The sequence below is a fragment of the Lentzea rhizosphaerae genome, from assembly GCF_042649515.1.
Classification (GTDB): domain Bacteria; phylum Actinomycetota; class Actinomycetes; order Mycobacteriales; family Pseudonocardiaceae; genus Lentzea; species Lentzea aerocolonigenes.
The window spans coordinates 175,425-233,095 of record NZ_JBHRZI010000046.1; the positions used below are offsets into that span (position 1 = coordinate 175,425).

Consider the following 57,671-nt stretch of genomic DNA (forward strand, 5'->3'; position numbering starts at 1 on the left):
CCCCCCGCGACCGGTACTCCTCGGCGAGCACGGCGTAGACGAAACTGTCGCCCCACCCGCCCTTGAAGATCTCCTTGTGCCTGAAGTGGGCCTCCCGACGCATGCCCAGGCGTTCCATGACCCGCCACGACGGCTCGTTGCGCACGTCGCACTCGGCCTGGATCCGGTGGAGGTGGAGTTCGTCGAAGCCGATCTTCAGGATTGCTCGTGCGGCCTCGCTCGCATAGCCCTGGCCGTGAAACGCGGGGTTGAAGATGTAGCCGACTTCGCCCTGCCGGTGTTCGGCGCTCAGCAGCTTGAGGTCGGCCTCGCCGATGACCTGCCCTTCGAGGGTCACCGCGAGCGCCAGCGACTGCCCGTCCTCGATGATCTCGTCCTGCGCGGTCCACTTGGCGAGGTTCTCGGCGGCCTCGGCACGCGTGTACGGCTCGCTGTAGAGGTAGCGGTTGACCTCTTCGAGCCGCCGGTACGCGAAGACGTCGTCGAGGTCGCCCGTCTCGAACGGCCGGAGGACCAGACGGGCGGTCTTGATCGGGTAGTCAGGACGCACGCGCGTACTCCTCGTCGAGCATCGCGTAGATGTAGAGGTCGCCCCACTCGCCCTTGAAGACCTCGTTCTGCCGGAAGTGCGCCTCCCTGCGCATGCCGAGGCGTTCCATCAACCCCCACGACGGCTCGTTGCGCGGGTCGCACTGGGCGACGATCCGGTGGAGCCCCATGTCCTCGAACCCGATCCGCAGCATCTCCGCGGCGGCCTCCCGCGCGAGCCCGCGTCCCTGGAACTCCGGGTTGAACACGTACCCGATCTCGCCCTGACGATCCTTCTCGCTGATCCACTTGAGGACGACGTCACCGACGACCCTCCCGGCTTCCGGCCAGTAGGCGGCGAGCACGAGCCACTGCCCTTCCTCGGTCAGCTCGCTCATCGTCAGGCACTTGGTGAGCCGGTCGGCGGAGTCCTCGAGGGTGGCAGGTTCGCCGTAGAGGTAGCGGCAGACCTCGGGATCGGAGCGGTAGGCGTGCAGGTCGTCGAGGTCGTGCTCCTCGAACGGGCGGAGGACGAGGCGGTCCGTTTTCAGCGGGTAGTCAGGTCGCACACCTGCACCATGCCAAGGACGGCCGCCTCGCGCCTCGCGATTTTCAGTTGTAGTGGTTGGACGCCGAGAACAGGTCACGGACGTCCTGCTCGAGCATCACCCCCGAGTGCACGCGGACGTCGTCGACGTCACCGGTGACGCCGCGTCCGACCTGGAGGTCGCCGGTCCCGTTGATCGGCTGAGATCCGGCCGGGGCGCTGCCCGGTGGGTAGCCGTTGACGTACAACGCGATTATGCCCGTCGCCGCGTCGTAGGTCCCCACGAGCAGTTCCCACGTGTTCGCCCTCGCAGGCGAGTAGGAGAGCGCGACTGTGCCGTCCGCCAGCTGGAAGCCCCACCTGCCCGTGTCCGGCCGGTAGCCCAGCACGAACGCCGAGTCGCCCGTGCTGACGACGGTCCCCGCGGTGTCACCGAAGTCCCGGTGCCGCACCCAGGCGGACACGGTGTACGACCGGTCGGTGCGCAGGTTCGCCGGCCGCGGCCCGGTCATCTCACCGGTGCCGGGCTCGGCGAAGCGCAACCACTTGTCCTTGCTGGTCAGGATCTGGTTCGGGTCGTCGGGATCCAGAGGCGTGCTCCCCCACCCGGCACTGCCGGACAACGAGCCGTTCTGGCCGCTGACCTCGTCCTTGGTCGTGGTGCCGCTGAGCTCGTCCATGCTGTAGCGGGCGCGCAGCCCCACCAGGTTGCTGTGCTTGGCCGCCTCGGCCGAGGTCACGACGCGGTCCCACACCTGGACCTGGTCGATCGTGCCCGGCAGCTGCTCGACCCGCGTGCCGTCCTTCTGGCCGGCACCGAGCACGAACGGCCCAGACGCGTTCGCGAACGTCGTGTCCGCCGTTCCGTCGAGCTTTCCGTTGACGTACAAGGAAACCCTGTGCGGCTCGTAGGTGCCGACCAGATGAGTCCACTCACCGGCCTGCGCAGGCGTGGTGGAGGTCGCCGCGCCGAACGACCAACGATCGCCTGCGTACCTGAGGGAGAAACCGCTCTCGCGATCCCCGTCCTGGCTCGCGATGGTGTAGCTGGAGTTCTTGTCGTCGAGCTTCACCCAGGCCGACACCGAGAACGCCCGCGCGGTGTCGACGAGCGCGGACGAGGTCGCCGAGAACGAGCCCGTGGTGTTGACCTGACCGTTGTTCTCGTACCCGGTCCCGAAGGTCGCACCGGACAGCGTCAGCGAGTGACCGTTGTCAGTGGCATCGGCCCCGGTCGTTCCGTCGGTCTCGTCGAGCTTCCACGTCGCCACCGGTGTGGACGGCCTGGGCGCGTCCGCGACCCTGAAGACGTAGATCTGGGCCGGCGACGGGTGTCCGGCCTTGTCGTACGACCGCACGTAGAGCGATTGGAGGCCGCTCTGCGTCGGCGTGATCGGCACGTCCACCGCGCCGGTCGCGTCGACCCGGTTGTCGAAGGTGTCGGAGTTCAACGACCAGCCGTACCGGACGACGTCCGTGGAACCGTTGGGCGAGAACGTGAAGACGCCGGTGCGGCCAGGGCTGCCGTGGAAGCCGGTGGCCGGGTAGTCCGTCGACGACACGACAGGCTGGTTCGGCGCGATGGAATCGACCTGGAATTCGCAGTCGCCAACCCACTTCGAGCGGTGCTTGCCGTCGTTCGCGCGGACCGACCAGCTGTAGACGCCGTTCTCGGCGAGAACGTTCTGCGGGACCGTCACTTCGGCGAACGAGCCGGACGGCACGCTGGTCGTCGTGAGCTCCGTGACGCGGTTCTCCCCCTGACGCACCACGAAGTCCGCGCTCAGCACTCCGCGGTCGGGATGGGACAACCTGGCGCGCAACCTCGGAGTGCGAGTGGCCACAGCAGCGCGGTCGTCACCAGTGCGGCAGGGCAACGCATCTGCGCCGTTCGGCCCCCACCCCTCGATCCCGAGGTCGACCGGCGGGTTCGGACATGCTGCCGCGTTCGCGGTGGCTGAGCCGATGAGCATGAGCGCAGCGGTGAAGACGGGCAGAGCAAGGCTCCGCCCTCTGGCGTTGATCAACGTTGTACTTCCCCCGGAAAGACGGTCCCCGACCCGTGCTGAAGCACTATGGACGAGTCGGGACCGACAGGGAATACCGGAGGAAGGCGTCCCACGCCTCGCGGGAGACCTGCACGTGTGCGGCGGGCGCCTTGCTGTCGCGGATGCCGATGCCGTGGCCGACCTCGACGCAGTCACTTCCGTCAGCGCTGTAGCTGCTCTTGCGCCAGTTCGACATGCGGAACGCCTCCTCAGGACAGCATGCTGGTGATCAGCCCCCTCGATTGAACCGCGTCCAAGGCGTCACGATCCAGCCCTTTCAAGGCATCCCCGTACGTGTCGAGAGACCCCTTGTCCTCCAGGAAGAGGCCGGTGTTGTGGTTCTCGATGTAGACGACTGGCTCGAACTTCTCGTACCTCAATTGGACGAAGGAACTGGCCAACCCGGCGTGCGCGCCGATCGCGGTTGGGACTACCCGGAAGCTGATGTACTGGCGCACCAACATCGTGTGTATGTGGTTCAGCTGCGACCGCATCACGTCCGGGCCACCGACAGGCAGCCGAAGTGCCTGCTCGTGCACGAAAAACACGAACTCGCGGCCAGGCCTCAGAATCGCCTGCCGTTCGAGCTTCGCCCTGATGAACGCATCGATCTCCGCAGACTTGAGCCGCGTCGACTTCTCCGCCACCGCGCGCATGTAAGCGGCGATCTGAAGCAAACCGGGGACGAGGTTCATCGACCACGCGATGATCTTGCTGGCGATGCGCTCCTGTTCGATCAGGCTGCGCAGCCGCTCTGGAACGCCGTCCTCGGGGAACAGCAGCCAGCCCTTTTCGCGCGACTCCCTGAACAACGCGAGCAGGTGTTCGACGTCGGCGGCGGGTGCACGGCAGTAGGACAGCAGTCGCACGAGGTCGACCTCGTCCACGCCGCCCTTGCCCTGCACCAGATCGGAGACCTTGGCCTCCTGCCAGTCGAGCAGCTCGGCCAGCTTTCGTTGCGTGAGGCCGCTTTGCTCGATCGCGTCGCGGACCCCGGTGCCGAACTCCCGGCCCACCACGCTTGAGTTGCGCTTCGGCATGGAAACGAAGCTAGGAGACGGGATCCCTTCCGCTCCAACGTTTCTGCCCGAATCGCCCCGAACGAAGTACGACTTGGAATCGTTCCAACGCGACACGCCGGACTAGCTGGGCGTGCTCGTGACCAAACTGGTCGACGCCGACTGCACCGAGCTGCTGCCGGCGGTGCTGCTCGTACCACCGGTGGTGGTGTTGTTCGTCGTCGACTGGGTGGTCCCGGAGGAGGACTGGGCGGGCGGATCCGACGACGACTGCGCGGGCGGGTTCGAAGACGACGAAGAAGAAGAGGACGACGAGCTGGACGAAGACGAAGCCGACGACGGCGTCGAGGAAGAGGACGACGACGGCGGGCAAGACGACGACGTGGTCGACGAAGGCGTGGACGACGACGTGGAGGAGCTGGACGTCGCGCTCGAAGACGAGGTCGGCGTCGGGCAGGTCGGCTTCGGGGGGATCGACGGCGTCACCGAGGTCGCCGGCGGGTTCGTCGTGCCGGGGTTCGGGTTCGGCGTCGGGTTGTTCGGTGCCGGGTTCTGCTGGTTGTTGCCCGTGGCGGGCAGGCCGGGCAGCGCGTTGACGTTCTCGCTGTACTGCTTGGCCCACTTGAGGACGGTCTGGACGTACGTCGTGGAGTTGTTGTAGCGCCAGATGGCCTTGGCGCGGTCTTCCTGCTTGGTCATGTCGCCACCGCCCGCGCACAGGTAGCGGCCGGCGCCGAGGGCCGCGTCGTAGACGTTGTTCGGGTTGGTGGTGCCGTCCTCGTTGCCGTCGCCGCCGAAGCTCGCCCAGGTGCTCGGGATGAACTGCATCGGGCCGACCGCGCGGTCCCAGGCGGTGTCGCCGTCGAGGCGGCCGCCGTCGGTGTCGCGGATGGCGGCCATGCCGGGGGCGCCGTTGAGGACCGGGCCGAGGATCTTGGGGGTGGCGTCGCCGACGGCGTTCACGCGGCCGTTGTTGGCGTGGTTCGACTCGACCTTGCCGATGCCGGCGAGCAGGGCCCAGTCGAGGTTGCAGCCGGGGACGAGCTGCGCCATCTTGTCCTCGGCGCGGAGGTAGGCCTCGAAGACGACGCCGGGGATGTCGTAGGTGCCCGGGAAGTTGTCGACCAGGCCGGGGTCGTTGTCGAGGTCGTCGATGTCGCCGTCCTGGAGGTCGGCGAGCAGTGCGGCGCTCAGCTCCTCGGACATGGGCAGGCGGCCGGACGCGCCCAGCTCGGAGGGGTCACGGCGCAACGCTCCGTAGACGTCGGCGGGACCGAGAGCGACAGCGATGTCGTTGTGCTTCGAGAGGTTGACCCAGTCGACGAGCTTCGTGCCGACGATCAACGCGGGGGCGAGCATCGCAGCCAGCGCAGCAACGGCGAACCCCTTTTGCCTGGGGGTCAGCGCCGCGGGTCCGCGCAGTTTGGCCATTGCCACGAATACTCACCTCTCGTGCGTCATCGCGGCGCGCCGTCCAACGTTACGGCAGACGCCCCCATCGGTGACCTGTCCCACCCTGCCCCACTCGTGAGGCCAGGTGTACCCAAGACGGAGTGAAGCGTGTGTTCGGTTCCGTTGACTGTTAACCGGCGCAGTCGCCGGCGGGCCAGAGCTCCTGCTCCTTCAAGATTGCCAGGGCTTCGTCACCCATGGGATTCACGCCCGGGCCCTTCGCGAGGGCGTGGGCGACGTGCACGTGCAGGCACTTGACGCGAGTCGGCATGCCACCCGCGGTGACCTGGGTGCCGAGCGACTCGATGGCGTCACGCTCCGCGAGGTACGACTCGTGCGCGCGCTGGTAGGCGGCGGCGAGCTCCTCGTCCGTCGCCAGGCGCTCCTGCTGCTCCTTCATCAGCCCGCCGCCCTCCAGCGTGCTGACCAGGGAGTTCAGCTTCGGGCAGGTCAGGTAGTACAGCGTCGGGAACGGCGTCCCGTCGGGCAGCCGCGGGGCCGTCTGCACGACGTTCGGGTGCCCGCTGGGGCACCGCGAGGCGATCGCACGTGTCCCGCGCGGCGTGCGGCCGAGCTGCTTGGCGACCGTTTCCAGGTCAGCAGCACTTACTTGTGCGTCACCGATTCCCACAGTTCCTCGTACCAAGACCTTTGCGCCGCGGGCTTGCCCGACGGCCTCTCCGATTCAGTGTTGCGACTCTCGTCACCCGGCAGTTGCACGATGTAGGGCACCTCGCCCGGCCGCACCCAGTGCAGCCGCTTGCGCGCCTCGATCTCGACGTACGCCGGGTCCTGCAGCTGTGCCTTGCGCTGCTCCAGGGCAGCGACCGTCTCGCGCAGCTTCTGCTGTTCGGCACCCACGTCACGCAGCTCGTCGCGCTGCGAGAGGTAGGTCCTCAGCGGGACCGCGATGCTCAACGCCAGTGCGCACAGCACCATCGCGAACATCGCGGCCCGCCGCGTACCGGTCATGCCGAACGCGCCACCCGTGCCGTCGCTGCGGCGCGTGGGCGCCTTGGGGCGCGGTGGCTTCCGAGCGCGCGCAGGCCGCGCCTCCCGCTCTTCGCGGGGGCGGCGGGGACGACGCGCGCGCTCGGCCATACCTGAAGCTTCTCAGCTCTCCGGCGTGTAACGCGGGAACGCGAGCTCACCGGCGTAGCGCGCCGCGTCGCCGAGCGACTCCTCGATGCGCAGCAGCTGGTTGTACTTCGCGGTGCGCTCACCACGGGCCGGGGCGCCGGTCTTGATCTGGCCGGCACCGGTCGCGACGGCGAGGTCGGCGATGGTCGTGTCCTCGGTCTCGCCGGAACGGTGCGACATCATCGACTTGTAGCCGTACGAGGTGGCCAGCGAGACCGCGTCGAGCGTCTCGGAGAGCGTGCCGATCTGGTTGACCTTCACCAGCAGCGCGTTGGCGGCGCGGCGGGAGATGCCCTCCTCCAGGCGTTCCGGGTTCGTGACGAACAGGTCGTCGCCGACGATCTGGACCTTCTCGCCCAGCTCGGCGGTCATCTGCACCCAGCCGTCCCAGTCGTCCTCGGACAGCGGGTCCTCGATGGACACCAGCGGGTAGTCGCGGACCAGCTCGGAGTAGTAGCCGATCATCTGCTCGGCGCTGCGCTTCGACTTCTCGAACGTGTAGGCACCGTCCGAGAAGAACTCGGTGGCGGCCACGTCGAGCGCGAGGGCCACGTCACGGCCGGCGCGGTAGCCCGCCTTCTCGATGGCCTCGAGGATCAGGTCGAGCGCGTCGCGGTTGCTGGACAGGCTGGGGGCGAACCCGCCCTCGTCGCCCAGGCCGGTCGCGAGGCCCTTGCTCTTCAGCACGGACTTGAGCGCGTGGTAGACCTCCGCGCCCCAGCGCAGACCCTCGCGGAACGTCTCCGCGCCGATCGGCGCGATCATGAACTCCTGGATGTCCACGTCGGTGTCGGCGTGCGCGCCACCGTTGAGGATGTTCAGCATCGGCACCGGCAGCACGTGCGCGTTGGGGCCACCGACGTAGCGGAACAGCTCGAGGCCGCTGCTGGTCGCGGCCGCCTTGGCCACCGCGAGGCTGACACCGAGGATCGCGTTGGCGCCCAGGCGCGACTTGTCCGGCGTGCCGTCCAGGTCGACGAGCTTCTGGTCGACCACACGCTGCTCGACGGCCTCGATGCCGACGAGCTCGGGCCCGATCTCGTCGAGCACAGCGGTGACCGCCCGCTCGACGCCCTTGCCCAGGTACCGCTTGGCGTCGCCGTCCCGCAGCTCCACCGCCTCGTGCTCACCGGTCGACGCGCCCGACGGAACGGCCGCACGCTCCAGCGTGCCGTCGTCCAGCGCCACCTCGACCTCGACGGTGGGGTTGCCGCGCGAGTCCAGGATCTCGCGTGCTCCGACCTGCTCGATGACCGCCACTTGCGCTCCCTGTTTCTCCTGCGTCTCGTCTCGCGACGAGCCTACTTGGGCCAGGTGACCGGCTGGGGCTCGACACCTGCGGATCACAGTGGAGCGCCGGGTCCGGTCTACTGAATCGTGCCAGACGTCGGTGTGGCGGCCCAGCCGATGTCCGAACTCGCCAGCCCGAACTCGCTCACCACCGCTTCGCGGGAGCCCTTCACGACGGCCAGTTTCACGTGCCGGACGAACCACCGCGAGCTGCATGGCGGATGACCGGCAGCCGTTCAGCCCACACCACCAGGCTGGTTCATCACCATGAACGCGAAATTCATTCACCATCCAGTTCCGGTGGCGCACGGCAAGTCCTACATTCTCGTCAACTCCGCCCGGAAGGGCGTCCGGGCGCGAAGAAGGGCCCCCTCATGCGACGAGCACTGGCAGGCGCCGTGGCGGCAACACTCGCCTCGGCCGCGATCGTGGTTCTGCCGACAACCGCCACAGCCTCAGCTGCGGAGTCGGGCACGTTCACCGCGATGACGTACAACATCGCGGGACTGCCGGAGTCGCTGTCGAGCGCGCCCACTCCCCGCGTGCCCGCGACCACGGCGATCGGACAGCGGCTGGCGCCGTACGACATCGTCCACGTGCAGGAGGACTTCAACTACCACGCTCAGCTGTACGCGGCGAACAACCACCCGCACCGCACCGCGACGACCGGCGGCGTGCCGTTCGGCAGCGGGCTCAACTCGCTGTCCCACAAGCCGTTCGACTGGGACGACTTCGAGCGGGTCAAGTGGAACGACTGCGACCTCAACAGCGGCGACTGCCTGACGCCCAAGGGCTTCACGTTCATGCGGACGCGGTTGGCCGAAGGCGTGTACGTCGACTTCTACAACATGCACGCCGACGCGGGCAGCAACAGCGGCGACCTGGCGGCACGGGCCTCCAACTTCAACCAGCTCAGCTCGTTCATCCAGAGCCACTCGGCCGGCAACGCGGTGGTGGTCATGGGTGACACCAACACCCGCTACACGCGCAACACCGACGGCACGACGATCCGCAACTTCGCCGCTGCCAACGGTTTGACCGACCCGTGGGTGCAGCTCGTCCGTGGCGGCAACGCCCCGGCAGAGGGCAGCGACGCCCTGGTGTGCGACAGCGCCAACCCCACCAACGACTGCGAGGTCGTCGACAAGTTCTGGTACCGCGGCAGCCGGGCCGTCACGCTCAACGCGACCTCGTACGCCAACAAGCACACCGATTTCCTGCAGGACGGCACCGGCAAGATGCTGTCCGACCACTACCCGCTGGCCGTCGGGTTCAGCTGGTCGACCAACCCGGCGTACCAGTTCAGCGAGCAGTTCGGCGGCCCGCACGGCAACTACTTCAACGACGTCGACCGGGTGGCGTGGGGCGCTCAGGCCACCGAGATCTCCCTGCGGAGTGGTTCCCGTGTCGACCAGGTGGGCGTGACGCTGGGCGACGGCACGAAGCTGACCCACGGCGGGCAGGGCGGCACGTACTCGTCGCTCACCTTGGGCAGCAACGAGTACGTGAACAGCGCGTACCTCTGCCAGGCCCAGAAGAACAACCACACACGGGTGTTCTACGCGAAGTTCACCACCAACCTGGGGCGCACGCTCGCCGGCGGCAGCACCACCTCGAACTGCGTCACCCGCACCGCGCCCGCCGGCTGGGGCATCGCGGGCTTCACGGGCCGCACCGGCGACGAGGTCGACAAGATCGGCTTCATCTACACGCGGAAGAACTAGGCTGTCCTGGGTTCTGCCCGCGGAACAGGACGGATGCTGACGTGCTTCATGTCGAACGTGGTGGAAACGGGCCGTTGCTGGTGCTCCTGCACGGCCTGGGAGCGACCGGTGAGGTGTGGAACGACGTCGTGGAGGACTGGCACGGCAGCTGGCTCGTGCCCGACCTGCCTGGCCACGGACGCTCCGGACGCCTCGACCGCTACACGTTCGGCTCGATCGCGGCAGCCGTGGCCGACGTGATCCCCCGAGAACCCGTTGCGGTCATCGGCCACTCGCTGGGCGGGGTTGTCGCCCTGACGCTCGCGAGCGGCTGGTTCGGGGCCGATGTCACCACGTGCGTCGGCGTCGGGATCAAGGTGCGGTGGACCGACGAGGAGCTGGAGAAGGCCGCGTCACTCGCGAACAAACCGGCCAAGGTCTTCGAAACGAAGGAAGAGGCCGAAGAGCGCGCGAACAAGATGGCGGGCGTGAAACTCGCACACGGCGTGTCCGAAGTGGACGGTGGATGGTCGCCGGCCCTCGACATGAGGGCCTTCGGCGTCGGCAGGCCGGACATGCCCGGCCTGATCATGGCGTCGAAGGCCCAGATCACGTTGGCAGCAGGCGAGAACGACCCGATGAGCCCCCGGGAGCACCTGGAGGAGCTGGTGCCCGAGCCGGTGATCCTTCCCGGCGCGGGCCACAACGTGCACGTCGAGTCGCCCTCGTCCGTCACCGGACTGCTGGCTCAGGTCGCGACGAACCCGCCGTCGGCCGCGAGCACCGCGCCGGTGATGTAGCTGGCCTTGTCCGAGGCCAGGAACAGCACGGCCTCCGCGATCTCCTCGGGCTGCCCCGCACGGGTGAGCGGCGTGGCGGCGCTGATCTCGTGGAACAGGTCGATCGACGCCACCGCCTCGGTCGCGATCGGCCCAGGTGCCACGGAGTTCACCCGCACTCCCGCCGCGCCGAACTCGATGGCCCACGACCGGGTCAGCGCGTCCATCGCGGCCTTGGAGGCGTTGTAGACGGAACCGGCAGGGGTGCCGATCTGCCCGGCGACCGACGAGACGTTGACGATCGCACCCTTCTTCTTCGCCACCATGGCCGGCACGAGGGCGGCCGTCAGGAAGTAGGTCGCACGGACGTTGACGTCGAACACCTGCTCGTAGTCGTCGAGCGACTGCTCGGGGGTCGACGACATCGGGAAGATGCCCGCGTTGTTGACCAGCACGTCCACCTCGCCGACCTCCTCGGCGAGCTTGCGGACGTCGTCGATGTTCGCGACGTCCGCGACGATGTAGTGGCCCGTTCCGCCGGCCTTCTCGATGAGCTCGACGGTCTCCTTGCCGAGCTCGGCGCGACGGCCGGTCACGTAGACCGTCGCGCCCTGCTCGGCGAGCTTCACCGCGATCGCGCGGCCGATTCCGGACGTGGCACCGGTGACGAGTGCCTTCTGGTTCTCCAAAGTTCGCATGTTCACGAACTTGCCCGCACGGCATCGTCAGAACATAAATTCCGGATATACGGCCAGGTCAGGTCGCGAGCGCGCCGCCGTCCGCGGTGACGACCGAGCCGGTGAGGAAGCTCGACCGCGGCGAGGCCAGGAACAGCACGGCCTCCGCGATCTCCTCCGGCTCGCCCGCACGGCCGAGCGGTGTCGACGCCACGACGTGCTCGATGGCGTCGCCGAGATTCTCCTCGACCTTCTCGGTGCGGGTGAGGCCGGGCGCGACGGAGTTGACCCGGATGCCGTGGCCACCGAACTCCACCGCCCAGCTCAGCGTCAACGAGTCCAGCGCGGCCTTCGACGCGCCGTAGACCGACATGATCGGCGTACCCGTGCGGGCGGTGACCGAGGAGATGTTGATGATGCTGCCGCCGCCCTTCGCGATCATCTTCGGCAGCAGCGCGGCGGTGAGGAAGTACGGCCCGCGCACGTTGACGTTGAAGACCTGCTCGTAGGTCTCGACGTCCTGCTCGAGCGTCGGCCCGAACGGGAAGATGCCCGCGTTGTTGACCAGCACGTCGACCTCGCCCACCTCGTCGGCGAGCCTGCGCACGTCGTCGAGGTTCCCGAGGTCGGCGACGACGTGCCGCGTGCCGCCGAGAGCGCGGCGTCCCGTGGTGATGACGGTCGCGCCGGCCTCGGCCAGTTTCGCCGCCACCGCGCGGCCGATGCCGGAGGTCGCGCCGGTGACGAGTGCTCGTTGTCCCTGGAGTTCCATGGCTCCAGACGGTTCCGCCCGGCCGTCGTCAGGCCGTAAACGCCGAGTGAATCAGCTGGTCAGCGCAGGTGTGCGCCAGCCGAAGTAGGTCCGCACGAACCGAGGCAGCCGGTATCGGCCGAGCACCAGCGGCTCGATCAGGTGCACGTCGGCGAGCGACTCCAGCAGGTACTCGATCGCACCGACCGGAAGGCTGGACATCTCCGCCGCCGCGCTCACGTCGATCACCTCGGCGTCCTGTTGGGCGAAGCACAGCAGGAGGTGCCGCGCCTCGTCGTTGAGCTGCCCCTCGACTTTGATCATGGGCGCCAGCACGGCCCGGCAGTCGGAGGAGGCGGCGCCGCCTCGCTTGGTGTCCCGTTCCATCTGGGCGAGGACCATCGCGACGGTCCAGTTCGGCCGGGCGGAGAGCTTGCCGCCGACCACCCGGACGGCGTGCGGCAGGTACGACATGCGGTTGAGGATCTCTTCCGCCTGCTGCGGCTCGGCGGCGATCCGTGCGGGGTCGAGGACCTTGCGGAAGAACTCGTGCGCCTCCGCACCGGTGAGCCCGGCGATCTTCAACCAGGTCACGCCGGGCAGCTCGTTGAGCCGCCGGACGCTCGTGACGATCATCGCGGAGCCGGGCGACGCGAGGTCGGAGATGGAGGCCGCGTCCGGCACGTCGTCCACGATGACCAGGAACCGCTTGCCGCGCGCCTTCTCCCGCCACAGCGCGGCTTTGTCGCCGGTCGGGTTCTCCACCCCGACCGCGCGCAGCAGATCGTTCGCGACGTCCTTGCCGCGCACGAAGATCTGCCCGTCCTTGAAGCGGTGCCTGACGAGATGCCCGATTCGGACGGCCAGCGCGGTCTTGCCGCTGCCGTGCATGCCGGTGATGCCGACCGTGCCCGGCAACGTCTGCAGGGCTTGCGCGATCTCCGCGGCGCGGCCGGTGAAGTCGGCCAGATCCGGCGGCAGCTGCTCGGGTCTGCGAGGCAGGTTCAGGTCGCCCTTGAGGATCTGCGCGTGGATCTTTCGCAGCTCCGGGCCCGGTTCGATGCCGAGCTCCTCGTTCAGCAGAGCGCGCGCCTGGTGAAAGTGGTCCAACGCCTCGGCCTGCCTGCCCTCCTGGAAGAGGGCGTACATCAGCAGTGCGCGCGGACGTTCGCGCAACGGGTTGGCGGCGACGTGCTTCTGCAGTTCGAGCACGTTCAGCTCACGTTCGAGCCAGTCCTCCCGCGCCTTGAGCCGGTGCTGGCCGAGCCGCAGCCGTTGAGCCTCGAAGTAGGTGCCTTGGAGGCCCTCCAAGGGTTCGCCGCGGCAGTCGTCGACGATCTCCGCGCGGAGGGTGTAGCCGCCGTCCTTGGACTTCAGGTTCAGCTCGGGCAGGGTCTTGCGGATCTTGTACATGTACGTCCGCAACGCCATGACCGCGCTCGGCGTCGGGTCGTCCCAGACCATGCCGATCAACTGCTCGTTGCTCAGCCGGATGCCGTTGTTCAGCAGCAACGCCGCCAGCACCGCCCGCTGCTGGCGCGGCCCCAGCTCGATCTCCTCGTCGTCACGCCAGGCTCGTACCGGACCCATCAGTGAGAAGCGCAGGCTCATGCAACAGCACAACGCGCCCGGTCATTCCCCGCTTCCCGAACGTCACGGACTCGTCGGCAACGGCCTCGGCTCGATGACCTGCTTCATGACGATGGTCGAGGTCAGCCCGCGCACGCCGGGCAGCTTGGCCAGCGTTTCCTCGTAGAGGCGCTGGTAGGACGCGAGATCCGCGGTGACGACGCGCAGCAGGTAGTCGGGGCTGCCGAACAGTCGCTGGGCCTCCACGACGTTCGGCACGTCGGCGAGCGCGCGGTCGAAGTCGGCCATGGTGTCCAGCCGCAGCTTGGCGAAGACCAACGCCTCGAAGCCGAACCCGACGGCGGCGGCGTCCACCACGGCCCGGTAGCCGCGGATCACCCCGTCGCGTTCCAGCTCGCGCAACCGGCGTTGGCAGCGCGAGATGCTAAGTTGCACGCGTTGCGCCAGATCGGTGACGGTGATCCGCCCGTCACGCTGCAACTCCGCAAGAATTTGCGATCCACGGCGTCCATGAGCAAAGAACGCAAACACCTTGCGCCCTGGTTCCCCTAGCTTTGCCGCATGAACCCGTTACGTCAGCTCACCCTGGACCAGCTGAGGCAACGCACGAGCATGAAGTGGCGGTACTACCCCGAGGACGTGCTGCCGGTGTGGGTCGCCGAGATGGACGTCCCGCTCGCCGAACCTGTCGCGCGGGCGATCACCGACGCCGTGACGCGCGGCGACACCGGCTATCCCGCCGGAACCGCCTACGCCGAGGCACTCGCCGGGTTCGCGAAGAAGCGCTGGGACTGGGAGCCGGCCGTGGAACGGATGGCGATCGTGCCCGACGTGATGCTGGGTGTCGTCGAGATGTTCCGGCTCGTCTCCCACCGCGACGCGCCGGTGGTCGTCAACTGCCCGGTCTACCCGCCCTTCTACCAGTTCGTCGAGTCGCTGGGACGGTCCGTGGTCGAGGCCCCGCTGGACGCGACCTGGCGCATCGACTTCGCCGCGCTGGAAGAGGCGTTCGTACGGGCGGGCCGGGGTGCGGTGTACCTGCTGTGCAACCCGCAGAACCCCACCGGCACCGTGCACACCGCCGCCGAGCTCTCCCAGGTCGCGGAACTGGCGCGCCGGCACGGGATCCGGGTCGTGGCGGACGAGATCCACGCGCCGGTCACCACCTCGGACTTCGTGCCGTACCTCAGCGTCGCGGACGACGGCCTGTCGCTGATGTCGGCGTCGAAGGCGTGGAACCTCGCCGGGCTCAAGGCCGCGCTGGCCATCGCCGGACCCGCCGCGGCCGACGACCTCGCGCGGCTGCCGGAGGAGGTCGGCCACGGCGCGAGCCACGTCGGTGTCCTCGCGCACACCGCGGCGTTCCGGGACGGTGTCGGGTGGCTGGACGCGTTGCTGGACGGCCTGGACGACAACCGGCGGCTGCTCACCGAGTTGCTGGCCGAGCACCTCCCCGCCGTCCGCTACACGCCGGCGCCGGGCACCTACCTCGCCTGGCTGGACTGCCGCGAGCTCGGCCTCGGCGACGATCCCGCGAGGACGTTCCTCAAGCAGGGCAAGGTCGCTCTCAACTCCGGGATCCCGTTCGGCACCGGCGGGGCGGGGTTCGTGCGGATGAACCTGGCGACGTCGCCGGAGGTGCTCACCGAGGCGGTCAGACGGATGGCCGCGGGGTGGAACGAAACCTCGTCCTGAGCGGGACTGACTGGTAGTCCTGGAGACCGTGCGGATCAAACCGGGTTTCGCGGCGTTGACGGTGCTGGTCTGGGCGTCCGGTTACCCGGTCGGCGCGCTCGCAGTGGCCGTGGCGCCGCCGTTCCTGATGACCGTGATCCGGTTCGCCCTCGCCGCCACGCTGATGGCGCTCGTGGCGTTGGTGACGAGCGCGCGCTGGCCGCGCGGATGGCAGCTCGTGCACACGTGCGTGGCTGGGCTGCTGGTGCAGGCGTGCCAGTTCTCCGGCGTGTACCTCGGGCTGCGGATGGGCGTTCCGGCGTCCGTCACGGCCCTGGTCATCTCGTGCACGCCGGTGCTCACGGCCGTGGTGGCCGCCTGGGTGTTTCGTGTCCGAATTGGACTGCGGCAGGTCGCCGGGCTGGTGCTCGGTGTCGCGGCCGTGCTGGCGGCACTGCACGACCGGCTGGGATCGTTCGGGTCCGGCGCGGTGTTCACGGTGCTGGGCATGCTGGGGTTCGTCGCGGGTGGCGTCTACCAGCAGAGGTTCTGCCGCGACACGGACTTCCGCAGCGCCAACGCGGTGCAGCACGCCGCGTCCGTGCCGGTGGTGGGGCTGCTGGCGCTCACCGAGAGCGCGGGAGTGACGAACTGGCGGCAGTTCTGGTTGACGATGGTGTTCCTGGTGCTGGTGAACTCGATGGGCGGGGCGTCGTTGTTCCTGGTCGGCGTGCGCAACGGCGGTGCGGCGGCGATGACCACGCTGTCCTCAGTGGTCCCTTCGGTCACGGCGGTGATCGCGTGGCCGTTGCTGGGACAGGCTCCGACGGCCGGTGTGGTGGCCGGACTGGTGCTCGGATTCGGAGCGTGCTGGCTGGGGACGGCCACCCCATCGAGTTCTGTCGCCCGGACGGCAGTCGAAGAACCGGCAGGTGGTGGGTAACGTTGATCGAATGACGGACGGCACCTTCGAGGCGTTCAGGAAGGCCGAGGCGTTGATGGCGCAGCGCAGGCCTCTCGACGCGCTGCGTGAGCTGAAGCAGGTGCTGGACGAAGCCGGCGAGGCACCGTCCGTGCAGCTGCTGGCCGGCCGGGCCTACCTCGGGTCCGCGCAGCTCAACAGGGCTGAGGAAGCGTTCCGCAAGGTGCTCGACCTCGACCCGAGCGACCACTACGCGCGGTTCGCGCTCGGCAAGACCCTGCAACGCCAGGGGCGCCTCACCGAGGCGCTCGCCCAGTTGCGGATGGCGGTCGCGATGAACCCGTCACCCGAGTACCAGGAAGCGCTCGGCGAGGTCAAAGCCCGGCTGGCTCTGGGGAACTGATCACCGGAACAGGCCCTCGCCCCAGAACCCGCCCTCCTTCACACCCGGCGGCACCGCGAAGTGCCCCGAGCCGGTGTGCTCGATGTACTCCATCATGTCGTCCTTAGTGGACAGTGCCTGCTGCATCGGCACGAACTGCTTGCGCGAGTCCCGGTTGAACGCCACGAAGAACAGGCCCGCGTCGAGGTGCCCGAGCCCGTCGGAGCCGTCGGTGAAGTTGTAGCCGCGGCGCAGGATCCTCGCGCCGTTCAACGACTCCGGCGACGCGAGCCGGATGTGCGCGATGTCGTTGATCAACGGCACCCCACCGGCACCCTTGACGTGCAGGTCGGGTTCGTCGTGCTCCTTCTGCTGTCCCAGCGGCGCACCCTCGCCCTTGTTGCGGCCGATGATCTGCTCCTGCTCGGTGAGCGAGGTGCGGTCCCAGATCTCGATGTGCATGCGGATCCGGCGCGTGACCAGGTACGTGCCGCCGACGAGCCAGTCGGGCCCGTCTTCCTTCGAGACCCAGACGTGCTCCTTGAGCAGTTCGGTGTCCTCGGCCTTGATGTTGCGCGTGCCGTCCTTGAACCCGAACATGTTGCGCGGCGTCGCCTGGCCGCGCGTGGTCGACGACGTGCGGCCGAACCCGAGCTGCGACCAGCGGACCGCGACCCGGCCGAAGCCGATGCGGACCAGGTTGCGCACGGCGTGCACGGCGACCTGCGGGTCGTTCGCGCAGGCCTGGATGCAGATGTCACCGTTGCTGCGCGCGGGATCCAGGTCGTCCTGCGGGAAGCGCGGCAGGTCGATGAGCCGCTCCGGCCGCTTGTCCTTCAGCCCGAACCGGTCGTCGAACAGCGACGGGCCGAAACCGATCGTGATCGTCAGCGCGGACGCGGGCAGGTCGAGCGCCTCACCGGTGTCCTTCGGCGGCGCCTCGGCGTTGCCGCCGACCGCACCGTTCTCCGCGGCCTCCTGACCGGCCGTCATCCGTTCCGCGGCGACGGTCCACTGCTTGAGCAGGTCGATCAGCTCGTCGCGGCTGGCCGTCTTCACGTCCAGCGCGACGAAGTGCATGTGGTCCTGCGCGGGCGTGGTGATGCCCGCCTGGATCTCACCGCGGAACGGCACCTTCGCCGCGGCGACGTTCTCGACCTCAGGCGACTCCCTGCTCGCGAGCACACCGGCCGTGGCGCCCGCCCCCGCGAGCGCCACACCGGCGCCCGCGTATCCGAGCAGCCTGCGCCGCGACACCCCGGTCACTTGGCCGACACCACTTCCGCGACCTTGCTGACCGGCTCCCCCAGCGCGTCGACGGCCTCGGCCAGCGACTTGATCTCGTCCTGCGACAGCTCCTCGTACGACTTGAAGCCGTCACCCTTGCGGTGCTTCTCCAGCGCCTCGTCGAGCGCCTTGAACTTGGCATCCAAAGTGGACACGAGCGCCTTGTCCTTCTGCTCCACCACGGGCCGGAGCGCGGCGATCGCGGCCTGCGAACCGTCGACGTTCGCCCGGAAGTCCCACAGGTCCGTGTGCGAGTAGCGGTCCTCCTCACCGGTGATCTTGCCGGTGGCGACCTCGTCGAGCAGCTCCTTGGCACCGTTGGCCAGCTGCACGGGCGTCAGCTCCACGCTCTTCGCCTTGGAGACGATCTCCTTGACGTCGACCAGGAGCTGGTCCGCGATCTTCTCGGAGTCGGCCTGCAACCCGGACTGCCACAGGTCCTTCTCCAGGCGGTGGTAGCCGGTGAACGCCATGCCCTCGGCGATGACGTCCTCACGGCCGTCGATCTTGGGGTCGAGGTCGCCGAAGCTCTCCGCGACGGGCTCGATGCGCTCCCAGTACGTGCGCGACACGGGGAACAGCGCCTTGGCGTCGTCGACCTTCTTGGCCTTGACGGCGCCCACGAACTCCTCGGTCTTCACCAGCAGCTGGTCGGCCTGCGAGTTGACGTAGCGCTGGTAGCTCCTGGTCGCCTCGGCCAGCATCGCGTCGCCGTCGGTCGACTTCCTGCTGTCACCGGTGACCGTGAAGTCGCCGCGGATGCCGTCGCCCTTCATGCCGGGCTTGCACGCGGTCTGGAACTTCCCGGCCTCGGTCACCTCGACGATCAGCTTGCGGCTGAGCCCGGGCCCGATGTTCTCGACCTCGCCGAGAATCCGGTCACCCTCCGCGTAGAGGTAGAACTCGGTGACCTTGGTGCCCTTGTTGGTCACCTCGAACGTGACGGGCCCGGTAGCCGCCTCGGTCCGAGCGACCTTGCACGCGTCGTCGCTGGCCTCGACGGCGATGTTGCCGCTCGCGTTGCTGTTCGTGTTGCTGTTGCCACACGCCGCCAACACCGCGAGCGAGCCGAGGATGACTACTGCTTTGCGCACGGTTGCTACTCCATCGATCAGTTGGACACGGCGGCGCGGCGGCGCGGCCGGACGAGGAACAGGGACAGAACGACCCCCACGTAGGCGACCCACGCGATGGCCTGCAGCACAGAGGTCCGCTGCGAGTAGTTGAAGAAGCCCTTGAGCAGCGCCCCGTACCAGGAGTCCTCGGGCAGGACGTCACTGATGTCGAACGCCAGCGTGTTCAACCCCGGCAGGATCGCGGCCTCCTGCAGGTCGTGAATCCCGTAGCTGAGCACGCCCGCCGCCACGAACACGAGCAGCACACCCGTGACGGTGAAGAACTTGCCAAGATCGAACCGGATCGCCCCCTGGTACAACAGCGCAGCGATCACCACAGCCACCGCGATCCCGCCGAGGAACCCGATCAGCGGCTCGGTAGTACCCCCGCCGGCGGCCTGCACGCTGGAATAGAAGAAGACGGCCGTCTCCAGCCCTTCCCGCCCAACGGACAAAAGGGACACAACGACAATAGCGAACGGCCCGATTTTGAGCGCTTCGTCCATTTTGCCGCGCAACTCGGCGGCAATCGTCTTAGCCGCCTTGCGCATCCAGAAGATCATTCCCGTGACGAACGCGACCGCAATGATCGACATCATCCCGCCGAACGCTTCCTGCTGCTCAAACGACATGCCAGCAGCACTGAAGGTGATGACCGCCCCAGCCGCCACGGACAGCGCAACAGCCGTGGCAACACCGACCCAGACCCACTTGAGCGCGTACCGCCGGTCCGTCTTGACGAGGAATGCGATCAAGATGCTCACCACGAGCGCGGCCTCAAGCCCTTCCCGCAGCCCGATCAAGCCATTGGCAAACAGCATCCCGACGCCTCCACAATTAGGTCGGCCTTATTTAAGGTAAGCCTCACCTGATTGTCCAGCCGCCAACAGTGCCGCTTTCATCACTCTTCACCCGCTCGCCACCCGTCCAGAGCACGTAGCCTGGGTCCGTGGTCCAGCCGCCGCTGAAGGAGCCCCCCGTCCGCCGCAACCGCTCAGGCAACATCTTCGGCCGCATCGTCCTGGTGCTGCTGCTGATGGTCGTGGTGGCGGCCGGCGCCTGGGGCCTGGGCGCCCTGAACCGCAGAGAAGCAGCCCCCCTGGGCCCACCCCCGTTCCTGGTACCGATCCAAGAGGTAGAACCAGGCGCCGCCGCCCCAGGCAACGCCGCAGCCCCCGGCAACACCACAAGCGCGGAAACCAACCCACTGGGCGAGTGGGCAACAAGAGTGGCCTCGAAGACCGACATCCCGCTCCGCGCCCTGCACGCCTACGCCAGCGCAGACCTGACCATGCAACGAGAGGCCCCGGCCTGCCGCATCTCCTGGGCAACCCTCGCGGGCATCGGCCGAATCGAGTCCCGCCACGGCAGCATCAACGGCTCCCGCCTGCAAGACAACGGCCTCCCCAGCCGCCCGATCATCGGCATCCCCCTGAACGGCTCCCCCGGCGTCAAGGCAATCCGAGACACAGACGGCGGCCGCCTGGACGGTGACACGACGTGGGATCGGGCAGTGGGCCCGATGCAGTTCATCCCAGGCACCTGGAACAGGTGGGCCAAACGGGCAGCAGGAGACGGCCAACCAGCAGACCCGCAGAACATCGACGACGCAGCACTGACAGCAGCCCGTTACCTCTGCGCAGGAGGAGCAAGAGACCTCGGCACAGGCCAGGGTTGGTGGGCAGCAGTGCTGGCATACAACAACTCGGTGGAGTACGGCCAAAGCGTGTTCAGCGGAGCAGACGCCTACGCAAGGGCAAGCGCCCAGCAGTAGCCGATGCCGGGTGGATGAACGGCGCTTTTGTCCACCTCAGGTGGACAAAAGCGCCGTTCATCGCCAGCCTGCGGGCCTGGAGCAGCAGCAACAGCTACTGCCCCGCAGGCCAGGTGACCCAAACACAGGCCAGTCATCGGTCGGGGCCGACCGGCCAAGGGCACAACACCCAACCCCGCACTGCACAAGCCCTGAAGGAAGCTGGGACCCGACGGAACAGGGTCCCAGCCCCCCTCTATCAGACCCCTGCCAAGGGCGCGGAGGACGTGGACGATTCCTCAGCAGGGGAAGCCGCAACCACCGTGATCTCAACCGAAACCCCACCGGACTCCCCAGACTCCGAGGACTCCTCAGGCGCGGACCGGTCACAAGGCGGCACAGTGCTCGACGGCGGAGCCGGCTCTTCAGCCCGAGGCACAGAAGGCGTAGTAGGCACCGACGGCGAAGTCGGCTCCTCAGACCGAGGCGTAGAGGTAACCGGCGGCTCGACAGGATCCGCAGGCGCAGAGCTGGCAGGAGGCGCCGGAGGAACAGTGGAAACCGAAGTGGTCACCACCGAGGTAGCACTGTCCGAAGTAGACGGAATCTCCTCAGGCTCCTCCTCCGCCAAAGGCTCGTTCCGCCCAGTAGCCGCAGGCTTGGTCGAAGAAACCCGAACAGTCTCAGTAACCGTGGAGACCCGAGTCTGAGTAGCCATCCGAGCCGCCCGAACCTCCCGCGCCTGCCCCTCCACCACCACAGTCTCAGTGACGGTGGACAAGGTGGTCCCAGTCTCGAACGGCTCAGTCCACCACTGCGACGTGGGCCGAGCCGGCGGCGGCGCAGCCAACGGCGCCTCATCCGGCGACCCTGTCAGCGCGATCAACGCGAACATCCCGCCCAGCGCCAGAAACGGCACCACGACCACGGCTCCGAAGCACCCGCGACCGCTGCGCGGCTCTTCACGGTGACTCATCTCAGGACACCCCCGAACGGTGACGACTGTTCCACTTGGTTGATCGTCCACATGGAACAGTGCGTCACAGTTCTTTAGTCACACGATGGGGTGTTCAGGCCAGCGGCGGCAACTCCGGAGCGTGAGCAGCCGGTGAAGATGAAAGGCTTTCCAGAGCCAACGAAACGGCCTTCTCCAGCTGCGGGTCGCGACCGGAAACGCGGTCGGACGGCGTCATGACCACCTCGATGTCCGGGTCGACACCGTAGTTCTCCACGGCCCATCCGTGGCCCTTGAACCACGACGCGTACCTCGGTTGGGTGACCATGGTGCCGTCGACCAGCGTGTACATCATGTCGATGCCGATGACACCGCCCCACGTCCGGACGCCGACGACGGGCCCGATGCCGAGTTCCTTGACGGCCACGTTGACGATGTCGCCGTCGGACCCGGCGAACTCGTCGGCCACCGCCACGACCGGGCCGCGGGGCGCGTCCGACGGGTACGACTCCGACGTCGTGAAGCCCCGCGCGACCGACCAGCCGATCACCTTGCGGGCGAGCTTCTCGATCACCAGCTGAGAGGTGTGGCCGCCGTTGTTCTCGCGGACGTCCAGGACCAGCGCCTCACGGGCGAGTTCCACGCGCAGGTCGCGGTGCAGCTGAGCCCAGCCGGCACCCATCATGTCCGGCACATGCAGATAGCCCACACGGCCACCGGACAGGTTGTGTGTGTACGCGCGACGGTTCGCGACCCAGTCGTGGTAGCGCAGAGGCTCCTCATCAGCCAGAGGCACCACCACGACCCGACGCAGCTCCCCACCACCAGAAGGCCGCACGGTCAGCTCCACGGGCTTGCCCGCGGTCCCGACCAGCAACGCCCCCGGTCCGGCCAGGCCGACCGGTCGACCGTCCACGGCCACGATGGCGTCACCAGCGCGCACGGCCACGCCAGGAGCGGCCAGCGGCGAACGGGCGCGCGGATCCGACGTCTCGCCGGGGATCACCCGCTCGACGACCCAGTCGGAACCGGAGCGGACCAGGTCGGCGCCGAGCAGGCCCTGGCGACGCGAGGCGGGCACGCGCGTCGACTCGCCCCAGACGTAGGCGTGCGAGGTACCGAGCTCTCCCTGGACCTCCCACAGCAGGTCGACCAGCTCGTCGTGGCTGCCCACCTTGTCCACGAGCGGCCGGTAGCGGTCCAGCTCGCCCTGCCAGTCGACGCCACCCATGTCGGTGCGCCAGAAGTTGTCGCGCATGAGCCGCCCGTTCTCGGCGTACATCTGCGCCCACTCGGCGGCGGGGTCGACCACGACCCGCACCCGCGCCAGGTCGATCTCCACGCAGTCGGCCGAGTCCTCGTCCGCCTTGCTGTCGGTCGGCACCACCCGCAGGTCACCGCGGTCCTCGACGACCATCCGCTTGCCGTCGCCGGACACCGCAAACGCTTCCGCGCTGTCCGCCAGCACCTCGGTCTTCTGCTTGGAGAAGTCGAAGCGCTCCAGCACCGTGCGCGGCGGCCGGGCTTCCGGCGAGGCCAGGTTGTCGCCCAGCACGCCGAGCAACGGCCGGCGCAACCACAGCAGCCCGCCGCGAGCGGCCTTCAGCGACACGTACTCGGCCACCGCGACCGGCACCGGCACGACGCGGTCGGACAGGCCCTCGATGTCGACCTTCGTGGTCGATGGCTTCTCGTCCTCGTCGTCGGAGTCCTTGTCCTCGTCACCGACCGGACGACCACCGCGCATCGGGTCGAACGGTGACGGCGTGGTGGCCGCCAGCGGCACGAGGTGCGGACGGCAACCCGTGGGGAACGACAGGTCGAACACATGCGCGTCGTACACCGGGTCGAACGCGCGGATCGACAGGAACGCCAGGTACTTGCCGTCCTCGGTGAACGACGGCGCGAAGTCGGCGAACCGCAGCGGCGTCACGTCCACAACGGACAGATCTGCGGTGTTCACCATCTTGATGTGCCGCAACGGGTTCGGCCCGGGGTGCGACCACGCGAGCCACGACGAGTCCGGCGAGAACGCGAGGTTCGTGACGTGTGCGTTCGCCCCGGAGACGACCTGACGGACTTCACCGGAAGCGATGTCCACCAACAACAACCGGCCGTCGTGCGTGGCCACGGCAACGCGAGCGCCATCCGGAGAAGCCGCCAACGACATGACGCGGCCCAACTGACCAGACGCGATGCGACGCGCGGTGTTGCCCGGCTCGACACCACCGACGGGCGCGATCTCCAGCGCCTCCTCGCCCTCGACGTCGGTCACCCACACCACGTGATCGGTCTCGCCGAGCACCTTCGGCAGCCTCGCGCGCACGTCCGAGCGGTCGGTCAGCACCCGCACGGGGCCGTTGCGGTGCGTCACCCAGTGCACGGAACCGCGCACCTCGACCGCCGACGCACGGCCGGTGTGGTCGACGCTGAACGACTCGACGTTGCCGGAAGCCTTGATGTGCCGCGGTTGCAGGCCGGTGCGCGGACCGCCGAGCCTGATGTCGAGCTTGCGCAGGTCCGACAGGCCTTCCAGCAGCCACAGCTCGCCGGCCTGGTGGAAGATCACCCGCGAGCCGTCACTGGAAGCGTTGCGCGCGTAGAACTCCCCCGCGGTGTGGCGGCGCAGGTCGGTGCCGTCCGGCAGCACCGAGTACACGCTGCCGACGCCCTCGTGGTCGGACAGGAACGCGATCCGGCCGTCCACCCACATCGGGTTCACCAGCGACGACTTCAGGTCGCCGAGAATCCGCGAGAACTCACCGTCCCCGTCGAGATCCACCCACAGCTTGCCCGCGGTGCCGCCGCGGTAACGCTTCCAGTACGAGGGTTCCTGCATGTAGCTCGACGACGTGACGACCTGGCCGTCCGGTCCGAACGAGGCGTCGTTGACCCAGCCGAACGGCAGCACCTCCGACGGTCCGCCGTCCAGCGGAACCGCGTGCGCCTGCTTGCGGTCGCGCGACATCTGCCCTGTGCTCGACACGGCGAGCACTCGCCCGTCCGGCGTCCACCCGGACACGGCCGTGCGGCTCACACCCCAGTGCGTCAACCGGCGCGCGGGACCACCGTCCACAGGCGCCACCCGCACCTCGGGGGCACCGTCGATCGTGCTGGCCCACGCCAGATGTGTGCCGTCAGGGGAGAATCGCGGCGAGCGGGCCGGTACCTGGTCGGCTGATGCGCGCCAGGCCCTTCCTCCGTCGACGGGGGCGAGCCACACGTCGTCCTCGGCCACGAACGTCACCAAGTCACCGCGCAAGTGCGGATACCGCAGGTAAGTCACGAGATCGACGTTAGCCCACGTTCATCGTTTCAGGAGGGCCAAAAGCGTCGCCAGTCTTCAGCTGCAAGAGAATCCACACCTTCAGCCCTGGCCTTGGCCTCCGCCTCGCGAACGTTCGCGGCGAAACGGCGGCAGACCTGGCGCAGCTCCGTCTCCGGGTCCTCCCCCGCGAGCTTCGCCAGCGCCGTCACGGCGAACAACGTGGTGCCCGTGTCGTCGCCCTCCGGCAGCAGGTCGACGGGGAAGCCGGCGCGTTTGGTGCGCTGCACCAGTTTCGACGCCAGCGCGACCGCGGGCTGACCGAGCGCAACACCGTCCACACTGGACTCGCGCTGCTTCTCGACCTGCTTGAGCTCCTCCCACCGGTGCGCCTGCGAGGTCGCGTCGTGCACCGCCGGGTCGTTGCCCTCGAAGACGTGCGGGTGGCGTCCGACGAGCTTCGCCACCAGTTCGGACGCGACCGCGTCGATGTCGAACGGATCAGCGGGATCCTCGGCGGCGACCCGAGCGTGGAACAGCACCTGGAGCAGGACGTCGCCCAGCTCCTCGCGCATCGCCGCGCGGTCGCCGTCCTCGATCGCCTCCAGCAGCTCGAAGGTCTCCTCGAGCAGGTACTGGCGCAACGACAGGTGGTCCTGCTCCGCGTCCCACGGGCATCCGCCGGGCGAACGCAGCCGGTGCATCACGGCGGCGGCGTCGAGCAGCGCGGCGCCCATCGGCTCCGGAGTGGTGATCACCCGGGCGTCCGGATACGCGGAGGCCTCGGTCGTGATCACGACGGCGCCGTCCTCGACGACGGCGGGAGCGGGCCCGTCGACGCCGAGCGACGACCAGAACTCGAGCGGCACGCCCTCGCCCGCGTAGACGGCCTTCGCCGAGCGCAACGCGGGCAGGGCGGCGGCGGGCAGCACGGCGTCGAGCCGCTCGCTGAGGACTACGACGGTGATCAAGACTTGTTCTTGGTCGAGGCCACGCCGACGAAACCGGCCCGCTCACCCGCGGAACCCACCACGGTCGCATCCGTCGGGTCCCACACGCCGTAGCGCGGGTTGACCTCGATGTTCAGGTCCGCGGCGAGGTACTGGGCGATCCGCAGGCCGAACGCGGCGAGCAGGCGCGGGTCGATGCGCTCGGCCAGGTCCTCCTCGCCCGGCGTCGCCGAGAGCTTGTTGCGCTCCTTGACCAGTGCGACCATCCAGCTGGACTGCTGCTCGTCGGCAGGGAAGGCGACGACGGTGCCGGGCTTCACGCCCCACAGCATCGTGTGGACCAGCGACGGGTTCTCGGTGACGCGGACCTTCTGGTTCGTCGCCGACGCCTGCTGGCCGCCAGTGGTGCGCGGGGCCTCCTGCACGAACTTCGCCATCTTCGAGGAGTCGGCCACGACCTCGGCGGCCTTCTCCTTGGCTTCCTTCGGGTCCTTGACCTGGAAGAAGTCGATCACGACCTCGAGCGTGGAGAGGTTGCGGCGCGCGAGCTCGCCCATGACCAGCACGTCGCGCTGGCGACGGTAGATCGTGGTCTCGTCCTGCTCGCTCTGCTTGGCGGCGGCCTCGGGGCCGCCCTTCTCCTGCACCGCGTCGTACACCTTGGTCTCGTCGACCGTGATGTTCTCGCGCTGCGCCGCGTGCTCGGCGATCTTGTGCGTGATCTCGTCGGCCAGCACCAGCCGCGAGACCTGGTCGAGCTTGCCCTGGTCCTGCATCTGCTGGGCGGCGGGCTCCTTCTTGAGCACCTTCACCGTGCGGTCCTGGACGGTCCCCAGACCGATCGACTGGCCCCCGACGATCGCGGCCGAACTGGCCTTGGCGGGCCCGGTGCCACATCCGGTGGCGAGGAGCGCCACGGCAACACCGACCAGCGAGAAACGCTTCAGAACAGTGCTCACGAGGATCTACCTTCTCACGCCGTGGTGACCGGGGTCACGGGAGTCCCCGCGAGTGAGTCGAGGAACGCACCGCACCAGTCCAGCAGCTCCTGGTCACGAAGCTGCGGTGCACCCATCCGGCCGCCTGCCGCTCCTTCAGTCGGCCTAGGCACGGTGACGGTCCCGACGGCCTGCTTGTAGACGGCCTTCGGGAAGAGCCTGCGCAGCCTGACCAGCTGCGAGTCGAGCAGCTCCAGCTTCGCGAACCGCACGTTCTGGCCCATCGCGATCACCTCCGTGACGCCGTGGCGGCGGCAGGTGTGCCGCAGCCTGGCCACGCCGAGCAGGCGCTCGACGGGCTCCGGCGGCGTGCCGTAGCGGTCCTTGAGCTCGTCCCACACGGCCTTGAGCGCCGGCTCGTCCGCGGCGGCCGCGATCTTGCGGTAGGCCTCCAGCCGGAGCCGTTCGCCGGGCACGTAGTCGTGCGGGATGTGCGCGTCGACGGGGAGGTCGACCCGGACCTCGGCGAGCTCCTCCTCCTCGACACCGCCGTCGGCGCCCGCGTGCTTGCGGAACGCCTCGACGGCCTCGCCGACGAGCCGCACGTACAGGTCGAAGCCGACGCCCGCGATGTGACCGGACTGCTCGGCGCCGAGGATGTTGCCGGCGCCGCGGATCTCCAGGTCCTTCATCGCGACGGCCATGCCGGCGCCGAGCTCGGTGTTCTGCGCGATCGTGGCGAGCCGGTCGTGCGCGGTCTCGGTCAGCGGGGTCTCAGCCGGGTACAGGAAGTACGCGTAGCCCCGTTCGCGACCGCGGCCCACTCGTCCGCGCAGCTGGTGCAGCTGGGCCAGGCCGAGCAGGTCGCCGCGCTCGACGATCAACGTGTTGGCGTTGGAGATGTCGAGGCCGGTCTCGACGATCGTGGTGCAGACGAGCACGTCGTACTCGCGTTCCCAGAACCCCTGGATGAGGTGTTCGAGCTTGTCCTCGTTCATCTGGCCGTGCCCGGTGACCACGCGGGCCTCCGGCACCAGCTCGCGGATGCGCTTCGCGGCTTTCTCGATCGTCGAGACCCGGTTGTGCACGTAGAACACCTGGCCGTCGCGCAGCAGCTCGCGGCGGATCGCGGCGCCGACCTGCTTGTCGTCGTACGCGCCGACGTAGGTGAGGATCGGATGCCGTTCCTCCGGCGGGGTCAGGATCGTCGACATCTCACGGATGCCCGCGAGCGACATCTCCAGGGTGCGCGGGATCGGCGTCGCGGACATCGTCAGCACGTCGACGTGGGTCCGCAGGGCCTTGATGTGCTCCTTGTGCTCCACACCGAACCGCTGCTCCTCGTCGACGATCACGAGGCCGAGGTCCTTGTACCGCACGGTCTTCTGCAGCAGCCGGTGCGTGCCGATCACGATGTCGACCTCACCGTCGGCCAGACCCGCGATGGTCTGCTCCGACTCCTGCGCGTCGGTGAACCGGCTGAGTCCCTTGATGTTCACCGGGAACTGCCGCATGCGCTCGGAGAACGTGTTGAGGTGCTGCTGGGCGAGCAGCGTCGTCGGCACGAGCACGGCGACCTGCTTGCCGTCCTGCACGGCCTTGAACGCCGCGCGGACCGCGATCTCCGTCTTGCCGTAGCCGACGTCACCGCAGATGACGCGGTCCATCGGGACGCCGCGTTCCATGTCGGCCTTGACCTCGTCGATCGCGGCCATCTGGTCCTGCGTCTCGGTGAACGCGAACGCGTCCTCCAGCTCGCGCTGCCACGGCGTGTCGCTCGCGAACGCGTGGCCTGGGGCGCTCTGCCGTGCCGCGTAGAGCTGTACGAGCTCGGCCGCGATCTGCTTGACCGCCTTGCGCGCCTTGGACTTCGTGTTCTTCCAGTCGCTGCCGCCCAGCTTGTTCAGCGTGGGCAGCTCGCCACCGACGTACCTGCTGACCTCGTCGAGCTGGTCGGTCGGGACGAACAGCCGGTCGCCGGGCTGACCGCGTTTGCTGCTCGCGTACTCCAGCACCAGGTACTCGCGGGTGGCCCCGGCGACCGTGCGCTGGACCATCTCGACGTACTTGCCGATGCCGTGCTGCTCGTGCACCACGAAGTCGCCGGCCTTGAGCGCCAGCGGGTCCACCGCGTTGCGCCGCTTGGACGGCATCTTGCGCATGTCCTTCGTGGACGTTCCACCGCGACCGCCGGTCAGGTCGGTCTCGGTGAGCACCACGAGCGCGAGGTCGGGCAGCACGAAGCCGTCCTCGAGCGCACCGCGCACGACCGTGACGGCACCGGCTTTCGGTGCGGCGTCGAGGGATTCGACGTGGACGGCCGTGATCTCGGCCTCCAGCATCCGCTCCACGGCCCGTTGCGCGGTACCGGCACCGGGCACGACGAGCACGGCGGCACCACCCGTAGCGGTGTGCGCCTTGAGGTCCGCGAACGCCCGCTCGACGTCGCCCTGGTACGCCTCGACCGGCTTGACGTCGAGGTGCACCACGTCCGGCGCGTCGGTCGTCAGCTGGCTGAGCGTCCACCACGGACGGTCGCCCGCCTTGGCGTGGTCCGCGATCTCACCGATGCTCTGGTACGCGCTGCGCCCGAGGTCGATCGGCGCCTTGCCACCCGCCGCGGCCGCCATCCAGGAGGCCTCGAGGAACTCCTGGCCGGTCCGCACGAGGTCGGCCGCACGCGCCCGGATCTTCTCGGGGTCGTTGAGCAGCACGTGCGTGCCCGGCTCGACCACGTCGGTGAGCAGCTGCAGCTCACCGGGGCACAGCGCGGGGATCAGCGCCTCCATGCCCTCGACCGCGATGCCGCCGGAGATCTTCTCCAGCATCTCCGCGAGGTGCGCGTCCGACTGGTGCTCTTCCGCGAGGTCCTGCGCGCGCTGCTTCACGTCGTCGGTCAGCAGCAGCTCGCGGCACGGTGGCGCGACGAACTCGGTGATCTGCTCCGGCAGCGACCGCTGGTCCTGCACGGAGAACGGCCGGATCTCGCTGACCTCGTCGCCCCAGAACTCGACGCGGAACGGGTGCTCGGCGGTCGGCGGGAAGATGTCGAGGATGCCACCGCGCGTGGCGTACTCACCGCGCTTCTCGACCATGTCGACGCGCGTGTAGGCGTTCTCGGCGAGCCGCGTGACGAGCTCGGCGAAGTCCTGCTCCTCGTCGACCTTGAGGTGCACGGGCCGGAGATCGCCCAGGCCGGGCGCCATCGGCTGGATGAGGCTGCGGACCGTCGTGACGAGGACCCGGATCGGGTTGCCCTCGGGGTGCTTGAGCCGGCGGAGCACCTGCAGTCGCGCACCGACGGTGTCCGCGCGCGGGCTCAGCCGTTCGTGCGGCAGCGTCTCCCAGCTGGGGAAGAACGCGACCTTGTCCGCGCCGATCAGGTCCTTGACCACGTTGGTCAGCTCTTCGGCTTCCCTGCCCGTGGCCGTGACGGCCAGGACCGGCCTCGCGGTGGACAGCGCGGCGACCACGAGCGGGCGGGCGGCCAGCGGACCGTCCAGCTCCAGCTCGGGGACACCGGCGGAGTCGATCAACGTGCGGAGGGCTTTGTCGGGCAGGACACCATCGAGCAGGCCGAGCAGCGGCATGTGAGAAACCCCGGTCGAGTGGGAGACGCCAGACAGACCCCTGCCTGGGACGAGGGGTCTCACTTCCCACCTTAGCTCGTTCCGCGACCCCTTATCGGGTGGCTCCAGCGGGGTTCGAGCAGTCACCCTGTGCACGTGTCCATGAGAGAGATCAGGGCTGACTACGACGATCAGTCCATCGTGGTTTACCAGGCCTATTCGCCGCACATCGCCGATCCGGCCGTAGCCGCCCAACGGTTCGTGCCGCCGTTCAAGATGGAACGGATGACGTGGATCAAGCCGTCGTTCCTCTGGATGATGTACCGCTGCGGCTACGCCCGGAAGGAAGGCCAGGAACGCGTGCTGGCCGTGCGAATCACCCGTGCGGGGTTCGATTGGGCGGTCTCCAACGCGGTCGAGAGCAGCATCAAGGGCAAGCCCGCGGTGCGTGTGCAGTGGGATCCCGAACGCGGTCTGCGGCACGAGGCGTTCCAGCACCGGTCCATCCAGATCGGCCTGACGCGCGAGGCCGTGCAGAAGTACGTCAACGAGTGGACGGTCAGCATCACCGACGTGACGCCTCTTGCGCGCGAGGTGCATGCGGCGGTGCGTGCCGGTGATGACGACGCGGCGCGCGCACTGCTGCCCGTTGAGCGTCCTTATGCCGTTTCGGAGCCGTAGCTGCCCAGGGACATTGGCGACCTGCCCAGGACCCAGGCCGACGCTACCGAGGTTGAACGGTCAGGTTCGTCTCGGCGTGTCGCCCCCTGTTGTTCGGCGCGAAAAGCACGTTCGGGCCGATAGATGGCCCGGACGTGCTTTTCGCGCCAAACGCGGCACCGGGGGCTCCACTGATCGTGGTGACATTCTGACGGTTCAGCCTCGGTAGTGGAGGTTCGGCGACGGCCGAACTCACGGAACCTCCACGACGCCAAACGCATAGTTAGGACATGCGCGCACTCGTTGCTGGTCTGGTGCTGGTGGTCGCGGCCTGCTCCTCGCCCGAACCAGGCGGCAACGCGCCGTCGACGGCCCCCGCACCCACCGGTCTCAAGATCGAGGAGGTCGCGGGAGGGTTCCAGCACGCCTGGGACATCGGCTTCCTACCGGACGGGTCGATGCTCGTCACCGAACGGCCGGGGCGCGTGAAACTCGTGAAGAACGGCAAGGCCACCCCGGTCGACATCGACCTCGGCGACGTGCAGGTGCGCGGTGAGGGCGGCCTGATGGGGCTCGTGATCCACCCGGACAACCAGCGCTTCACCCTCTGCTACAACACCGCCAAGGACGTCCGGTTGGTGACGTTCCGCCTCGACGGCACCAAGGCGACCAAGACGAAGGACCTGGTCACCGGCATGCCGTCGAACCCGAGCGGACGCCACTCCGGCTGCCGCCCGACCCTCGCGCCGGACGGGACGATGTTCGTGGCCACCGGCGACATCGCGCAGCCCCGCAACCCGCAGGACCGCACCAGCCTCGGCGGCAAGGTGCTGCGCATCGACCCGGAGACCGGCGAGGGCGCCGCCGGCAACCCGTTCGCCACCTCAGCCAACGCCAACGAACGCCGGATCTACACCTACGGCCACCGCAACGTGCAGGGCGTGGTGTTCCGGCCCGGCACCGAGCAGATCTTCTCGAGCGAGCACGGCCCGGACGTCGACGACGAGGTCAACCTGCTCAAGGCGGGCGCCAACTACGGGTGGGACCCGTCCAAGGGCGGCACGCAGAACAGGTACGACGAGGACGTGCCGATGACCGACCTGCAACGGTTCCCGGACGCGGTCCCGGCCGTGTGGTCGTCCGGCTCGCCGACCGAGGCGATCTGCCAGGCGGCGTTCTGGAACGGCAAGCTGGCGGTCACCGCGCTCAAGGGCTCGAAGCTGCTGCTCTTCACGCTCGACGAGGCCGGGAAGGTGCAGAACGTCAGCATTCCGAACGAGCTCGACGACAAGTACGGGCGTCTCCGTGCAGCCCGCACCGCGCCGGACGGGTCGCTGTACATCACGACGTCGAACGGGACGGACGACAAGCTGCTGCGGCTCACAAGAGTCGCGTGAGCCTTTTTCACTCGGATTATTCACCGGGATCAGGAATTGCACGGCCCGCCAAATCCGCTGATCCGCATGTATACGTTACCCCTATAACAGCGCCTGAGTACAACAGGGCGCCAGGACCGGCTGAGCTGATATTCTGCTGTCGGCTCAACCGCTCAGGTCGCCCGCCGCAGGCGGGAGCTGAGGCTTGAGTTTCGGGGTCGACGAGCGGCAATCGCCGATACCCGGGTCGGGTTAAAGCACAACGACTTGTTCGGATGGAGACTGAGAAGCCCCTCAGGCGCTGGCGACGCAAACCCTGATACTCATAAGACTAAGATCAGCTTGCCTTCACATCTGCTGACAACGGATGCACAAGGTTTGCCGAGGTGACCTTAGTTCGGCCCAGTGAATCAACTGGTCGAGCTGAGGCACGCCTTTCGCCCCTCGACCGTCGAGGCGGAAGGTGATCACGGATGTCGATGGGACCGGAGTTCGCGAGCATCCTGATGTCGAGCGGCGCTGTTCTCGCCGGACTTGGTGCAGTTGCCAGGCCGTTCTTCCGCTATCTGACGGAGAAGCGGTACGTCGACCGTGCCGAACCCGAAGATCTCCCCGACATCGCGAAGGCCCTGCATCCGCAGATCGAGCTGCGCCGAGGCATCGCTGAAGGCAGTTCTACCGACGCCGCACCACAGGCTCAGAGGAGCCGCGTGAGGCTCCGCAGAAACTCCCGTCGCTCGCCCCCGAGTCCGGCGAAGTAGGCCTGATCCGCGTCCTCGACGTCCTTCATGGCCTTCGCCACCAGCGCTTTGCCGCCGGAGGTCAACGACAGCAACCGCGCCCGCGAGTCCGCCGGATCCACCGAACGCGACACCAACGAACGGTCGGCCAGCTTGCGCAGCACCTGCGAGGTCATCATCGGATCGGTGCCCGCGTGCTCGGCCAGGCGTTGCTGCGAGGGCGCGCCGCTGTGGTTCTCCAGCCACCACAACGACGCGAGCAGCACGAACTGCACGTGGGTCAGGTCGTGCGGGGCCAGCGCCGCCCGCATGGCCCGCTGCCACGCCAGCGTCACCCGCCACAGGAGGAAGCCCGGAGACTCGTCGGGGCCGGAGAAGCGCGTCACGACGCCAATTTCACCAGCGCCTCCACCGCGTCCGGCAAGTCGGCCGTCACGACGGGGCCGAGGAACTCCGCGGCCGGCCCCTCGATCACCACCGAGTGCGTGACGCGGACGCCGTCACCAACGCGCTCGACCCGGTGCGTGAAGCGCAGCAACGCACCGGGCACGGACGTCTCGTCGACGAAGCAGGCGTTCGGCTCCACCGAGGTCAGGGTGAACGAGATCGGCCCCTGGCCCTTGATCACCATCGTGCCGCCCGACCCCTCGGCGAACGGCCCGGACAGCGTCACGGACTCCAGGCTCTCGTCCCACTCCGTCCACCTGGAGACGTCGCTCCAGAGCTCCCACACCGTTTCCACGCTCGCCGGACCTTCGACGCTGTGCTCAAAGGAAAAAGTTGCCATGCGCGCATACTATATGCGCGCTTACTAAAGGACAACAGGCAGCTCACGAACGGCTGCGCAGCTTGGGCTTGTGCTCCATCGCCGAGAGGCCGTTCCAGGCCAGGTTCACCAGGTGCGCCGCGACCTCGTCCTTCTTCGGCTTGCGCACCTCGAGCCACCACTGCCCGGTCAGCGCGACCATCCCGACCAGGGCCTGCGCGTACAGCGCGGCGAGCTTGCGGTCGTAGCCCTGCTTGGCGAAGTGCAGGCCCAGGATGTGCTCGACCTGCGACGCGATGTCGTTCAGCAAAGAGGAGAACGTGCCCGAAGACGACGCGACGGGCGAGTCGCGCACCAGGATGCGGAACCCGTCCGTCGAGTCGTCGATGTAGTCGAGCAGCGCGCAGGCGGCCTGTTCGAGCAGTTCACGCGGGTGCGAGCCGCCGTCCAGAGCCGTGACGATCTGGTCCATCAGGCGCTGCATCTCGCGGTCCACGACGACGGCGTAGATGCCTTCCTTGCCGCCGAAGTGCTCGTAGACGACGGGCTTCGACACGCTCGCGCGGTGGGCGATCTCCTCGATCGAGGTGGCCTCGAAGCCCTTCTCGGCGAACAGGGCGCGGGAGACGTCCAGGAGCTGCTCTCGGCGTTCCTTGCCCGTCATCCTGACCCTGGTCACCGAGTCAGCCTACGCACGTCAATTCTTCACGCTGATCCTGGCCAGCCGCTGTTCACTCGGCCAGCGGACGTTCCACGCCCAGCCGAACTTCTCGAACATCCAGATCAGCCGGGCCGAGATGTCGATCTGCCCGCGCTTCACGCCGTGCCGCGCGGAGGTCGGGTCGGCGTGGTGCAGGTTGTGCCACGACTCGCCGAACGACAGGATCGCCAGCGCCCAGACGTTGGCGGAACGGTCGCGCGCGGCGAACGGGCGGTCGCCGACCATGTGGCAGATCGAGTTCACCGACCACGTGACGTGGTGCAGGAACGCGACGCGGACCAGGCCTGCCCAGAAGAACGCCGTGACGCCACCCCAGAGCGACCACGTGATGAGGCCACCGAGAACGGCCGGCGCGAGCAGTGAGATCACGGTCCACAGCCAGAAGAGCTTGTCGATCCTGACCAGGTCCTCGTCGGCCATGAGGTCGGGCGCGAACCGCTTGTGGTTGGTCTTGTCGCGGTCGAAGAGCCACCCCGTGTGGGCGTGCCAGAAGCCCTTCGCCAGCGCGGCCGGGCCGGTGCCGAACAGCCACGGCGAGTGCGGGTCGCCCTCGCGGTCCGAGAACGCGTGGTGGCGCCGGTGGTCTGCCACCCAGTCGATGACCGGGCCCTGCAACGCCATCGAGCCCGCGATCGCCAGCGCGATCTTCAGCGGGCGCTTGGCCTTGAACGAGCCGTGCGTGAAGTACCGGTGGTAGCCGATCGTCACGCCGAGGCCGGCGACGTAGTAGAAGGCGACGAACAGGGCCACGTCGACCCAGCCGAGACCCCAGCCCCACGCGAAGGGGACGGCGGCCAGCAACGCGAGGAAGGGAACGATGACGAACACGTAGACGCCGAGCTGTTCGGCATGTCCGCGTTGCCCGTCGATCAACGGCTTGGGGCCCTGGTCGGTGGACCGGTCCATCGTCGAGGTCATACGGATTCCTCTTGGGGAGTCGAGGGACGTATTGGGGGATGACGTACCTACGCAACCGTAACTTACGGAAGCGTAGGTTAGGGCTGCCTACTTCGCCAGACCCGCGTGGAAACTCGCGGAGAGTTCTCGAGATCACCGCGCTGTGTCGCCTGGAATCGAGACCTCGGACAGGCATCATCAGGAGATGGCCAGACGCAAGATCATCCGGATCTCCGTGACCTCGTTGCTCGTCCTGCTCGTGCTGGTCACCGCGGCTCTGGGCGGCATCGGCTGGTACTACAGCGGCGAGCTGCTCGAACCGGAGGAAGTGCCGCAGCGCTACCCGGAGACCTCCCTCGGCGTGGACGACAAGAACGTCGTGCTCGCCGAGTCCAAGCTGACCCTGCAACGCGGCACGTTCGGCATCGTCTGGCCCGGGGGCGCCGCGAAGGTCGGCGACATCGCCGCCACGAAGGACGGTCGCGTCGAACGACCGCTGCTGGACGGCACCGCACCGCCGGAGGGCACCAAGGTCCGCATCGAGACCGACGTCTACGAGGGCAACCCCAAGACCACGCTGGGCCTGGTCTACAGCGAGGTCCGGGTGCCTTCCGAGCTCGGCGAGATGCCCGCGTGGCTCGTGCCGGCGGCCGGCCAGGACACCTGGGTCGTCACCGTGCACGGGCGGGGCGCGTCGCGCGAAGAGGCCCTGCGCGTGGTTCCTCAGCTCCACAGTGCGGGACTGCCCGTTCTGCTGATCACCTACCGGAACGACGCCGGCGCGCCCAAGTCGCCCGACGGTCTGTACCACCTCGGCGACACCGAGTGGCGCGACGTCGAGGCCGCGATCAAGTACGCGCAGTCGCAGGGCGCCCGCAAGGTCGTGCTCTACGGCTGGTCGATGGGCGGCGCGATCGTCGGTCAGACCCTGGCGCGGTCGGGCGTCGCGGCCGCCGTCAGCGGTGTCGTGCTCGACTCCCCCGTCACCAACTGGACGCAGACGCTGAACCTCCAGGCGGAGAACCGGGGCGTGCCGACGTGGCTCACGCCGATAGCAGAGCTGGTGTCCGGCTGGCGCGCCGACATCGACTTCGGCCGGTTCGACCTGGTCCGCAACCCGCCCGCGCTCAAGCCCCCGACGCTGCTCTTCCACGGCACCGTGGACGGCACCGTGCCGGCCCAGTCGTCGCGCGACCTCGCGACCGCGGCGAAGGGTCTCGGGTGGCCGCTGCAGTACGTCGAGATCCCCGGCGCGGACCACACGTCGGGGTGGAATGTGGCGACCGACACGTACCGGGACGCGCTCGCGGACTTCCTGACCAGGTCAATCGGCGCCAAGCCGTGATCTTGAACTGAGCCGGATGAGTGGTGGTTGGACAAGAGGAGGACGTCTCGTGACAACATGTGCGCAGGACGCGCGCGAGCGCGTCCGTTCCGCCATGGTGTAAAGGCAGCACCTCGGATTTTGGTTCCGATGGTCCAGGTTCGAATCCTGGTGGCGGAGCAGGGCACTGGGCAAGTGGTCTTTGGGAGGTGCGAAGCTGCCCGAGGAAACGGTCGACGAGCAGGGCAACGTGGGCCACCGCCACCACGAGATGTCCGACGCGTGGCTGGTGGGCCGCGCGAGCGAGCTTGTCGCCGTGGCCCAGAGCAGCCACCTCGCCGCACAGCTGGACGCGGCTTCCGAGATCGACCACATCCTCGCCGAGGCACAGGGCCGTGGTGAGCCCCGCATCGTCGCGCAGCTGCTCAGAGCCGCGGCCGTGGTCCGGCTGGTGACTCCGGGGCTGGTCGACATGTCCGACCCGCAGCTCGACGAGATGCTCAGCCACTGCCGCCGCCACGGCCTGATCGTGCTGGAGGCGGACGCGCGGGCGTTGCGCGGACGCCGGTTCCTCCTGGGCAACGCCGAGGACAAGGCGCTGACCGAGATCGCGGCGGCGCTCGCCATGATGCTCGACGAGGAACCGGAGACCGACCCGGTCTTCGACAAGCGGATCTGGGACCAGCTGCTCGCCACGACGTTGCAGGACATCGCGCTGGTGCTGACCCAGCTCGGCGTCTACGAGATGGCGGACGACGTGCTGGCGGGCGCGAACAACGCGTTGCGCGAGAGCGGCCAGCCGCACCAGATCTACGTGCACCTCGTGAACAGGGCCCGGCTGCGGATCGGGTGGGGTCTGCGGCTCGAACGGGTGAACCTGCACGACGCCGCGCACGAGCAGTTCCGGGTGGCGTCCGGGCTCGCCGAGGCCGCCGAGGTGCCGTTCCGGCAGTCGCTGCACCCCGGCAGGCGCGACATGGACGCCGCCGAGCAGGTGCCGATCCTCGGTGCGGCCCACGCGTTGACGAACCCCAGCCAGGACCACCTCGACCGGCTGTGGTCGTTGCGCGGCCTGTCGATGTACGCGCGAGAGCTGATCATCGTCGCGATCGCGCTGGCCAGGTGCCTGGTCGAGGCGAACCGGCTGGACGACGCGCTCAAGGTGCTCGACGACACGCGCACGCAGATGGAGCACGACACGTCGGAGCCGTCGCTGTTGCTGTCGCTGGAGCGCGAGTACGCGCACCTGTGCGGCCCGCACACGACGTCGGCGTTGCAGGCGTACAACTCGGCGCTGGAGCTGGAGCTGTGGCAGATGCGCGAGTCCCGCGTGGCCACGTTGCAGACGCGCCGTGAGCACGAACGGCTGACGCGCGCGCACGGCGCGATCGCACAGCAGGCGTTGCAGGACCCGTTGACCGGCCTGCCGAACCGCCGCGCTCTCGACGACAAGATGGCCGAGCTCATCGCCGGTCAGGTCGATCCGTTCTCGATCGCACTCGTCGACCTCGACGGGTTCAAGGGCGTCAACGACCGGCATTCACATGCCGAGGGTGATGATGTTCTTCGGGTGATTGCCAGCACACTCCGCCAGGCCCTGCGGGGTGACGACATGGTGGCCCGCTACGGCGGTGACGAGTTCGTCGTCCTGCTGCCGGGAGCCCCTCTGCACGCCGCGGAAGCCGCACTCGGCCGGGCCGTGGATGCGGTGGCAGGCTTGCCAATCGACCTCTCCCGAGGGGTGACGCTGTCGGTCGGCGTCATCTCCCTGCGCCCCCGCGAATCCGCGAACCAGGCCCTGTCGCGGGCCGACTCCGCGATGTACGTGGCGAAGCGTCAAGGTGGCTGCCAGGTCGCGGCCGTGGCGGGGGAGCCCTCCGCGGAGGCTTAGGCTGGTCCGCGGACTTCGAACCACCCAGCCTGTTAGGGAGAGCATTGATGCTCGAGGGCCCTGTCAGCACGGTCGTGCTCGCCGCCGGGGAAGGCACCCGCATGCGGTCGTCCACGCCCAAGGTGCTGCACCGGATCGCCGGACGTTCACTCGTCGAACACGCGGTGCGCGCGGCGGCCGGCACAGACCCCGACCACCTGGCCGTCGTCGTCGGTCACGGCCGCGAAGCAGTCACCGGGCATCTCGAGTCACTGGCTGAGACGCTGGGCCGCAAGGTCACCGTCGCGGTGCAGTCCGAGCAGAAGGGCACGGGCCACGCGGTCTCGTGCGGCCTGGCCGAGCTGCCCCACGACCTGGGCGGCACGGTGATCGTGAGCTACGGCGACGTGCCGCTGCTCGACACCCAGACCTTCCAGGCCCTGCTGGCGGAGCACGCCTCCGCGGGCAACGCGGTCACCGTGCTGACGGCCGTGGTGGAGAACCCCACCGGGTACGGCCGGATCGTGCGTGACTCCGACGGTTCCGTGCAGCGGATCGTCGAGCAGAAGGACGCCTCCGCCACCGAGCAGCTGATCACCGAGATCAACTCGGGCGTCTACGCGTTCGACGCGGCGGTGCTGCGCGACGGCCTGTCGCGGTTGTCCACCGACAACGCGCAGGGCGAGCTCTACCTCACCGACGTCCTGGGCATCGCCCGCGGCGACGGCCTCCGCGTCGGCGCGCTGATCGCGGCCGACCCGTGGCTCGTCGAGGGCATCAACGACCGCGTGCAGCTGGCCGCGGTCGGCGCCGAGATGAACCGCCGCCTCGTCGAGGGCCACATGCGCTCCGGCGTGACGGTCGTCGACCCGGCCTCGGTCTGGGTGGACGCCGACGTGCAGATCGGCCAGGACGCCCTGATCGAGCCGAACGTGCAGCTCCGCGCGGGCACCGTCGTCGGCGCTCGTGCGACCGTCGGCCCGGACACGACCCTGTCCGGCGTGACCGTCGGTGAAGGCGCCTCGGTCGTCCGCACCCACGGCAGCGACTCGGTGATCGGCGACAACGCCACCGTCGGCCCGTTCGCCTACCTGCGCCCCGGCACCTCCCTGGGTGTGAAGGGCAAGATCGGCACGTTCGTCGAGACCAAGAACTCGACGATCGGCGAGGGTTCGAAGATCCCCCACCTCTCCTACATCGGCGACGCCACGATCGGCGACCACAGCAACATCGGCGCGGCCTCGGTGACCGTCAACTACGACGGCGTCAACAAGCACCGCACGATCGTCGGTTCCCACTGCCGCACCGGCTCGGACAACATGTTCGTGGCCCCGGTGACCGTCGGCGACGGCGCGTACACCGGCGCGGGCACCGTCCTGCGCCGCAACGTCCCGCCCGGCGCACTGGCGGTGTCCGGCGGCCCACAGCGCAACCTCGAAGGCTGGGTCCTCAGCCGCCGTGAAGGAACCGCCGCGGCTCAGGCAGCGGCAGCCGCCCTCGCGCAGCAGAATGCGAACGAGACAGAGGAGGGTCGCTGACCGTGAACCCGCAGATGCCCGGCACACCGAAGAAGAACCTGATGCTCTTCGGCGGGCGTGCCTACCCGGAGCTGACGGAAGAGGTCGCCAAGCACCTCAACGTCACGGTGACCCCGCAGCAGGCCTACGACTTCGCCAACGGCGAGATCTTCGTCCGCTTCGAGGAATCCGTCCGAGGCTGTGACGCCTTCGTCATCCAGTCACACACCGCCCCCATCAACCAGTGGCTGATGGAACAGCTGATCATGGTCGACGCTCTGAAGCGAGCCTCGGCCAAGCGCATCACCGTGATCATGCCGTTCTACCCCTACAGCCGCCAGGACAAGAAGCACCGCGGCCGCGAACCGATCTCGGCCCGCCTGGTGGCAGACCTCTTCAAGACCGCAGGCGCCGACCGCCTCGTCTCGGTCGACCTGCACACGGCCCAGATCCAGGGCTTCTTCGACGGCCCGGTCGACCACCTGTGGGCCATGCCCCTCCTGGCAGACCACATCCGCGGCAAGTACGCGGGCCACGACATCACCGTCGTCTCTCCCGACTCCGGCCGCACCAAGCTGGCAGAGAAGTGGGCAGACACCCTGGGCGGCGCCCCCATCGCCTTCATCCACAAGACCCGTGACCCCCTCCGCCCCAACGAGGTCGTCTCCAACAGGGTCGTCGGCAAGGTCGAGGGCCGCCTCTGCATCGTCATCGACGACATGGTCGACACCGGCGGCACCATCGCAGGCGCCGTGAAGCAGCTCCTCAACGAAGGCGCCGCCGACGTGGTGATCGCCGCCACGCACGGCATCCTCTCGGGCCCGGCCACCCAGCGCCTGCAGGACTCCGGCGCCCGCGAGGTCGTGTTCACCGACACGCTCCCCATCCCGGCGGAGAAGCGCTTCCCCCAGATGACGGTCCTCTCCATCGCACCGCTTCTGGCCCGAGTGATCCAGGAAGTGTTCGAGGACGGCTCCGTCACCTCACTGTTCGACGGCAACGCCTGACGCTCAGCTCAGCTTTCCGACGGAACGCGGGGGCCTTTCGTTTCCTCATGGGGAACGCGGGGCCCCCGCGTTCCCTTTGCCAGCATGGCCGCCGCACGCGTTTCCTGCCTGCACGCGGGGCCCCCGCGTGCGCTCCTGCAGTACGAAAGCTCCCCGCGTACTGCTCACCCACCGCGCCCCGCCCCCTTCTGCCGCGTGCGCACGCGGGGCGCCTCCGTGCGGTCAGAGCGAACGAAAGCTCCCCGCGTGCACTCAGCAGACCCCCGATTAGCAACCAGCCGAAGGCTCACCTACACTGGTCGGGTTGCCTCGGCGAGGGCGGACCTTCCACGGTCCGGCGTGATCGACGCGGTGGCTTGATGCCGCGCGTGTTGACCTCTATCCGCGTGTTGCTCGCCGCCGCAGGCCACCACCCAACGCTGAAACCGCCTGAAAACTTGTGCACCGCCCCGACGTACAAGGCCAGATCTGTAAGGAGTACCCCACCGTGTCCGAGGTCCGTCTCGCCGCTGAGCAGCGCACCGAATTCGGCAAGGGCGCAGCCCGCCGTACCCGTCGCGCCGGCAAGATCCCCGCGGTGCTCTACGGCCACGGTTCCGACCCGAAGCACCTGGCCCTGCCGGCGCTCGAGTTCGCCCGTGTCGTCCGCGAGCACGGTCAGAACGCCGTCCTCACCCTCGCCCTCGACGGCGGGAGCGAGCTGGCGCTCACGAAGACCGTGACCACGCACCCCATCAAGAACTACATCGAGCACGTCGACCTCCTCCTCGTCCAGCGGGGCGAGAAGGTCACCGTCGACATCCCGGTCGTCGTGACCGGTGAGGCCCAGTCGGGCACGCTCGTGACGCAGGACGCCACCACGATCACCGTGGAGGCCGAGGCCCTGCACATCCCCGAGCAGGTCGAGGTCTCGATCGAGGGCAAGGAGGCCGGCACCCAGATCCACGCCGGCGACCTGTCGCTGCCGTCGGGTGTCACCCTGGCCACCGATGCCGAGGCTCTGATCGTCGCCGTGAACGAGGCGCCGTCCGCGGCGCAGCTCGAGGGTGGCGACGAGGCCGCTCCGGCTGAGGCCACCGAGGAAAGCTGAGCCCCATCACGTCGGGCCGGACAGACGGCGCGCCACCTCCTCACGAGGGGGGCGGCGCGCCGTTGCAGTACCTGCGTCCGAACGAGATCCGCTCCAAGACGTTCCGTCGCAAGAAGCAGGGCTACGACCCGGACCAGGTCAACGAGTTCCTGCTGATCATCGCCGACGCCCTGGCCGGTCGCATCCGCCTGAACCCGGACCACGTGCGCACCGTCAGGTTCGCCACGGTCCCGAACGGCTACGACCCGTTGAGCGTCGACGGCGTCCTGCACGTCCTGGAGCTCCAGGTCCGCAACGGCATCATCCTGCCCACCGGTCTGAACACCGGCGAGGACCTGCACGCGCGCAAGCTGCCGAAGGCCGGCACCGGATACGATCGGGCCGAAGTCGACGCCTTCATCGCCCGCGCCGCGGCCAACCTGGACGGCCGGGGTGCGATGACCTCCACCGAGGTCCGCAACACCCGGTTCAGCACCACGTCCGGCCTGCTGGGCAAGGGATACCAGGTGCAGGCCGTGGACGCGTTGCTGGACGACCTCGAGCAGGAGTTGCGGTTCCGTGGACGATGACCTCGCCCTGATCGTCGGCCTGGGCAACCCGGGCCCCAAGTACGAGGGCAACCGCCACAACATCGGCTTCCTGGTCCTCGACGAACTGGCCGCCCGCATGAGCGGCAAGTTCAAGGCCCACAAGTCCGGCGCCGAGATCGTCGAGGGCCGCCTGAGCGGCCACCGAGTGGTCCTGGCCAAGCCCCGCAGCTTCATGAACCTCTCCGGCGGCCCGGTGGCGAGCGCCGTGAAGTTCTTCAAGCCCACCACCATCGTCGTGATCCACGACGAGCTGGACCTCCCGTTCGCCGCCATCCGCATGAAGCTCGGCGGCGGCGACAACGGCCACAACGGACTCCGCTCCATCACGAAGTCCCTGGGCACCAAGGACTACCACCGCGTCCGCTTCGGCGTGGACCGTCCGCCGGGCCGCCAGGACCCCGCGGACTACGTCCTGAAGGACTTCTCGACGGTGGAGCGCAAGCAGCTCGCCCTGGAGATCGACAGGGCGGCGGACGCGACCGAGGCCCTCGTGACCAAGGGCCTGGAAGCCGCGCAAAACGCCTTCCACTAGGTCCGACGGCCCGACCAGCGCGGCTCCTCCACCGAACGCGAGGGAGCCGCGCCGACGTCTCGACTAGACCAGCCCTGCCGCCGCCGACCGCCGCAGCTTCCCGGACGGCGTCTTCGGCAACGTCCCCGGCGGCTGCACCACCACCGCGAACGGCCGCAGCCCAACGGCGTCCACCACCCGCGCGGTCACTTCCTTCACCAGTGACTTCTCCGCCTCGGAGTCTCCGGCCAGCTTCGACTCCAGCACCACGGCGAACCGCTCGCGCTGCGTCCCCGCGTCCAACCGCACGGCCACGGCGTTGCCCGCCCGCACGCCGTCCACCGAGCAGGCGGCACGCTCCACATCGGTCGGATAGATGTTCCTGCCGCCCATGATGATGACGTCCTTGCGCCGCCCGCAGACGACGACCTGCCCGTCCTCCACCAGGTACCCGATGTCGCCTGTGGACAGCCACCCCTCAGCGTCCTGAGTGGCCAGAGGACCGGAAACAGTCAGGTAGCCGGGCGTCACGGCCTCACCGCGGATCTGGAGCTCACCGACGTCCCTGACGCCCAGCACGGCACCGGAGTCCGAGACCACCCGCAGCTCCAGGCCGGGCAACGGCGGCCCCAGCAACGGGAACGCACGTCCCTCGGCAGAAGGCACGGCACGTCGATCGGCCTCCACGGCGTCCGCGTCCACGACGTCCACGGACAGACCCGTGAACAGGGGCGCGAAAGCCACACCCAGGGTGGTCTCGGCCATCCCGTACGCCGCCAGGATCGACTCGGGACGCAGCCCGAACCGTGCTCCGGCGGACACGAAGGCCTCCACCGCTGCCGGGTCGATCGGCTCGGCCCCGTTCAGCGCCAGCCGCATCGAGGAAAGATCGAAAGTGTCCGAAGAGGAGGCCAGGCGCCGGGCCACGATCGCGTAGGCGAAGTTCGGCGCGGCGGTGATCGTCCCGCGGTACCGGGTGATCAGGTCCGCCCACAGCGTCGGGCGCGACAGGAAGTCGACCGGGGTGACCTTCACCAATTCCAGGCCGAACAGCATCGGAACGGTGAGGAAGCCCACCATCCCCATGTCGTGGAACAAGGGCAGCCAGGAAACCATCACGTCAGAGGACGGATCCAGCGCGGCCGCGATCCGCATTCCTTCGGCGTTCGCCATCAGGTTGCGGTGGGTGATGCGAACGGCTTTCGGATCGGCCGTCGATCCACTCGTCAACTGCAGCAGTGCCGTGGCATCCTCGGGGGTGGGAACAGGGTGAGCGATCGGCTCCGCGTCGAGCTCGGACAGCTTGCGATAGGGGATTCCGTGCTGGTCCAGCACGGGAGCCAACGCGTCGAAGGGGCTGCCGAGCAGGACCAGACGAGAGTCGATCATGGCGAGCACCCGCAGCGTGTCCTCGGCCCACTCGGCCAGGTCGGTGCGTGGTGTGGGTTGATGCAACATCGTGACGCTGCCGCCGCACAGCCACGCGGCCTGCACGGCTGGGGCGATCACGGCTGGTTCGGCGGCGAGCACTGCGATCGCGGTACCCGGCGCCACGTCGAGCGCACCGGCCATCCGCCGGGCGCGTTCGTGCACCTCGGCCCAGGTCCGGCGGACGGGTGCGGCGGGTTCCCCCGTCGTCATGCCCCTGTCCCGGCCGTTGGCGGCCGTCGCCAGCATCACATCCACGAACTGACTCATGTTCGCGATCGTAGTGGCGGCCTTTGGTCCATCAGGACGAAACGTTATGCCACGCGAAACGCGATACTCCCCAGTACAGGTACGCAGGAGGAGGTCATTGGTGGATCGGGGCGGCCCCGGAGCGCAGCATCGTCTGCCCGCGCATCCGGCACCTCTGCTCTCCGCGCAGGACGTGGCCGTGGTCGCGTTCCACCGTCCCCCGAGGGGACAACGCGGGTACGACGCGGCTGAGGTGGACGCATTTCTCGACCGTGTCGAGGCAACCATGCGCAGCAGGGACATCCTCACGCGCGAGGACGTGCTCAACGTCAAGTTCAGCACGGCGACCCGTGATCCTGGCTACGACGTGAACGAGGTCAACGTCTTCATGGAGCTCGTGGCCGACACGCTGCGGTCCACTCCGCAACGTCAGCAGGCCACGGCGCCCGCCCAGGGCGCGCACGCCACGTCGCAGGCGCTGAGACCCGCGGTGCGGCTGTCGCCCGACGACGTCGCCGCCGTGCGCTTCCACAAGCCCAGACCGGGGACCCGCGGCTACCACGAAGGCCAGATCGACGCGTTCCTCGACCGCATCGAGAACACGCTGCGCGGCAAGGACAACCTGACCGCCCAGCAGATCCAGGACGCGGTGTTCGGCGAGACCGCGCCCGGCACGTTCGGCTACGACGAAGAAGACGTCGACACGTTCCTCGACCTCGTCGTGCTGATGTTCGAAACCGCACCACCGCCGCGCCAGGCGCCGCCGACGACGCAGCTGCCGCAGCAACAGCAACGGCCCCAGCAGCGCCGTCCACAGCCGCCGCCACGCCCCCAGCAGCAGCCGCCGGTGCAGCAGCCCGCGACCCCGAGGTCCGTCGAGTCACCGAAGCTGACCGCCGCGGACATCCGCAACGTCGCGTTCCACCGTCCTCCCCGCGGCCGCCGCGGCTACCAGGAGTCCCAGGTGGACGCGTTCCTCGACCGCATCGAGGCGACGCTGCTCGGCCAGGACAACCTCACCGGCAAGGACATCCGCGACGTCAGGTTCTCCCGTCCGCTCATCGGACGGCGCGGTTACGACGAGACCGAGGTGGACGCGTTCCTCGGCCAGATCGAGCAGCAGCTCTCCGGACCGGTGCGCAGCATGCCGACGGTCAAGTCGTGGAAGGACCTGCGCCAGCTGCGCATCCCGCAGGCAGCGGCCGGCCAGCGCGGCTACCGCACCGCGCAGGTCGACCGGATGCTGGAGGAGATCGGCGTCGCGCTCGACGGCATGCTGGGCGCCACCTCGGAAGAGGTCATGAAGGCGCGCTTCAGCTACGCCCTGCTCTCCGGCCAGGGTTACGACACGTCGTTCATCGACGAACTGCTGCCCCAGCTCGCCAACGAACTGCGCCGCCGGGGCAAATAACTCGATGAACGGCGCATTTGTTCACCTCAGGTGGACGAATGCGCCGTTCATCGAGTTAGCCCTCGACCACCTCGGCCGCGGCCATCCAGGCAGCCTCGACGTCGGACTCCTCCGCCAGCACGGCGCGGAGCTCGGCGTCGAGCTTCAGCAGCCGGTCGGGATCGGTCGCGGCTTCGGCCAGCGCGGCGTGCAGCTCGGCCTCCTTCTTGTGCAGCACCTCGAGGCGCCGCTCCAGCCGTGCCAGCTCCTTGCGGGCGGCACGCTGGTCCGCGGCGTTCGAGGGAGCCTTGTCCACGGCCGGGGAGGCAGCGGCGGTCTCCCTGTCGCGCAACGAGTCGCGGCGCTTGAGGTACTCGTCGATCCCGCCGGGCAGGTCGGTCAGCCCGCCGTCACCGAACAACGCCACGACCTTGTCGCACACACGCTCGACGAGGTACCGGTCGTGCGAGATCACGACGAGCGTGCCCGGCCACGAGTCGAGCAGATCTTCCAGCTGCTGCAACGTGTCGATGTCCAGGTCGTTCGTCGGCTCGTCGAGCAGCAGCACGTTCGGCTCCGCCATCAGCAACCGGCACAGCTGCAACCGCCGCCGCTCGCCACCGGAGAGGTCCGAGACAGGCGTCCACTGCTTCTGCGACGAGAACCCGAACCGCTCGCCCAGCTGCGACGCCGACATCTCGTACTTGCCCAGGACGACGCGCCGGGCGACCTCCTCGATCGCCTCCAGCACGCGCATCGACCCGTCGAGGTCGAGCAGCTCCTGCGAGAGGTGCGCGATCTTCACGGTCTGGCCCTGGATCCGCTTGCCCGTCTCGGGTTCGCGCTCCCCCGCCAGCAACCGCAGCAACGTCGTCTTGCCGGAACCGTTGACGCCGACCAGACCGATCCGCTCACCGGGGCCGATGCGCCACGTCAGGTCGCGCACGAGCACGCGATCCGGAATGGACAGTGTGGTGTCCTCGAGCTCGATCACCGTGCGGCCCAGGCGCTTCTTCGCGAACGCGAGCAGCTCCACGTTGTCCCGCGGCGCCGGCACGTCCGCGATCAGCGCTTCGGCGGCCTCGATCCGGTAGCGCGGCTTCGAGGTCCGCGCGGGTGCGCCGCGGCGCAGCCACGCGAGCTCCTTGCGCGCCAGGTTCTGCCGCTTCTCCTCCGCCGCGTCCGCGAGCCGCTGCCGCTCGGCGCGCGCGAAGATCCAGTCGGCGTAGCCGCCCTCGTACTGCTCGACCTTGCCCTGCACCACTTCCCACGTGCGGTTGCAGACGGTGTCGAGGAACCACCGGTCGTGGGTGACGACGACGAGCGCGCACTTGCGGGACAGCAGGTGTTCCGCGAGCCACCGCACGCCCTCGACGTCCAGGTGGTTCGTCGGCTCGTCCAGCACGAGCAGTTCGAGGTCCTGGATCAACGCGGCCGCCAGCGCGACCCGGCGGCGCTCGCCACCGGACATCGTGGAGACCACGGAGTCCAGGCCCAGCGCCGTGATCCCGAGTCCGTCCAAAATGGACCGCACGCGGGCGTCGGCCGCCCACTCGTGCTCCGCGTCGAAGCCGAGCGGGTCGATCACCGCGTTGCGCACGGTCGAGCCCTCCGGCAGCTCGGTCCGCTGCGTCACGACGGCCATCCGCAGATCACGCGACCGCGACACCCGGCCGTCGTCGGCGGGCTCCACTCCGGCCAGCACCTCGAGCAGCGTCGTCTTGCCGCCGCCGTTCAGGCCGACGACACCGATCCGGTCGCCCTCGTTGACGCCGAGCGACACGCCGTCGAGCAGCGGCCGGACGCCGAACGACTTCGACACGGACTCCAGGTTGACCAGGTTGGCCATCAAAACCTCACGCCCCGAGAAGAAATACCCCCGCAGAGGCTACCTGGAAGCACCAAAGGCCCTGCTCACCACGTGTCAGGCGTGGACTTCCGGCGGAATGGGCTTCGGCTCCTCGGTCGTGACCACGCGAGCACCGGGCACCGGTCCGTGCGCCACGCGAACCGTGCGGCACACACCCGCGCCGGCGAGCTCAGCGGCCACGCGGACCGCGGTGTCGCCGTCCTCGCACAGGAACGCCGTCGTGGGGCCAGAACCGGACACGATTCCCGCCAGCGCGCCCGCGTCCACACCCGCCCGGAGCGTGCGGCGCAGGTTCGGCCGCAGCGACACGGCGGCGGCCTGGAGGTCGTTGCCCAGCAACAAGGCCAGCTGGCGCGGGTCCCCTGAGGACAGACCCTCCAACACCGCCTCGACCGCACCCACGCGCGGCGGGTCACCCTCTGCGCGCAGGCGGTCCAGCTCGTCGAACACGTCCGGAGTGGACAGTCCGCGCCGGTCGAACGCCAGCACCCAGTGGAACTGGTGACGCCCCAGCACCGGCACGATCCGCTCGCCGCGGCCCGTGCCGAGCGCAGTGGCTCCGTACAGGGCGAAGGGAACGTCGGCGCCGAGCTTGCCGGCCAACTCGGCCAGTTCGTCGCGGCTGATCTCCAACCGCCACAACGAGGACAGGCCCACGAGCGTCGCCGCCGCGTCCGCACTGCCGCCCGCCATGCCTCCCGCGACCGGGATGGCCTTGCGGATGACGACGCGGACCTTCGGGTCGTCGGGGTCCTTGCCCACGTGCGCCGCGAGCAGGCGCACCGCGCGCCAGGCGAGGTTGGACGCTCCGGTCGGCACCTGGTCGGCGCCCTCGCCGTGCACCTCGACGCCGGGTTCGTCCGCGACCGCGACCGTGACCTCGTCGACCAGCGAGAGCGCCTGGAAGATCGTCACCAGGTCGTGGTAGCCGTCCGGGCGCACGTCACCGACGGCCAGGTGCAGGTTGACCTTGGCCGGGACGCGGACCGTGACCGGGGGTGGAACGACTGCGAGCACCATGTCAGCCTACGGGCGTTCTGGAGTTGTGGACTCCTCCCCCGGTCGCAGTGGATCTCACACCGGGATGACCGAACCGTTGAAGGTCTGCTTGATGTAGTCCTTGACCTGCTGCGATCCGAGCAGCTCCGCCAGGTCGCGGATCCGCTTGTCGTCCTTGAGCTCGGTGCGCGTGACCAGGCCGTTCGCGTTCGGGTTGCCCTCGGCCTCCTCCAGCGCGAGCGAGTCCGTCGCCGGCTTGAGGCCCGCGTCGATGGCGTAGTTGCCGTTGATCACCGACGCGTCGGTGTCCTCCAGCGAACGCGGCAGCTGAGCGGCCTCCAGGGGCACGAACTGCAGGTTCTTGGGGTTCTCCGCCACGTCGCGCGTGGTCGGCTGGTCCACGGCCTTGAGCTTGATCAGGCCGTTGGCTTCGAGGAGCTTGAGCCCGCGGGCCTCGTTCGTGGCGTCGTTGGCCACGGCGACCTTGGCGTTCTGCGGCAGCTCGTGGAGCTTGCGGACCTTCTTCGAGTAGAGACCCAGCGGCTCGACGTGGACGGGCTCGACCCACTCGACCTGGGCGCCGCTCTCCTTCGTGAAGGTCGCCAGGTACGGCACGGTCTGGAAGTAGTTGGCGTCGAGCGAGCCGTCGACCAGCGCCGTGTTCGGCTGCACGTAGTCGGTGAACTCGACGACCTCGATCTTCAGACCCTTCTGCGACGCGAGGTTGTCGGCCACGTACTTGAGGATCTGGGCGTGCGGGACCGGGGAGACGCCGACCTTGAGGGTGTCGGACGTGTTCGTGCCGGACGAGCAAGCGGACAAAACAGTCAAAGCGACCGCGATCAGGGCAGCCTTAATACGCATTTCGTTCCTTTTGAGAGTTTCAGCGGCGGAAAGTTTCAGTGCACGCGGGGAGCTTTCGTTCGCTCTGGCCGCACGAGAGGGCCCCGCGTGCCGAAAAGTCAGACGGAGGCGTGCCGGCGCCGGTCGGACGCACGGGCGGCACGGGTGAAACCGAGCTGGATCACGGTCGTGAGCACGGCGAGCCACGCCACGGTGCTCCACAGGATCCGGTCGTTGAAGCGCTGGTAGCCCTCGCGGATCGCGAGGTCGCCGAGGCCGCCACCGCCGATCACGCCCGCCATCGCGGAGTACCCGATCAGGGCGATCACGGTGACGCCGATGGCGTTGATCAGCGCGGGCAGCGACTCGCGGATCAGCACGCTCCTGACGATCCTCAACGTCGAGGCGCCGGTGGTGATCGCGGCCTCGACCACGGTCACGTGCACCTCGGACAGGATGTTCTGCACGAGCCGCCCGACGAACGGGATGGCGCCCACGGCCAGCGGCACGATGACCGCGGTGCTGCCGATGGAGCCGCCGACGATCAGGCGGGTGACCGACGTGAGCGCGACGAGCAGCACGATGAACGGCATCGAGCGGCCCAGGTCGGTGACGAAGCTGAGAATTCGGTGCACCGCGGCGTTCGGCCGCAGCCCGCCCTTGGCGGTGAGCTGCAGCCAAACCCCTACGGGAACTCCTAGTGCGGTGGCGATGACGGTGGAAACGCCGACCATGTACAGCGTTTCACCGGTGGCCTCGACGAGGTAGCTGACGACGTCGGGCCAGGGTGTAGCAGACCTCACGCAGCTACTCCCTGCGGTCCCTTCAGGGACCTCTGCACCGCACCGCCGGCCTCGCCGATCCACTCGAGCGCGGAGTCGGAGCGCTCGCCGTTCAGGCCGAGGCGGAACCGCGCGACCGGCGTCTCGCCCAGCCGCGTGAGGCCGCCACCGACGATGTTCAGCTCGACGCCGAACCGGTGCGAGGCCTCGGGCAGCAGCGCGCCGACCGCGGCGAACCCGACGAGCACGACGTCCGCGACGCGGTCGTAAGTGTTCTCGTTGATCGGGTTCAGGTCGACGGCGGGCAGCAACGCGGAACTCGTGCGGCTGGCGGCGTCACCGACCAGGTCGAGGACCTTGCCGTGCTCGACGACACGGCCCTGCTCCAGCACGGCGACGTCATCGCAGATCTTGCGGACCACGCCCATGTCGTGCGTGACGACGAGCACGGTCACACCGAGCTCAGCGCGCGCACGGTCGAGCACGGTCAGCACGGAACCGGTGGTCTCCGGGTCGAGCGCACTGGTGGGCTCGTCGGCGAGGAGCACGGACGGGTTCGCGGCGAGCGCACGCGCCACGGCGATGCGCTGACGCTGGCCGCCGGACAGCTGGTCGGGGTACGCGGTGGCCTTGTCGGTGAGGCCGACGAGGTCCAGCAGCTCACCCACGCGGGTGCGGCGCTGCGGCCCCGGAACGCCCGCGCTCTCGAGGGGAAGGGCGATGTTGCCGGCCGCCGTGCGCTGGCGGAGGAGCGAATCCCCCTGCGGCACAACGCCGATCTGCCGGCGGGCGGCCCGGAGGGCACTCCCGTCAAGGCTCGTGATGTCGGTGCCATCGACCCGGATCGCACCGGAGTCGGGACGCTCGAGCAGCGCAACGCAGCGCGCGAGCGTCGACTTGCCGGCCCCGCTCGGGCCGACCACGCCGAGCACGGTGCCCGCCTCGACGTCGAGGGTCACGCCGTTCAGGGCGTTGACACCCTGGAAGGACTTGGTGAGGTTTTCGACAGTGATCACTTCTGCTCCACGGCTGCGCGCGACGGCACACACGCCCTTGTGCGGGCTGTGCGCGATCGAAGTTCTGCTCAGGTGTGTGCGCCACTCGTTGACTGAGTGCGCGTCAAAGGACTTTGAGAAGGCGCCTTAGACGAGGTGGCGACGACATGCAGAAGCGGTGCGACGGCACTGGTCGACGACTCGACGGCGCGTCAGCATTCGCGAAGTGCACATGTGATCCTCCATCGGTCCTGGCGTTAGCACCTGCCCGCATCCAGCGGGTGGTTGCTGCGACGTCGTAGAGCCAGGTCTCTCGGTCGCTCCGGATGGCACTTAGCAGTCAACCGGACAGACGTTCGGTTGCGCAAGCCAGATTCGGATTCGTTCGACAGATCACACTGATGGCCGAAAGATCGCCGGGTCAGACCTCGGCGATCCGGACAAAGTCGATCACGCTGAGCTGTTCGCCCCTTTGCTGGGGGTCGATGCCAGCCTTCTGGAGCAGTTCGTCGGCCTGCTCGGCACCGCCGGCCCAGCCCTTGAGGGCGGCCCGCAGCGTCTTGCGGCGCTGGGCGAAGGCGGCGTCGATGATCTCGAACAGCCTTTTCTTGTCCACTGTGGACAGCAGGGTTTCGTGGCGCTGGAACCAGACCAGGCCCGAGTCGACGTTCGGGGCGGGCCAGAAGACGTTCTTGCCGATGCTGCCGGCCTTCTTGGCGTTGGCGTACCAGGCGAGCTTGACGCTCGGGACGCCGTAGATCTTGTTGCCCGGTTTTGCCGCCATTCGGTCGGCTACCTCTGCTTGGACCATGACCAGACCCTTTTGGAGGGTCGGGAGTTCGGCCAGCAGGTGGAGGACTACCGGGACCGCGACGTTGTACGGGAGGTTGGCGACGATCGCCGTGGGTTGTTCTGGCAGGTCCTGTTGGGTGACCTTCATCGCGTCTTTCAGGACCACGTGGAGTTTGTCGGCGTTCTCCGGGTCCATCTCGGATGCGGTCTGGGGGAGGCGTTGCGCGAGTTTGGGGTCGATCTCGACGGCGATGACCTGTTTGGCTGGTGGGAGGAGGGCCAGGGTCAGGGATCCCAGGCCTGGGCCCACTTCCAGGACGACGTCGTCGTTGGTGAGCTCGGCTGCCGTGACGATTTTGCGGACCGTGTTGGGGTCGTGGACGAAGTTCTGGCCCAGTTTCTTGGTTGGGCGGATGTCCAGCTCTTCGGCTAGACGGCGGACTTCGGCGGGTCCCAGCAGGCTCACTCGGGCATTGTCGCAGGGTGGGTGTTGCGCGGGTCGGCTCGGGTTGGGTGGCTCGGTCCCCCGGCACGCCAGGTTCCGTGTTGCTGTGGCGGGTGCTCCCTCCCCTGCCCCGGAAACGGCGATGGCCGCCCTGGCGAACCAGGAGCGGCCATCGGTCGAGTCAGGTGCGGGCTTACGGCAGGCCCAGCTTCGCGCGGCAGCCCGGCCACGCCGAGTACGTGCCGCCTCGGCCGTCGCGCAGCTTGGTGGCCACCGCGATCTGCTGTTCGCGCGTTGCCTGGTGCGGGAGGGGGGCGTAGGCCTGGCCACCATAGGCGCGCCAGGTGCTCGCGTCGAACTGCAGGCCGCCGTAGTAGCCGTTGCCCGTGTTGATGGCCCAGTTGCCGCCCGCCTCGCACTTGGCCAGGCGGTCCCAGACCTCGCCGTCGGGGAGGGGCTTGGTGCCCACGGTGATCTTCTTGGGCTTCGGCTCCTTGGTGACCTTGCCGCCGATCTTCTCGCGGCTGATCTCCTTGCCGTTCTTCACCGTCACGCGGTAGGTCGAGATCTGCTCGCCCGCCTCGCCCGGGTCGGTGACCTTCTGCTCGCCCGCGTTCATGTTCGGGTCGTTGGTCTTCTCGACCGGCGGGGCGACGGGCTCGTTCACGTTGATGACCGTGACGCCGGTGCGCGAGATGTAGACCTCGGCGCCGGTGGCGAGCTTCACGTCGGTACCAGAGGCGACTGCGTCCTCGGGGCCGAGGGAGAGGTTCTCGTTCTTCAGGAGCTCGTCGACGGTGACTGCGGTCGTCTGGACCTCGCGGACCGGGTTCGCGCCGTCGAACAGCTTGATGTTCTTGCGGGTCTTGACCTCGAGGTTCATGCCCTCGAGCGGGATGTCCTGGGTGCCGGGGGCGGAGAACCACGCGCCCTCGGTCGGCACGCCCATCTGCTTCGCGGCCTCTTCGACCGTGACCGAGCGGACCCAGTCCTCGCGGGCCTGGCCGTCGACGCTCATCTTGAGCAGGCGGCCGCGGTCGAGGCTGATCTTGCCGCCGTCGGAGATCGGGGTGTTGAGCGACGGGGACAGCGCGTCGTGCTCGCCGACCTTGATGCCCTCTTCTTCGAGGACCTCGCCGACCGTGCCCTCGTACGAGTGGACGGTCTGCAGCGCGCCGTCGACCTCGACGGTCAGCGACTTGTCCATCGCCATCGCGGTCACGCCGCCGCCGGAGATCGAGACGAGCACCGCGGCGACCGCGCCCTTGAGGAAGCGGCGCTTCCAGGACGAGACGGCCGTGACGAGCAGCTGCGGGTCGTTCTTCTCCTCTTCCTCCGACGGGAGGACGAGGGGCGGCATGATCGTCGTCTCGGCGTTGATGAGCCGGATCAGCTCGTCGACGTCGACGTTCGCGGTGGCGAGCAGCTCGTCGGCGTCCGGACCGAGCACCTCGAGCACGTCCGCGGGCGAGATGGTCAGCGCACCGGCGGGAAAGCTCGGGTGGGGGTCAACGACTCCGACTGCGGTGCCCCCGACCGGCGTGAACCAGTCGGTGTCGTCGTTGAAGTCGTACGGAGCGGCAGTTCTGTCGCTTCCAGACAAGGGTCGATACCTCCATTGCGGAAGCTCGAGGCCACCGCACAGTTGGCGCTGCAAAGATCATTCGAGGGTTGAGCTCGAAGGTTCCCGGCAACTCCTCCTACGTGGTCTCGCTTCTTCGCGCTTCTGGCTTCGGTCCCGCCCCGACTGCGGGCGTGCTCCGAACCGACTGGGTCGGTCCAGGTGGCACGGTCACGGGACAGTAACGGGGTCGCGCACGTTGCGCAAACACCCCCGCCAATGTTGTGACCTCAGTCACCCCATGGGGGTAGGAACCCTTTGCTCCGTTCGCTCTACGTCGCATTTCAGTAGCCAAGTCCGAACACTCGTTGAGCAGTACGGGTGACGGCGGCACAGAGTTCAGAAAGATCTTCGCCACGGAGCGTGGCCAAATCCCGAACTGTGTAATTCACACAATAGGGTTCGTTTGGGCGTCCACGGTACGGATGGGGCGTCAGGAACGGCGCGTCCGTCTCCACCAGGAGCTGATCCTGCGGCACCAGCTGGGCCGCCTCCCGCAGCGCGCGGGCGTTCTTGAACGTCACCGGGCCCGCGAACGACAGCACGTACCCCGCGTCGACACACCGCCGGGCGAAGTCCGCGTCGCCCGAGAAGCAGTGGAAGACCACAGTGGACGGTGCGCCCTCGGAATCCAGGACCTTGAGGATGTCCTCGTGCGCGTCCCGGTCGTGGATCATCAACGGCTTCCCGAGGCGCTTGGAAAGGTCGATGTGCCAACGGAAAGCCTCGTGCTGCGCGGCCGGCGGCGAGTAGTCCCAGTAGTAGTCGAGACCGGTCTCGCCGATCGCGACGACCCGAGGCAGGACCGCCAACCGCTCCAGCTCCGCCTTCTCGACGTCGCCGAACGAGGCGGTGCGCGTCGGGTGCACGGCCACCGCCGCGTAGACCCGCGGGTCCCAGGTGGACGCCTCGGCGGCCCACTGCGCGGCGGCGAGGTCGTCCGCGACGGTGATCACGTGCGAGACCCCGGCCGCGTTAGCGCGGTCCAGCAGCACCGCCACGTCAGCGGCGTCGACGGCCCCACACGCGTCGAGGTGCGTGTGAGCGTCGATCACCGGTGCCGGAAGAGCTTCCGGCACCGGCGGTCGTTCACGCTTCTCGGACGTCACTTGACGATCGGAGCCCACTCGGGACCGACGTCGCCCAGTTCCGGGTCCAGCTTCGCGAACAGCGGCGACGGCTTCTGCAGCGGACGACCGACCTCGATCGGCGTCGACTCCCAGCGAGCCTGCTCACCGGCGTAGTCACCGGTCAGCACCGGGTACGAGCGGTCCGGCACGTCCAGGTCGGTGACCTCGTCCATCGACGGCTGTGCGGCCCACACGCCCGTGCCGCCCAACGCCTCGTGCACCTTCTGCGCCGAGTGCGGCAGGAACGGCGTCATGAGCGTGTTCGCGTCCTGCACGACCTGCAACGCGGTGTGCAGCACCGAGTCGCGGCGGTCCGGGTCGTCCTTGAGCTTCCACGGCTCCTGGTCGGACAGGTACTTGTTCGCCGCGGAGATCACGCGCATGGCCTCGCCGGAGGCCTGCTTGAACCGCGAGCGGCGCAGGTGCGCGCCGACCGTCTCGAACGCCGCCTTGGACTGCGCGAGCAGCTCGTGGTCGGCTGGGGTCAGCGCCGTGGCCTTCGGGATCGCGCCGACGTTCTTGTGCGCCATCGAGACCGAGCGGTTGACCAGGTTGCCCCACTCGTTCGCCAGCTCGAAGTTCGTCCGGCGGACGAACTCCTCCCAGGTGAAGTCGGTGTCCTGGTTCTCGGGACCCGCGACGGAGATGAAGTACCGCAGCGCGTCCGGCCCGAACTCCTTGAGGAAGTCGCCGACGTAGATCACGGTGCCGCGCGAGGTGGAGAACTTCGAGCCGCTCATCGTCAGGTACTCCGACGACACGACCTCGGTCGGCAGGTTCAGCGTGCCGAACCGGCCGGGCTCACCGCCCTTGTCGCCCGCGCCGTTCTGCCCGAGCAGCAGCGACGGCCAGATCAGCGAGTGGAAGACGATGTTGTCCTTGCCCATGAAGTAGTAGCCCTGGGCGTCACCCGTCCAGAACTCCTTCCAGGCGTCGGGGTCGCCGGATCGCCGCGCCCACTCGACAGACGCGCTCAAGTACCCGATCACGGCGTCGAACCACACGTAGAACCGCTTCATCGGCTGGTCGCTCCACCCGTCGAGCGGGATCGGCACACCCCAGTCGAGGTCACGGGTGATCGCGCGCGGCCGCAGGTCCTTGATCAGGTTCTGCGAGAACTTGAGCACGTTCGGACGCCACTCGGTCCGCGTGCCCATCCACGAACCCAGCGACTCGATGAACGACGGCAGGTCGAGGAACAGGTGCTCGGTCTCGACGAACTTCGGCGTCTCCCCGTTGATCCGCGAGCGCGGGTTCTTCAGGTCGATGGGGTCGAGCTGGTTGCCGCAGTTGTCGCACTGGTCACCGCGCGCACCGTCGTACCCGCAGATCGGGCAGGTGCCCTCGATGAAGCGGTCGGGCAGCGTCCTGCCGGTCGACGGGCTGATGGCGCCCATCTCGACCTTGGGGACGACGTAGCCGTTCTTCCACAGCGCGGAGAACAGGTCCTGCACGACCTGGTAGTGGTTGCCGGTGGTCGTGCGGGTGAAGAGGTCGTAGGAGAGGCCGAGGCCCTGGAGGTCAGACGCGATCACACGGTTGTACTTGTCGGCGAGCTCACGCGCGGTGAGCCCTTCCTTCTCGGCCTGCACCTGGATGGGTGTGCCGTGCTCGTCCGTGCCGCTGACCATGAGCACCCGGTGTCCGGACATTCGCATGTAGCGGGAGAAGACGTCGGACGGGACACCGAAACCGGAGACATGACCGATGTGCCGGGGGCCATT

50 protein-coding genes, 1 tRNA gene and 1 riboswitch (2 of these 52 cut by a window edge) are annotated in these 57,671 nt (G+C 68.5%); of the genes, 17 read left to right on the forward strand and 34 right to left on the reverse strand.

The features are described 5' to 3' along the window. From ACFOWZ_RS42655 to eno, 9 genes are all read right to left on the reverse strand, one after another. Nucleotides 1-550 carry the 5' portion of a GNAT family N-acetyltransferase gene (locus ACFOWZ_RS42655; protein ID WP_382379685.1) on the reverse strand. The gene continues 80 nt to the left of window position 1, outside the view, so the window shows 550 of its 630 coding nt (coding positions 1-550); it begins with the start codon at nucleotides 548-550; its stop codon lies beyond the left edge, outside the window. After that, complete coding sequence (locus ACFOWZ_RS42660; RefSeq protein ID WP_382379686.1) at nucleotides 540-1,097, reverse strand: GNAT family N-acetyltransferase; 558 nt, start codon at nucleotides 1,095-1,097, stop codon at nucleotides 540-542. Before ACFOWZ_RS42660 ends, ACFOWZ_RS42655 begins: the two co-directional genes overlap by 11 nt. A 43-nt stretch (nucleotides 1,098-1,140) precedes the next feature. Next, a complete protein-coding gene (locus ACFOWZ_RS42665; RefSeq protein ID WP_382379687.1) occupies nucleotides 1,141-3,048 on the reverse strand; it encodes a LamG domain-containing protein in 1,908 nt (635 codons plus the stop codon). A 100-nt stretch (nucleotides 3,049-3,148) separates the two neighbouring features. Further along, complete coding sequence (locus ACFOWZ_RS42670) at nucleotides 3,149-3,319, reverse strand: DUF397 domain-containing protein (RefSeq protein ID WP_382379688.1); 171 nt, start codon at nucleotides 3,317-3,319, stop codon at nucleotides 3,149-3,151. Between the two features lie 13 nt (nucleotides 3,320-3,332). Beyond that, entirely contained in the window at nucleotides 3,333-4,163 is an 831-nt protein-coding gene (locus tag ACFOWZ_RS42675; protein ID WP_382379689.1) for a helix-turn-helix domain-containing protein, read from the reverse strand. A gap of 102 nt (nucleotides 4,164-4,265) precedes the next feature. Next, on the reverse strand, nucleotides 4,266-5,579 hold the full coding sequence (locus tag ACFOWZ_RS42680) for a lytic transglycosylase domain-containing protein (protein ID WP_382379690.1): 1,314 nt from the start codon (nucleotides 5,577-5,579) through the stop codon (nucleotides 4,266-4,268). A 145-nt stretch (nucleotides 5,580-5,724) separates the two neighbouring features. After that, nucleotides 5,725-6,225 carry a DUF501 domain-containing protein gene (locus ACFOWZ_RS42685; RefSeq protein WP_382379691.1) on the reverse strand — a complete coding sequence of 167 codons (501 nt, stop codon included), beginning with the start codon at nucleotides 6,223-6,225 and terminating at the stop codon, nucleotides 5,725-5,727. Continuing rightward, nucleotides 6,201-6,695 carry an FtsB family cell division protein gene (locus ACFOWZ_RS42690; protein ID WP_382379692.1) on the reverse strand — a complete coding sequence of 165 codons (495 nt, stop codon included), beginning with the start codon at nucleotides 6,693-6,695 and terminating at the stop codon, nucleotides 6,201-6,203. Before ACFOWZ_RS42690 ends, ACFOWZ_RS42685 begins: the two co-directional genes overlap by 25 nt. Nucleotides 6,696-6,707: 12 nt before the next feature. Next, entirely contained in the window at nucleotides 6,708-7,994 is a 1,287-nt protein-coding gene (eno, locus tag ACFOWZ_RS42695) for a phosphopyruvate hydratase (RefSeq protein WP_030467588.1), read from the reverse strand. 404 nt (nucleotides 7,995-8,398) lie between these two features. Between eno and ACFOWZ_RS42700 the strand changes: the two genes are divergently transcribed. After that, nucleotides 8,399-9,748: a jacalin-like lectin gene (locus ACFOWZ_RS42700; protein WP_382379693.1), complete on the forward strand. Its 1,350-nt coding sequence runs from the start codon at nucleotides 8,399-8,401 to the stop codon at nucleotides 9,746-9,748. A gap of 41 nt (nucleotides 9,749-9,789) precedes the next feature. Then, nucleotides 9,790-10,527 (forward strand): alpha/beta fold hydrolase, encoded by a 738-nt coding sequence (locus tag ACFOWZ_RS42705; protein WP_382379694.1) that lies wholly within the window; start codon nucleotides 9,790-9,792, stop codon nucleotides 10,525-10,527. Here the strand turns inward: ACFOWZ_RS42705 and ACFOWZ_RS42710 are convergent. The 4 genes from ACFOWZ_RS42710 to ACFOWZ_RS42725 all read right to left on the reverse strand — a co-directional run bounded on the left by ACFOWZ_RS42710 (nucleotide 10,476) and on the right by ACFOWZ_RS42725 (nucleotide 14,004). After that, a complete protein-coding gene (locus ACFOWZ_RS42710) occupies nucleotides 10,476-11,204 on the reverse strand; it encodes an SDR family NAD(P)-dependent oxidoreductase (protein ID WP_382379695.1) in 729 nt (242 codons plus the stop codon). The two genes, ACFOWZ_RS42705 and ACFOWZ_RS42710, sit on opposite strands and share 52 nt — an antisense overlap. Before the next feature lie 58 nt (nucleotides 11,205-11,262). After that, the gene (locus tag ACFOWZ_RS42715; protein ID WP_382379696.1) at nucleotides 11,263-11,955 is read right to left on the reverse strand and encodes an SDR family NAD(P)-dependent oxidoreductase; all 693 of its coding nucleotides are present in this window, start codon (nucleotides 11,953-11,955) and stop codon (nucleotides 11,263-11,265) included. A 51-nt stretch (nucleotides 11,956-12,006) separates the two neighbouring features. Then, nucleotides 12,007-13,524: a BTAD domain-containing putative transcriptional regulator gene (locus ACFOWZ_RS42720; protein ID WP_382379697.1), complete on the reverse strand. Its 1,518-nt coding sequence runs from the start codon at nucleotides 13,522-13,524 to the stop codon at nucleotides 12,007-12,009. Nucleotides 13,525-13,587: 63 nt separating this feature from the next. Continuing rightward, nucleotides 13,588-14,004: an Lrp/AsnC family transcriptional regulator gene (locus ACFOWZ_RS42725; protein ID WP_382379698.1), complete on the reverse strand. Its 417-nt coding sequence runs from the start codon at nucleotides 14,002-14,004 to the stop codon at nucleotides 13,588-13,590. Between the two features lie 81 nt (nucleotides 14,005-14,085). Between ACFOWZ_RS42725 and ACFOWZ_RS42730 the strand changes: the two genes are divergently transcribed. From ACFOWZ_RS42730 to ACFOWZ_RS42740, 3 genes are read left to right on the forward strand one after another with little or no spacing between them, the layout of a single operon-like run. Next, nucleotides 14,086-15,219, forward strand: a complete 1,134-nt coding sequence (locus ACFOWZ_RS42730; protein ID WP_382379699.1) for a MalY/PatB family protein — start codon at nucleotides 14,086-14,088, stop codon at nucleotides 15,217-15,219. Nucleotides 15,220-15,247: 28 nt separating this feature from the next. After that, nucleotides 15,248-16,141 carry a DMT family transporter gene (locus tag ACFOWZ_RS42735; RefSeq protein WP_382379700.1) on the forward strand — a complete coding sequence of 298 codons (894 nt, stop codon included), beginning with the start codon at nucleotides 15,248-15,250 and terminating at the stop codon, nucleotides 16,139-16,141. A gap of 10 nt (nucleotides 16,142-16,151) precedes the next feature. Continuing rightward, nucleotides 16,152-16,523, forward strand: coding sequence for a tetratricopeptide repeat protein (locus tag ACFOWZ_RS42740; protein ID WP_382379701.1), 372 nt, complete (start codon nucleotides 16,152-16,154; stop codon nucleotides 16,521-16,523). Here ACFOWZ_RS42740 and efeB read toward each other — a convergent pair whose 3' ends face one another. Genes efeB through efeU form a run of 3 tightly spaced genes read right to left on the reverse strand, consistent with a single transcriptional unit; the run spans nucleotide 16,524 to nucleotide 19,725 of the window. Next, nucleotides 16,524-17,768, reverse strand: a complete 1,245-nt coding sequence (gene efeB, locus ACFOWZ_RS42745) for an iron uptake transporter deferrochelatase/peroxidase subunit (protein WP_382379702.1) — start codon at nucleotides 17,766-17,768, stop codon at nucleotides 16,524-16,526. Then, nucleotides 17,765-18,883: an iron uptake system protein EfeO gene (gene efeO / locus ACFOWZ_RS42750; protein WP_382379703.1), complete on the reverse strand. Its 1,119-nt coding sequence runs from the start codon at nucleotides 18,881-18,883 to the stop codon at nucleotides 17,765-17,767. Before efeO ends, efeB begins: the two co-directional genes overlap by 4 nt. 17 nt (nucleotides 18,884-18,900) lie before the next feature. Then, nucleotides 18,901-19,725: an iron uptake transporter permease EfeU gene (gene efeU / locus ACFOWZ_RS42755; protein WP_382379704.1), complete on the reverse strand. Its 825-nt coding sequence runs from the start codon at nucleotides 19,723-19,725 to the stop codon at nucleotides 18,901-18,903. Nucleotides 19,726-19,853: 128 nt separating this feature from the next. Here efeU and ACFOWZ_RS42760 point away from each other — a divergent pair, with 128 nt between their 5' ends. Then, the gene (locus ACFOWZ_RS42760) at nucleotides 19,854-20,678 is read left to right on the forward strand and encodes a lytic transglycosylase domain-containing protein (protein WP_382379705.1); all 825 of its coding nucleotides are present in this window, start codon (nucleotides 19,854-19,856) and stop codon (nucleotides 20,676-20,678) included. Between the two features lie 1,049 nt (nucleotides 20,679-21,727). Here ACFOWZ_RS42760 and ACFOWZ_RS42765 read toward each other — a convergent pair. From ACFOWZ_RS42765 to mfd, 4 genes are read right to left on the reverse strand one after another with little or no spacing between them, the layout of a single operon-like run. Further along, complete coding sequence (locus tag ACFOWZ_RS42765) at nucleotides 21,728-24,898, reverse strand: S41 family peptidase (RefSeq protein ID WP_382379706.1); 3,171 nt, start codon at nucleotides 24,896-24,898, stop codon at nucleotides 21,728-21,730. Between the two features lie 29 nt (nucleotides 24,899-24,927). Then, on the reverse strand, nucleotides 24,928-25,848 hold the full coding sequence (locus tag ACFOWZ_RS42770; RefSeq protein ID WP_382379707.1) for a MazG family protein: 921 nt from the start codon (nucleotides 25,846-25,848) through the stop codon (nucleotides 24,928-24,930). Next, nucleotides 25,845-26,786: a hypothetical protein gene (locus tag ACFOWZ_RS42775; RefSeq protein ID WP_382379708.1), complete on the reverse strand. Its 942-nt coding sequence runs from the start codon at nucleotides 26,784-26,786 to the stop codon at nucleotides 25,845-25,847. Before ACFOWZ_RS42775 ends, ACFOWZ_RS42770 begins: the two co-directional genes overlap by 4 nt. Nucleotides 26,787-26,800: 14 nt before the next feature. Beyond that, a complete protein-coding gene (mfd, locus tag ACFOWZ_RS42780) occupies nucleotides 26,801-30,355 on the reverse strand; it encodes a transcription-repair coupling factor (protein ID WP_382379709.1) in 3,555 nt (1,184 codons plus the stop codon). Between the two features lie 141 nt (nucleotides 30,356-30,496). Between mfd and ACFOWZ_RS42785 the strand changes: the two genes are divergently transcribed. Continuing rightward, nucleotides 30,497-31,015, forward strand: a complete 519-nt coding sequence (locus tag ACFOWZ_RS42785; RefSeq protein WP_382379774.1) for a DUF4291 domain-containing protein — start codon at nucleotides 30,497-30,499, stop codon at nucleotides 31,013-31,015. 269 nt (nucleotides 31,016-31,284) lie between these two features. Further along, entirely contained in the window at nucleotides 31,285-32,391 is a 1,107-nt protein-coding gene (locus ACFOWZ_RS42790; protein ID WP_382379710.1) for a PQQ-dependent sugar dehydrogenase, read from the forward strand. Between the two features lie 676 nt (nucleotides 32,392-33,067). Here ACFOWZ_RS42790 and ACFOWZ_RS42795 read toward each other — a convergent pair. The 4 genes from ACFOWZ_RS42795 to ACFOWZ_RS42810 are packed head-to-tail and all read right to left on the reverse strand — an operon-like array spanning nucleotide 33,068 to nucleotide 35,515. Further along, nucleotides 33,068-33,496 (reverse strand): MarR family winged helix-turn-helix transcriptional regulator, encoded by a 429-nt coding sequence (locus ACFOWZ_RS42795; protein WP_382379711.1) that lies wholly within the window; start codon nucleotides 33,494-33,496, stop codon nucleotides 33,068-33,070. Next, the gene (locus ACFOWZ_RS42800; protein ID WP_382379712.1) at nucleotides 33,493-33,897 is read right to left on the reverse strand and encodes an SRPBCC family protein; all 405 of its coding nucleotides are present in this window, start codon (nucleotides 33,895-33,897) and stop codon (nucleotides 33,493-33,495) included. The genes ACFOWZ_RS42795 and ACFOWZ_RS42800 overlap by 4 nt, the downstream gene beginning before the upstream one ends. Before the next feature lie 43 nt (nucleotides 33,898-33,940). After that, the gene (locus ACFOWZ_RS42805) at nucleotides 33,941-34,540 is read right to left on the reverse strand and encodes a TetR family transcriptional regulator (protein WP_382379775.1); all 600 of its coding nucleotides are present in this window, start codon (nucleotides 34,538-34,540) and stop codon (nucleotides 33,941-33,943) included. 33 nt (nucleotides 34,541-34,573) lie between these two features. Further along, nucleotides 34,574-35,515 (reverse strand): acyl-CoA desaturase, encoded by a 942-nt coding sequence (locus tag ACFOWZ_RS42810; protein WP_382379713.1) that lies wholly within the window; start codon nucleotides 35,513-35,515, stop codon nucleotides 34,574-34,576. 184 nt (nucleotides 35,516-35,699) lie between these two features. Between ACFOWZ_RS42810 and ACFOWZ_RS42815 the strand changes: the two genes are divergently transcribed. From ACFOWZ_RS42815 to pth, 8 genes are all read left to right on the forward strand, one after another. Beyond that, nucleotides 35,700-36,839 (forward strand): alpha/beta hydrolase family protein, encoded by a 1,140-nt coding sequence (locus tag ACFOWZ_RS42815; protein ID WP_382379714.1) that lies wholly within the window; start codon nucleotides 35,700-35,702, stop codon nucleotides 36,837-36,839. An 88-nt stretch (nucleotides 36,840-36,927) separates the two neighbouring features. Then, nucleotides 36,928-36,998, forward strand: a tRNA-Gln gene (locus ACFOWZ_RS42820). Between the two features lie 22 nt (nucleotides 36,999-37,020). After that, complete coding sequence (locus tag ACFOWZ_RS42825; protein WP_382379715.1) at nucleotides 37,021-38,709, forward strand: GGDEF domain-containing protein; 1,689 nt, start codon at nucleotides 37,021-37,023, stop codon at nucleotides 38,707-38,709. 47 nt (nucleotides 38,710-38,756) lie between these two features. Next, nucleotides 38,757-40,226, forward strand: coding sequence for a bifunctional UDP-N-acetylglucosamine diphosphorylase/glucosamine-1-phosphate N-acetyltransferase GlmU (gene glmU / locus ACFOWZ_RS42830; protein ID WP_382379716.1), 1,470 nt, complete (start codon nucleotides 38,757-38,759; stop codon nucleotides 40,224-40,226). A 14-nt stretch (nucleotides 40,227-40,240) separates the two neighbouring features. Then, a complete protein-coding gene (locus ACFOWZ_RS42835; RefSeq protein WP_030467616.1) occupies nucleotides 40,241-41,212 on the forward strand; it encodes a ribose-phosphate diphosphokinase in 972 nt (323 codons plus the stop codon). 487 nt (nucleotides 41,213-41,699) lie between these two features. Beyond that, complete coding sequence (locus tag ACFOWZ_RS42840; protein ID WP_382379717.1) at nucleotides 41,700-42,302, forward strand: 50S ribosomal protein L25/general stress protein Ctc; 603 nt, start codon at nucleotides 41,700-41,702, stop codon at nucleotides 42,300-42,302. 62 nt (nucleotides 42,303-42,364) lie between these two features. After that, nucleotides 42,365-42,871: a DivIVA domain-containing protein gene (locus ACFOWZ_RS42845; protein WP_382379718.1), complete on the forward strand. Its 507-nt coding sequence runs from the start codon at nucleotides 42,365-42,367 to the stop codon at nucleotides 42,869-42,871. Then, nucleotides 42,861-43,424 (forward strand): aminoacyl-tRNA hydrolase, encoded by a 564-nt coding sequence (gene pth / locus ACFOWZ_RS42850; protein WP_382379719.1) that lies wholly within the window; start codon nucleotides 42,861-42,863, stop codon nucleotides 43,422-43,424. Before ACFOWZ_RS42845 ends, pth begins: the two co-directional genes overlap by 11 nt. A 63-nt stretch (nucleotides 43,425-43,487) precedes the next feature. Here pth and ACFOWZ_RS42855 read toward each other — a convergent pair whose 3' ends face one another. Continuing rightward, nucleotides 43,488-45,101, reverse strand: a complete 1,614-nt coding sequence (locus ACFOWZ_RS42855) for a fatty acyl-AMP ligase (RefSeq protein ID WP_382379720.1) — start codon at nucleotides 45,099-45,101, stop codon at nucleotides 43,488-43,490. A 100-nt stretch (nucleotides 45,102-45,201) separates the two neighbouring features. Between ACFOWZ_RS42855 and ACFOWZ_RS42860 the strand changes: the two genes are divergently transcribed. Beyond that, nucleotides 45,202-46,491, forward strand: a complete 1,290-nt coding sequence (locus tag ACFOWZ_RS42860) for a DivIVA domain-containing protein (RefSeq protein ID WP_382379721.1) — start codon at nucleotides 45,202-45,204, stop codon at nucleotides 46,489-46,491. Nucleotides 46,492-46,546: 55 nt separating this feature from the next. Here ACFOWZ_RS42860 and ACFOWZ_RS42865 read toward each other — a convergent pair whose 3' ends face one another. From ACFOWZ_RS42865 to metG, 9 genes are all read right to left on the reverse strand, one after another. After that, the gene (locus tag ACFOWZ_RS42865) at nucleotides 46,547-48,319 is read right to left on the reverse strand and encodes an ABC-F family ATP-binding cassette domain-containing protein (RefSeq protein WP_382379722.1); all 1,773 of its coding nucleotides are present in this window, start codon (nucleotides 48,317-48,319) and stop codon (nucleotides 46,547-46,549) included. Nucleotides 48,320-48,394: 75 nt separating this feature from the next. Next, nucleotides 48,395-49,357 (reverse strand): 4-(cytidine 5'-diphospho)-2-C-methyl-D-erythritol kinase, encoded by a 963-nt coding sequence (locus ACFOWZ_RS42870; protein WP_382379723.1) that lies wholly within the window; start codon nucleotides 49,355-49,357, stop codon nucleotides 48,395-48,397. A gap of 57 nt (nucleotides 49,358-49,414) precedes the next feature. Continuing rightward, nucleotides 49,415-50,203, reverse strand: coding sequence for a MetQ/NlpA family ABC transporter substrate-binding protein (locus tag ACFOWZ_RS42875; protein ID WP_382379724.1), 789 nt, complete (start codon nucleotides 50,201-50,203; stop codon nucleotides 49,415-49,417). A 98-nt stretch (nucleotides 50,204-50,301) separates the two neighbouring features. After that, nucleotides 50,302-50,985, reverse strand: a complete 684-nt coding sequence (locus ACFOWZ_RS42880; RefSeq protein ID WP_382379725.1) for a methionine ABC transporter permease — start codon at nucleotides 50,983-50,985, stop codon at nucleotides 50,302-50,304. Next, on the reverse strand, nucleotides 50,982-51,980 hold the full coding sequence (locus ACFOWZ_RS42885; RefSeq protein ID WP_382379726.1) for a methionine ABC transporter ATP-binding protein: 999 nt from the start codon (nucleotides 51,978-51,980) through the stop codon (nucleotides 50,982-50,984). Before ACFOWZ_RS42885 ends, ACFOWZ_RS42880 begins: the two co-directional genes overlap by 4 nt. Nucleotides 51,981-52,198: 218 nt before the next feature. Beyond that, a riboswitch (SAM riboswitch) is annotated at nucleotides 52,199-52,292 on the reverse strand. An 88-nt stretch (nucleotides 52,293-52,380) separates the two neighbouring features. Further along, entirely contained in the window at nucleotides 52,381-53,211 is an 831-nt protein-coding gene (gene rsmA / locus ACFOWZ_RS42890) for a 16S rRNA (adenine(1518)-N(6)/adenine(1519)-N(6))-dimethyltransferase RsmA (protein ID WP_382379776.1), read from the reverse strand. Between the two features lie 178 nt (nucleotides 53,212-53,389). Continuing rightward, nucleotides 53,390-54,799 carry a transglycosylase family protein gene (locus tag ACFOWZ_RS42895; protein WP_382379727.1) on the reverse strand — a complete coding sequence of 470 codons (1,410 nt, stop codon included), beginning with the start codon at nucleotides 54,797-54,799 and terminating at the stop codon, nucleotides 53,390-53,392. 302 nt (nucleotides 54,800-55,101) lie between these two features. After that, nucleotides 55,102-55,926 (reverse strand): TatD family hydrolase, encoded by an 825-nt coding sequence (locus ACFOWZ_RS42900; protein WP_382379728.1) that lies wholly within the window; start codon nucleotides 55,924-55,926, stop codon nucleotides 55,102-55,104. Then, on the reverse strand, nucleotides 55,923-57,671 hold the 3' portion of the coding sequence (gene metG, locus ACFOWZ_RS42905; RefSeq protein WP_382379729.1) for a methionine--tRNA ligase. It continues 42 nt past the right edge of the window; 1,749 of the gene's 1,791 nt are visible here — the last part of the coding sequence; its start codon lies off the right edge, out of view; its stop codon occupies nucleotides 55,923-55,925. The genes ACFOWZ_RS42900 and metG overlap by 4 nt, the downstream gene beginning before the upstream one ends.

Excerpts from the sequence above, each read along its gene's own strand:
- ACFOWZ_RS42665 (WP_382379687.1), bottom strand. The coding sequence starts at position 3,048 with ATGCTCATCGGCTCAGCCACCGCGAACGCGGCAGCATGTCCGAACCCG.
- ACFOWZ_RS42800 (WP_382379712.1), bottom strand. The coding sequence starts at position 33,897 with ATGGCAACTTTTTCCTTTGAGCACAGCGTCGAAGGTCCGGCGAGCGTG.
- glmU (WP_382379716.1), top strand. The coding sequence starts at position 38,757 with ATGCTCGAGGGCCCTGTCAGCACGGTCGTGCTCGCCGCCGGGGAAGGC.
- ACFOWZ_RS42700 (WP_382379693.1), top strand. The coding sequence starts at position 8,399 with ATGCGACGAGCACTGGCAGGCGCCGTGGCGGCAACACTCGCCTCGGCC.
- efeU (WP_382379704.1), bottom strand. The coding sequence starts at position 19,725 with ATGCTGTTTGCCAATGGCTTGATCGGGCTGCGGGAAGGGCTTGAGGCC.
- ACFOWZ_RS42730 (WP_382379699.1), top strand. The coding sequence starts at position 14,086 with ATGAACCCGTTACGTCAGCTCACCCTGGACCAGCTGAGGCAACGCACG.
- ACFOWZ_RS42670 (WP_382379688.1), bottom strand. The coding sequence starts at position 3,319 with ATGTCGAACTGGCGCAAGAGCAGCTACAGCGCTGACGGAAGTGACTGC.
- ACFOWZ_RS42785 (WP_382379774.1), top strand. The coding sequence starts at position 30,497 with ATGAGAGAGATCAGGGCTGACTACGACGATCAGTCCATCGTGGTTTAC.
- ACFOWZ_RS42720 (WP_382379697.1), bottom strand. The coding sequence starts at position 13,524 with ATGGGTCCGGTACGAGCCTGGCGTGACGACGAGGAGATCGAGCTGGGG.
- ACFOWZ_RS42875 (WP_382379724.1), bottom strand. The coding sequence starts at position 50,203 with ATGCGTATTAAGGCTGCCCTGATCGCGGTCGCTTTGACTGTTTTGTCC.
- ACFOWZ_RS42690 (WP_382379692.1), bottom strand. The coding sequence starts at position 6,695 with ATGGCCGAGCGCGCGCGTCGTCCCCGCCGCCCCCGCGAAGAGCGGGAG.
- ACFOWZ_RS42675 (WP_382379689.1), bottom strand. The coding sequence starts at position 4,163 with ATGCCGAAGCGCAACTCAAGCGTGGTGGGCCGGGAGTTCGGCACCGGG.
- ACFOWZ_RS42710 (WP_382379695.1), bottom strand. The coding sequence starts at position 11,204 with ATGCGAACTTTGGAGAACCAGAAGGCACTCGTCACCGGTGCCACGTCC.
- ACFOWZ_RS42815 (WP_382379714.1), top strand. The coding sequence starts at position 35,700 with ATGGCCAGACGCAAGATCATCCGGATCTCCGTGACCTCGTTGCTCGTC.
- ACFOWZ_RS42790 (WP_382379710.1), top strand. The coding sequence starts at position 31,285 with ATGCGCGCACTCGTTGCTGGTCTGGTGCTGGTGGTCGCGGCCTGCTCC.
- ACFOWZ_RS42865 (WP_382379722.1), bottom strand. The coding sequence starts at position 48,319 with ATGGCCAACCTGGTCAACCTGGAGTCCGTGTCGAAGTCGTTCGGCGTC.
- mfd (WP_382379709.1), bottom strand. The coding sequence starts at position 30,355 with ATGCCGCTGCTCGGCCTGCTCGATGGTGTCCTGCCCGACAAAGCCCTC.
- ACFOWZ_RS42810 (WP_382379713.1), bottom strand. The coding sequence starts at position 35,515 with ATGACCTCGACGATGGACCGGTCCACCGACCAGGGCCCCAAGCCGTTG.
- ACFOWZ_RS42715 (WP_382379696.1), bottom strand. The coding sequence starts at position 11,955 with ATGGAACTCCAGGGACAACGAGCACTCGTCACCGGCGCGACCTCCGGC.
- ACFOWZ_RS42855 (WP_382379720.1), bottom strand. The coding sequence starts at position 45,101 with ATGAGTCAGTTCGTGGATGTGATGCTGGCGACGGCCGCCAACGGCCGG.
- ACFOWZ_RS42805 (WP_382379775.1), bottom strand. The coding sequence starts at position 34,540 with ATGACGGGCAAGGAACGCCGAGAGCAGCTCCTGGACGTCTCCCGCGCC.
- ACFOWZ_RS42835 (WP_030467616.1), top strand. The coding sequence starts at position 40,241 with ATGCCCGGCACACCGAAGAAGAACCTGATGCTCTTCGGCGGGCGTGCC.
- ACFOWZ_RS42740 (WP_382379701.1), top strand. The coding sequence starts at position 16,152 with ATGACGGACGGCACCTTCGAGGCGTTCAGGAAGGCCGAGGCGTTGATG.